This window comes from Phaeobacter sp. JH20_34, assembly GCF_048056095.1.
GTDB lineage: Bacteria > Pseudomonadota > Alphaproteobacteria > Rhodobacterales > Rhodobacteraceae > Phaeobacter > Phaeobacter bryozoorum.
The window spans coordinates 56,864-112,580 of the sequence record NZ_JAYMWT010000011.1 but is presented as its reverse complement, the minus strand read 5'-3'; the positions used below and the strand labels follow the sequence as shown (position 1 = coordinate 112,580).

At 60.2% G+C, this 55,717-nt stretch carries 56 protein-coding genes (2 of these 56 cut by a window edge); 26 read left to right on the top strand and 30 right to left on the bottom strand.

Annotation, left to right across the window (positions count from 1 at the left end; all coding sequences use genetic code 11):
- The 3 genes from VWZ81_RS09950 to VWZ81_RS09940 form a co-directional block, all read right to left on the bottom strand.
- On the bottom strand, positions 1 to 244 hold the 5' portion of the coding sequence (locus tag VWZ81_RS09950) for a DUF427 domain-containing protein (RefSeq protein ID WP_416534447.1). It extends 1,334 nt beyond the left edge of the window; the window shows 244 of its 1,578 coding nt (coding positions 1–244); it begins with the start codon at positions 242 to 244; its stop codon lies beyond the left edge, outside the window.
- 175 nt (positions 245 to 419) lie between these two features.
- Positions 420 to 1,121: a winged helix-turn-helix domain-containing protein gene (locus VWZ81_RS09945; protein WP_416542632.1), complete on the bottom strand. Its 702-nt coding sequence runs from the start codon at positions 1,119 to 1,121 to the stop codon at positions 420 to 422.
- Positions 1,093 to 1,398 carry a hypothetical protein gene (locus VWZ81_RS09940; RefSeq protein WP_340546960.1) on the bottom strand — a complete coding sequence of 102 codons (306 nt, stop codon included), beginning with the start codon at positions 1,396 to 1,398 and terminating at the stop codon, positions 1,093 to 1,095. The genes VWZ81_RS09945 and VWZ81_RS09940 overlap by 29 nt, the downstream gene beginning before the upstream one ends.
- A gap of 167 nt (positions 1,399 to 1,565) precedes the next feature.
- Here VWZ81_RS09940 and VWZ81_RS09935 point away from each other — a divergent pair, with 167 nt between their 5' ends.
- From VWZ81_RS09935 to VWZ81_RS09920, 4 genes are all read left to right on the top strand, one after another.
- The gene (locus tag VWZ81_RS09935) at positions 1,566 to 2,063 is read left to right on the top strand and encodes a hypothetical protein (protein ID WP_340546959.1); all 498 of its coding nucleotides are present in this window, start codon (positions 1,566 to 1,568) and stop codon (positions 2,061 to 2,063) included.
- Positions 2,064 to 2,173: 110 nt separating this feature from the next.
- Positions 2,174 to 2,791 (top strand): ribonuclease HII, encoded by a 618-nt coding sequence (locus VWZ81_RS09930; RefSeq protein WP_340546958.1) that lies wholly within the window; start codon positions 2,174 to 2,176, stop codon positions 2,789 to 2,791.
- Positions 2,792 to 2,901: 110 nt separating this feature from the next.
- Positions 2,902 to 4,005: a site-specific DNA-methyltransferase gene (locus tag VWZ81_RS09925; RefSeq protein WP_340546957.1), complete on the top strand. Its 1,104-nt coding sequence runs from the start codon at positions 2,902 to 2,904 to the stop codon at positions 4,003 to 4,005.
- Between the two features lie 179 nt (positions 4,006 to 4,184).
- Complete coding sequence (locus tag VWZ81_RS09920; protein WP_416542631.1) at positions 4,185 to 5,561, top strand: adenylate/guanylate cyclase domain-containing protein; 1,377 nt, start codon at positions 4,185 to 4,187, stop codon at positions 5,559 to 5,561.
- A 7-nt stretch (positions 5,562 to 5,568) separates the two neighbouring features.
- Here VWZ81_RS09920 and VWZ81_RS09915 read toward each other — a convergent pair whose 3' ends face one another.
- Both VWZ81_RS09915 and mutY read right to left on the bottom strand, forming a co-directional pair.
- The gene (locus tag VWZ81_RS09915) at positions 5,569 to 6,732 is read right to left on the bottom strand and encodes an alkane 1-monooxygenase (RefSeq protein ID WP_416542630.1); all 1,164 of its coding nucleotides are present in this window, start codon (positions 6,730 to 6,732) and stop codon (positions 5,569 to 5,571) included.
- A gap of 73 nt (positions 6,733 to 6,805) precedes the next feature.
- Positions 6,806 to 7,870, bottom strand: coding sequence for an A/G-specific adenine glycosylase (gene mutY / locus VWZ81_RS09910; RefSeq protein ID WP_416542629.1), 1,065 nt, complete (start codon positions 7,868 to 7,870; stop codon positions 6,806 to 6,808).
- An 84-nt stretch (positions 7,871 to 7,954) separates the two neighbouring features.
- Between mutY and VWZ81_RS09905 the strand changes: the two genes are divergently transcribed.
- Positions 7,955 to 8,482: a DUF721 domain-containing protein gene (locus VWZ81_RS09905; RefSeq protein ID WP_416542628.1), complete on the top strand. Its 528-nt coding sequence runs from the start codon at positions 7,955 to 7,957 to the stop codon at positions 8,480 to 8,482.
- Positions 8,479 to 9,150 (top strand): DsbA family protein, encoded by a 672-nt coding sequence (locus VWZ81_RS09900; protein ID WP_340546952.1) that lies wholly within the window; start codon positions 8,479 to 8,481, stop codon positions 9,148 to 9,150. Before VWZ81_RS09905 ends, VWZ81_RS09900 begins: the two co-directional genes overlap by 4 nt.
- A 114-nt stretch (positions 9,151 to 9,264) precedes the next feature.
- Here the strand turns inward: VWZ81_RS09900 and lpxK are convergent, their stop codons facing one another.
- From lpxK to VWZ81_RS09875, 5 genes are all read right to left on the bottom strand, one after another.
- Positions 9,265 to 10,269, bottom strand: a complete 1,005-nt coding sequence (gene lpxK, locus VWZ81_RS09895; RefSeq protein ID WP_416542627.1) for a tetraacyldisaccharide 4'-kinase — start codon at positions 10,267 to 10,269, stop codon at positions 9,265 to 9,267.
- A complete protein-coding gene (locus VWZ81_RS09890; RefSeq protein WP_416537674.1) occupies positions 10,256 to 11,452 on the bottom strand; it encodes a 3-deoxy-D-manno-octulosonic acid transferase in 1,197 nt (398 codons plus the stop codon). Before VWZ81_RS09890 ends, lpxK begins: the two co-directional genes overlap by 14 nt.
- Positions 11,453 to 11,481: 29 nt before the next feature.
- A complete protein-coding gene (locus tag VWZ81_RS09885; protein ID WP_416542626.1) occupies positions 11,482 to 12,285 on the bottom strand; it encodes an inositol monophosphatase family protein in 804 nt (267 codons plus the stop codon).
- Complete coding sequence (locus tag VWZ81_RS09880) at positions 12,272 to 13,618, bottom strand: TldD/PmbA family protein (RefSeq protein ID WP_416537673.1); 1,347 nt, start codon at positions 13,616 to 13,618, stop codon at positions 12,272 to 12,274. Before VWZ81_RS09880 ends, VWZ81_RS09885 begins: the two co-directional genes overlap by 14 nt.
- A 123-nt stretch (positions 13,619 to 13,741) precedes the next feature.
- Entirely contained in the window at positions 13,742 to 15,265 is a 1,524-nt protein-coding gene (locus VWZ81_RS09875) for a DUF2125 domain-containing protein (RefSeq protein WP_416542625.1), read from the bottom strand.
- A 132-nt stretch (positions 15,266 to 15,397) separates the two neighbouring features.
- Here VWZ81_RS09875 and VWZ81_RS09870 point away from each other — a divergent pair, with 132 nt between their 5' ends.
- Both VWZ81_RS09870 and VWZ81_RS09865 read left to right on the top strand, forming a co-directional pair.
- A complete protein-coding gene (locus tag VWZ81_RS09870) occupies positions 15,398 to 16,147 on the top strand; it encodes an SDR family oxidoreductase (RefSeq protein WP_416541488.1) in 750 nt (249 codons plus the stop codon).
- A complete protein-coding gene (locus VWZ81_RS09865) occupies positions 16,144 to 16,761 on the top strand; it encodes an enoyl-CoA hydratase/isomerase family protein (RefSeq protein ID WP_416534460.1) in 618 nt (205 codons plus the stop codon). Before VWZ81_RS09870 ends, VWZ81_RS09865 begins: the two co-directional genes overlap by 4 nt.
- Positions 16,762 to 16,772: 11 nt before the next feature.
- On the opposite strand, the gene VWZ81_RS09860 is transcribed toward VWZ81_RS09865, so the two are convergent.
- Entirely contained in the window at positions 16,773 to 17,081 is a 309-nt protein-coding gene (locus VWZ81_RS09860) for an HNH endonuclease (protein WP_340546944.1), read from the bottom strand.
- Positions 17,082 to 17,171: 90 nt separating this feature from the next.
- On the opposite strand from VWZ81_RS09860, the gene VWZ81_RS09855 reads away from it, so the two are divergent.
- Positions 17,172 to 18,395 carry a TIGR03862 family flavoprotein gene (locus tag VWZ81_RS09855; protein ID WP_416542624.1) on the top strand — a complete coding sequence of 408 codons (1,224 nt, stop codon included), beginning with the start codon at positions 17,172 to 17,174 and terminating at the stop codon, positions 18,393 to 18,395.
- On the opposite strand, the gene VWZ81_RS09850 is transcribed toward VWZ81_RS09855, so the two are convergent.
- The 5 genes from VWZ81_RS09850 to VWZ81_RS09830 all read right to left on the bottom strand — a co-directional run bounded on the left by VWZ81_RS09850 (position 18,368) and on the right by VWZ81_RS09830 (position 23,799).
- Positions 18,368 to 18,958 (bottom strand): glutathione S-transferase family protein, encoded by a 591-nt coding sequence (locus VWZ81_RS09850; RefSeq protein WP_416542623.1) that lies wholly within the window; start codon positions 18,956 to 18,958, stop codon positions 18,368 to 18,370. The genes VWZ81_RS09855 and VWZ81_RS09850 overlap by 28 nt on opposite strands.
- Positions 18,959 to 19,077: 119 nt before the next feature.
- Positions 19,078 to 20,106, bottom strand: a complete 1,029-nt coding sequence (gene holA, locus VWZ81_RS09845) for a DNA polymerase III subunit delta (RefSeq protein ID WP_416542622.1) — start codon at positions 20,104 to 20,106, stop codon at positions 19,078 to 19,080.
- Positions 20,103 to 20,645, bottom strand: coding sequence for an LPS assembly lipoprotein LptE (gene lptE, locus VWZ81_RS09840; protein WP_416537669.1), 543 nt, complete (start codon positions 20,643 to 20,645; stop codon positions 20,103 to 20,105). Before lptE ends, holA begins: the two co-directional genes overlap by 4 nt.
- Complete coding sequence (gene leuS, locus VWZ81_RS09835; RefSeq protein WP_416542621.1) at positions 20,632 to 23,205, bottom strand: leucine--tRNA ligase; 2,574 nt, start codon at positions 23,203 to 23,205, stop codon at positions 20,632 to 20,634. Before leuS ends, lptE begins: the two co-directional genes overlap by 14 nt.
- A gap of 105 nt (positions 23,206 to 23,310) precedes the next feature.
- The gene (locus tag VWZ81_RS09830; RefSeq protein WP_340546938.1) at positions 23,311 to 23,799 is read right to left on the bottom strand and encodes a DUF3576 domain-containing protein; all 489 of its coding nucleotides are present in this window, start codon (positions 23,797 to 23,799) and stop codon (positions 23,311 to 23,313) included.
- 280 nt (positions 23,800 to 24,079) lie between these two features.
- On the opposite strand from VWZ81_RS09830, the gene VWZ81_RS09825 reads away from it, so the two are divergent.
- Together VWZ81_RS09825 and VWZ81_RS09820 are read left to right on the top strand one after the other, a co-directional pair.
- Positions 24,080 to 25,024: a porin gene (locus tag VWZ81_RS09825; RefSeq protein ID WP_340546937.1), complete on the top strand. Its 945-nt coding sequence runs from the start codon at positions 24,080 to 24,082 to the stop codon at positions 25,022 to 25,024.
- A 112-nt stretch (positions 25,025 to 25,136) separates the two neighbouring features.
- On the top strand, positions 25,137 to 25,793 hold the full coding sequence (locus VWZ81_RS09820) for a YggS family pyridoxal phosphate-dependent enzyme (protein ID WP_416542620.1): 657 nt from the start codon (positions 25,137 to 25,139) through the stop codon (positions 25,791 to 25,793).
- Between the two features lie 19 nt (positions 25,794 to 25,812).
- Here VWZ81_RS09820 and VWZ81_RS09815 read toward each other — a convergent pair whose 3' ends face one another.
- Complete coding sequence (locus VWZ81_RS09815) at positions 25,813 to 26,304, bottom strand: L,D-transpeptidase family protein (RefSeq protein WP_416534506.1); 492 nt, start codon at positions 26,302 to 26,304, stop codon at positions 25,813 to 25,815.
- A 35-nt stretch (positions 26,305 to 26,339) separates the two neighbouring features.
- Positions 26,340 to 27,428, bottom strand: coding sequence for a GTP cyclohydrolase II (ribA, locus tag VWZ81_RS09810; protein WP_416542619.1), 1,089 nt, complete (start codon positions 27,426 to 27,428; stop codon positions 26,340 to 26,342).
- Between the two features lie 194 nt (positions 27,429 to 27,622).
- On the opposite strand from ribA, the gene VWZ81_RS09805 reads away from it, so the two are divergent.
- The 3 genes from VWZ81_RS09805 (at position 27,623) to VWZ81_RS09795 (ending at position 30,096) form a co-directional block, all read left to right on the top strand.
- Positions 27,623 to 28,309, top strand: coding sequence for a response regulator transcription factor (locus VWZ81_RS09805; RefSeq protein ID WP_340546934.1), 687 nt, complete (start codon positions 27,623 to 27,625; stop codon positions 28,307 to 28,309).
- Positions 28,310 to 28,592: 283 nt separating this feature from the next.
- Positions 28,593 to 29,381, top strand: a complete 789-nt coding sequence (locus VWZ81_RS09800) for an exodeoxyribonuclease III (RefSeq protein ID WP_416542618.1) — start codon at positions 28,593 to 28,595, stop codon at positions 29,379 to 29,381.
- Positions 29,382 to 29,508: 127 nt separating this feature from the next.
- On the top strand, positions 29,509 to 30,096 hold the full coding sequence (locus tag VWZ81_RS09795) for a transglycosylase SLT domain-containing protein (RefSeq protein ID WP_340546932.1): 588 nt from the start codon (positions 29,509 to 29,511) through the stop codon (positions 30,094 to 30,096).
- 77 nt (positions 30,097 to 30,173) lie between these two features.
- Here the strand turns inward: VWZ81_RS09795 and VWZ81_RS09790 are convergent, their stop codons facing one another.
- From VWZ81_RS09790 to VWZ81_RS09775, 4 genes are all read right to left on the bottom strand, one after another.
- Positions 30,174 to 30,761, bottom strand: coding sequence for a LolA family protein (locus tag VWZ81_RS09790; protein WP_340546931.1), 588 nt, complete (start codon positions 30,759 to 30,761; stop codon positions 30,174 to 30,176).
- Positions 30,762 to 30,828: 67 nt separating this feature from the next.
- Positions 30,829 to 33,963: a DNA translocase FtsK gene (locus VWZ81_RS09785; protein ID WP_416542617.1), complete on the bottom strand. Its 3,135-nt coding sequence runs from the start codon at positions 33,961 to 33,963 to the stop codon at positions 30,829 to 30,831.
- A gap of 115 nt (positions 33,964 to 34,078) precedes the next feature.
- Positions 34,079 to 35,257: an aminotransferase class I/II-fold pyridoxal phosphate-dependent enzyme gene (locus VWZ81_RS09780; protein WP_416542616.1), complete on the bottom strand. Its 1,179-nt coding sequence runs from the start codon at positions 35,255 to 35,257 to the stop codon at positions 34,079 to 34,081.
- Between the two features lie 108 nt (positions 35,258 to 35,365).
- Positions 35,366 to 36,694 (bottom strand): amidase, encoded by a 1,329-nt coding sequence (locus VWZ81_RS09775; protein WP_416542615.1) that lies wholly within the window; start codon positions 36,692 to 36,694, stop codon positions 35,366 to 35,368.
- An 89-nt stretch (positions 36,695 to 36,783) separates the two neighbouring features.
- Here VWZ81_RS09775 and VWZ81_RS09770 point away from each other — a divergent pair, with 89 nt between their 5' ends.
- Positions 36,784 to 38,010: an FAD-dependent monooxygenase gene (locus VWZ81_RS09770; RefSeq protein WP_340546927.1), complete on the top strand. Its 1,227-nt coding sequence runs from the start codon at positions 36,784 to 36,786 to the stop codon at positions 38,008 to 38,010.
- A gap of 97 nt (positions 38,011 to 38,107) precedes the next feature.
- On the opposite strand, the gene VWZ81_RS09765 is transcribed toward VWZ81_RS09770, so the two are convergent.
- From VWZ81_RS09765 to VWZ81_RS09755, 3 genes are read right to left on the bottom strand one after another with little or no spacing between them, the layout of a single operon-like run.
- A complete protein-coding gene (locus tag VWZ81_RS09765; protein ID WP_340546926.1) occupies positions 38,108 to 38,314 on the bottom strand; it encodes a Trm112 family protein in 207 nt (68 codons plus the stop codon).
- Positions 38,311 to 38,952: an LON peptidase substrate-binding domain-containing protein gene (locus VWZ81_RS09760; protein WP_416542614.1), complete on the bottom strand. Its 642-nt coding sequence runs from the start codon at positions 38,950 to 38,952 to the stop codon at positions 38,311 to 38,313. The genes VWZ81_RS09765 and VWZ81_RS09760 overlap by 4 nt, the downstream gene beginning before the upstream one ends.
- Positions 38,953 to 38,979: 27 nt before the next feature.
- Positions 38,980 to 39,915 (bottom strand): tetratricopeptide repeat protein, encoded by a 936-nt coding sequence (locus tag VWZ81_RS09755; RefSeq protein ID WP_416542613.1) that lies wholly within the window; start codon positions 39,913 to 39,915, stop codon positions 38,980 to 38,982.
- A 246-nt stretch (positions 39,916 to 40,161) separates the two neighbouring features.
- On the opposite strand from VWZ81_RS09755, the gene hspQ reads away from it, so the two are divergent.
- Positions 40,162 to 40,488 (top strand): heat shock protein HspQ, encoded by a 327-nt coding sequence (gene hspQ / locus VWZ81_RS09750; protein ID WP_340546923.1) that lies wholly within the window; start codon positions 40,162 to 40,164, stop codon positions 40,486 to 40,488.
- Between the two features lie 100 nt (positions 40,489 to 40,588).
- Here the strand turns inward: hspQ and VWZ81_RS09745 are convergent, their stop codons facing one another.
- The 3 genes from VWZ81_RS09745 to VWZ81_RS09735 all read right to left on the bottom strand — a co-directional run bounded on the left by VWZ81_RS09745 (position 40,589) and on the right by VWZ81_RS09735 (position 43,247).
- Positions 40,589 to 42,163 (bottom strand): gamma-glutamyltransferase family protein, encoded by a 1,575-nt coding sequence (locus tag VWZ81_RS09745; protein WP_416542612.1) that lies wholly within the window; start codon positions 42,161 to 42,163, stop codon positions 40,589 to 40,591.
- A 257-nt stretch (positions 42,164 to 42,420) separates the two neighbouring features.
- Positions 42,421 to 42,867: an ATP-binding protein gene (locus VWZ81_RS09740; RefSeq protein ID WP_340546921.1), complete on the bottom strand. Its 447-nt coding sequence runs from the start codon at positions 42,865 to 42,867 to the stop codon at positions 42,421 to 42,423.
- A gap of 35 nt (positions 42,868 to 42,902) precedes the next feature.
- Entirely contained in the window at positions 42,903 to 43,247 is a 345-nt protein-coding gene (locus tag VWZ81_RS09735) for an STAS domain-containing protein (RefSeq protein ID WP_340546920.1), read from the bottom strand.
- A gap of 93 nt (positions 43,248 to 43,340) precedes the next feature.
- On the opposite strand from VWZ81_RS09735, the gene VWZ81_RS09730 reads away from it, so the two are divergent.
- From VWZ81_RS09730 to rarD, 9 genes are all read left to right on the top strand, one after another.
- A complete protein-coding gene (locus VWZ81_RS09730; protein ID WP_416542611.1) occupies positions 43,341 to 44,513 on the top strand; it encodes an acetyl-CoA C-acyltransferase in 1,173 nt (390 codons plus the stop codon).
- Positions 44,514 to 44,608: 95 nt separating this feature from the next.
- Positions 44,609 to 45,067 carry a GAF domain-containing protein gene (locus tag VWZ81_RS09725; protein WP_416542610.1) on the top strand — a complete coding sequence of 153 codons (459 nt, stop codon included), beginning with the start codon at positions 44,609 to 44,611 and terminating at the stop codon, positions 45,065 to 45,067.
- Positions 45,068 to 45,256: 189 nt separating this feature from the next.
- Positions 45,257 to 45,826 (top strand): helix-turn-helix domain-containing protein, encoded by a 570-nt coding sequence (locus VWZ81_RS09720; RefSeq protein ID WP_340546917.1) that lies wholly within the window; start codon positions 45,257 to 45,259, stop codon positions 45,824 to 45,826.
- On the top strand, positions 45,826 to 46,455 hold the full coding sequence (locus tag VWZ81_RS09715; protein WP_416541501.1) for a LysE family translocator: 630 nt from the start codon (positions 45,826 to 45,828) through the stop codon (positions 46,453 to 46,455). Before VWZ81_RS09720 ends, VWZ81_RS09715 begins: the two co-directional genes overlap by 1 nt.
- The gene (locus tag VWZ81_RS09710) at positions 46,452 to 46,823 is read left to right on the top strand and encodes a GFA family protein (protein WP_340546915.1); all 372 of its coding nucleotides are present in this window, start codon (positions 46,452 to 46,454) and stop codon (positions 46,821 to 46,823) included. Before VWZ81_RS09715 ends, VWZ81_RS09710 begins: the two co-directional genes overlap by 4 nt.
- Positions 46,824 to 46,838: 15 nt before the next feature.
- Positions 46,839 to 49,286, top strand: coding sequence for a GcvT family protein (locus tag VWZ81_RS09705; protein ID WP_416542609.1), 2,448 nt, complete (start codon positions 46,839 to 46,841; stop codon positions 49,284 to 49,286).
- Positions 49,267 to 50,295 (top strand): GlxA family transcriptional regulator, encoded by a 1,029-nt coding sequence (locus VWZ81_RS09700; protein WP_416542608.1) that lies wholly within the window; start codon positions 49,267 to 49,269, stop codon positions 50,293 to 50,295. The genes VWZ81_RS09705 and VWZ81_RS09700 overlap by 20 nt, the downstream gene beginning before the upstream one ends.
- A gap of 95 nt (positions 50,296 to 50,390) precedes the next feature.
- The gene (locus VWZ81_RS09695) at positions 50,391 to 52,841 is read left to right on the top strand and encodes a GcvT family protein (protein WP_416542607.1); all 2,451 of its coding nucleotides are present in this window, start codon (positions 50,391 to 50,393) and stop codon (positions 52,839 to 52,841) included.
- A 182-nt stretch (positions 52,842 to 53,023) separates the two neighbouring features.
- Positions 53,024 to 53,917: an EamA family transporter RarD gene (gene rarD / locus VWZ81_RS09690; RefSeq protein ID WP_340546911.1), complete on the top strand. Its 894-nt coding sequence runs from the start codon at positions 53,024 to 53,026 to the stop codon at positions 53,915 to 53,917.
- Here rarD and VWZ81_RS09685 read toward each other — a convergent pair.
- Together VWZ81_RS09685 and VWZ81_RS09680 are read right to left on the bottom strand one after the other, a co-directional pair.
- Entirely contained in the window at positions 53,878 to 54,597 is a 720-nt protein-coding gene (locus VWZ81_RS09685; protein WP_416549218.1) for an SGNH/GDSL hydrolase family protein, read from the bottom strand. The genes rarD and VWZ81_RS09685 overlap by 40 nt on opposite strands.
- A 44-nt stretch (positions 54,598 to 54,641) precedes the next feature.
- Positions 54,642 to 55,055 carry a nuclear transport factor 2 family protein gene (locus VWZ81_RS09680; protein ID WP_416542605.1) on the bottom strand — a complete coding sequence of 138 codons (414 nt, stop codon included), beginning with the start codon at positions 55,053 to 55,055 and terminating at the stop codon, positions 54,642 to 54,644.
- 132 nt (positions 55,056 to 55,187) lie between these two features.
- On the opposite strand from VWZ81_RS09680, the gene VWZ81_RS09675 reads away from it, so the two are divergent.
- Positions 55,188 to 55,717 carry the 5' portion of an RluA family pseudouridine synthase gene (locus tag VWZ81_RS09675; protein ID WP_416542604.1) on the top strand. It continues 124 nt past the right edge of the window, so only the first 530 of its 654 coding nucleotides appear in the window; it begins with the start codon at positions 55,188 to 55,190; the stop codon falls past the right edge of the window.

Here is a 55,717-nt window from a genome sequence, read left to right as displayed (position 1 = left end):
GATCCTGATAGCCTGCAGTTCCCTTAAACGGGCAGAAGGTCTGGTGCCCGTTGGCAGGCGTCAGGCAGGTGTGGATATCGTCACGGGGAAAATAGATGGCAGCAGGTCGGCGGGTCTCATACATCACCTTGGCACGGGTGCTCTGGGCGATGATCCTGCCACCTAGCCGCGCCGTAACCGGGCCGCGCAGCTCCTCTACCATAATTCCATATGCGGGTCTTGCGGTGCTGGCGCGCATGTTCATGAGGGCTGTTCCCGGGTGGACTGACAACAAGGGATCCATGTTGCCTGGTTTTCTACTATGTGGTGGTTTCCCGGCAAAATGCCAGAGCTGCACAGGGAATTGATCCATTGGATAAGGGCAGAGGTCCCTGTCAGTATGCGGTGGCGGGATTGGTGACCTCCCTGCGCACGGGGGGTCACACCATGCGGATCACATCCTTGCTGATCGACAGGACATAGCCGCGCTTGGCGATATTCTTGACCAGAAGCTCGCTGACCATCTGATTGCCCAATGTATCGCGCAGCCGCTTTATCCGTGTCGCTCCTGCGGCCTCTTCGCAGTCAACAGAGGGGCGGCCAGATATCATCGCCTCGATCTCCGCACCGGAGAGGACATCGTCATCAAGCCGGGCCTCGGCCAGAACTGCGAGCGTTTCCATCGCTGCGGCGGTCAGTTTGAAGCCCATGGTATTGAGGTAGACGGTGTTTTCTTCGCGGCTGATCAGCAGTTCAGTCACTTGGATGCCTGCGCGTTCGATCTGGACCATGCGCCGGTTCAGCATGACCAGCATGGCCAGAACCACCAGCGCAGCCACCATCATCATGGTGGCAAAGACCATCAGCACAAAAATTACCATCCGATAGCTGGTTAGCGTATCGGCAAAGGCCGTGCCGGACTGGGCGAGGATCTCAAGCAGCTTGATCTCGGCCTGCGTGGTAAGGTCGTTTTCCACAAAGACCCGCTCGACCTTTGCGTTGAAAGCGTTGGCATCGGGAAGCGTCAGCAGCAGCACGGTACCGGCAATCGCCAGCAAGGCAACGATGGCAGTGATCCCCAATGCGATGACGCGGCTTCCCGCCGCGCGCACCTCAGAAACGGAGAAAATAGGGTCCGGCATCTGTTTTCCTTTGTTCCAGCCCGTCGGGACCAAAAATGGACAGAACATTGAGCAAGGTCCAGCCCGCTGCCAACAGCCGGTCGGAGATTTCGGCCTTGGCGGCCGGCTTGCTGCAGCCGCCGCCAAGCTGGATCACGCCGTAATGCAGCCGCAGCGGGGCATCCTGTTTCGCCTTGTAATCGGCGTAACACTCGGCCGCTGCGGCCGGGCTCGTATCGCTGAGCATACCAATGGCAAGACCGGCAATCAGAGCTGTGGAGATAAGGAGGTTTTTCATACCCTCACACTGCGCATTTGTCGCGGGATATTCAATAACAACAGGCGATTGCGGGTGGTGATATTCGATAACAAGGCGCCGTTATTGCCTGTCCGCACGGTTCCGAACCAGGCTGATTGCATCGGCCATTTGGCCTCATGTTTTCAGAACTTCAGGAAGGACATCCCATGTTTCGCAGCAGTCGCATTGATGTAAATGCCAAACCGCATCGCAAATTCATCACGCTGATCGTTGCCGCAGCAGTCGCGGTGACCGGGTTTTCCGCGGCGCCTGCACGGGCGGATGAGGATGTTGCCAAGGTGCTGGCGGGTCTCGCCGTGCTTGGCATCATCGGTGCAATCGTGAAGAACAATCGCGATGATGATCAGCCACAGGTCACCCGTCCGCATCGTCCGTCACATGGCAAGCCGTATCGGCCTCATCATCCCAGACCGCTTCCGCCGCATGTGGCGCGCTATGATCTGCCGGCACAATGCGTGCGCTATTTCCCGCGCTACAGCCAAAGCCGGACTTTGATGGGGCAGGGCTGTCTGCGCAAACAGTACGGATTTGAGCACACCCTGCCGCGCGCCTGCCAGGTGACCTTCTGGAATGGCAAACGCAATCGTGTCGGCTATCGCCCGGATTGCCTCAAGGACCGCGGCTATCGCATTACCCGTCGCTGAGGTCGGCGGGACCTGGGTTCGAGCAGACTTGGGGGCTTCGGCCCCCTCTTTTTTGCGCGGTATCTGCGGTCGGACTTGAAACCCGGCTTAAAACCCGGTCAGACCAAGGGATGGATTATCCCGATTACACATTGGAAGCGGCCGCCCGTGCGCGTGGCCATATACGTATTGCAGGCGTGGATGAGGTTGGGCGTGGCCCGCTCGCCGGACCGGTGACCGCCGCTGCGGTCATCCTGGACGCCGACAATATTCCCGAGGGGCTGAACGATTCAAAGAAGCTAAGCGCCAAGCGGCGCGAGGCGGTCGAAGCGTCGATCTTTGCGCAGGCCGAGGTTGCGATTGCTCATGCCAGCGTCGAAGAGATTGATTCCCTGAACATTCTGCGCGCCTCGCATCTGGCAATGGAGCGGGCCGTTGCCGCCCTGGATCCGGCGCCGGATTATTTGCTGATCGATGGCAATCTGATCCCCAAGGGTCTGCTCCAGACGTCGGAGTTCGTGATCAAGGGAGACAGCAAATCAGTCTCCATCGCGGCGGCATCCATCGTGGCAAAATTGGCCCGTGACCGGATCATGGTGGATTTGGCGCAACAGTTTCCCGGCTATGGCTGGGAGAAAAACGCAGGCTACCCGTCCAAACAGCACCGCGACGCGCTGGTGAACCTGGGCGTGACCCCACATCATCGGCGTTCCTTTAAGCCTGTCCACAACATATTGTATCAAGAGTGAACCTCATCACCTTGTTCTAAAAAACAAATTGACCTCGAATCCACGATGACTCATCCTGTGGACAACCAAAATGAGCGCAAAAATGCGCCGTGGTTATCGAGGCAGAGCAAATGAACAAAACACTTACACGGGGCGCCGCGGCGCTCCCGCTAAACGCGATCCTTGACGGTGACTGTATCGACGTGATGTCCGGTCTGCCGTCAAATTCGATTGATCTGATTTTTGCGGATCCCCCCTATAACCTTCAGCTGAAGGGGCAATTGCATCGTCCTGACAACAGCAAGGTCGATGCGGTCGATGACCACTGGGATCAGTTTTCCAGCTTTGGCGTCTATGACGAGTTTACCCGTGCCTGGCTTAAACAGGCGCGCCGTATCCTGAAGCCAAACGGCTCCATCTGGGTGATCGGATCGTACCACAACATCTTCCGAGTCGGCACAGCGGTGCAGGACGAAGGCTTCTGGATCCTCAACGATGTGATCTGGCGCAAGTCGAACCCAATGCCGAATTTCCGTGGCAAGCGTTACACCAACGCGCATGAGACGATGATCTGGGCCTCAAAATCCGAAGGCGCAAAATATACCTTCAACTATGAGGCGCTGAAAGCGCTGAACGAAGGTTTGCAGATGCGTTCGGACTGGGTCATGCCGATCTGTACCGGCCATGAGCGGCTGAAGGATGAGGCCGGCAATAAGGCGCATCCGACGCAGAAACCCGAGGCGCTGCTGCACCGCATTCTCGTTGGCTCGACGAATCCGGGCGATGTGGTGTTGGACCCGTTCTTTGGCACCGGCACCACGGGCGCCGTGGCAAAGATGCTGGGCCGTGAATTTATCGGAATCGAGCGCGAAGCCGCCTACCGTGAAGTTGCCGAAAAGCGCATCAAATCCGTACGCAAGTTCGACCGCGAAGCGCTGCAGGTCTCTGCCAGCAAACGTGCCGAACCGCGCGTCCCCTTTGGTCAGCTGGTCGAGCGCGGCATGTTGCGCCCGGGCGACGAGCTTTATTCGATGAACCGTCGGCACAAGGCAAAAGTGCGCGCAGACGGCACGCTGATCGGCGACAATATCAAGGGATCAATCCATCAGGTCGGAGCGCATCTGGAAAACGCGCCCTCCTGCAATGGCTGGACCTACTGGTGTTTCAAGCGGGACGGAAAGACCGTGCCCATCGACGTGCTGCGCCAGCAGATTCGGGCAGAATTGCAAAACTGACCCCACCCTTTCACAACCTGTGTGAAACCGCAGGCGCTGTCGCATTGTCGACGGCGCCAACCTTGCCCCGCCGTCATGGCGGGGTCTTTTCGTTTCAGCGCTGTCGGTTCAAGGGGTGCATCCGTTGGCAGCTGCCGTTAGTTTGACGCAAGACCGGCGCCAATGGATGGATACATATCATGGCAGTAACCGCCTCCGCCCCCGCTCCTGCCTTGGATAGCGACGAAGCCATTTTCAGACAGGAGAGCCCCTATGCGCTGGATGCGCTAACAGAGCACAAACGCAATGGGCTGGAGCTTGCGGTGCGGGCGCGCTGGATCGCCATGGCCGTAACGGCGGTTTTTCTGATCTATGTGAACCCCAAATGGGATGTGCTGTATTATCACTTTATCCTTGCGTTGCTGTGTCTGAACGGCTGGCTGATCCGCCGGGTTGGACGGGTTGGGCAATCACGGCTTGAGATGCTGCTGATTTTTGCCGATCTGTCGATCATGACCATCGGAATGGTTCTGCCAAATCCGCTGAGTGTCGACGATACGCCGCTGCCTATTCAGTATCGGTTTGGCAATTTCATCTATTTTTTCATCATACTTGCCGCGGGGACTCTGGCCTATTCCTGGCGCACGGTGGTTGCCATCGGCATCTGGACCGCAGTCATCTGGCTATTTGCGGCGGTCATGGTCTGGTGGCTGACGGATCCGGTGCCCGGCCTGACCGAACGGGTGCTTGAGGTTGTGGGCTATGATCCGACCATGGCTGAATTTCTCGATCCGAACAGCTTTCTCCTGCATCAGCGCCTGCAGGAGGTTATCGTGTTCTTTCTGGTGGCAGTGACGCTGGGTATATCCTCAAAACGGCTCTACGCGCTGATCCAGAATAATGCTGGTCTTGAGCGTGAACGGGCCAATCTGTCACGGTATTTCTCGCCCAATGTGGTGCAACAGCTGTCGCAAAATGATGAACCGCTGAAGCAGACCCGCCGTCAGGACGTGGCCATTCTGTTCATTGACATTGTCGGGTTCACCCGCCTAGCGGCCGAGCGCGACGCCTATCAGGTGATTGACCTCTTGCGCGATTTTCATGGCCGCATGGAAAAGGAGGTGTTCCATCATCATGGCACGCTGGACAAGTATCTGGGCGATGGTTTGATGGCGACCTTTGGTACACCGCTGGCTGGTCCGAGGGACGCAAGTAACGCCCTGGCTTGCGGGCGGGCCATGCTGGCGTCGGTAGCGGAATGGAATGCCGAGCGACGCCGCTACGGCGAGGCAGAAATCCGCGTTGGCATCGGTGTTCACTATGGTGAGACGGTGATTGGCAATATCGGCGCAAACCGGTTGGAATATGCGGTGATCGGTAACGCGGTGAATATTGCAGCCCGACTGGAGGAGCGCACCCGCGAGATGAACGCTCAGATGGTGATCAGCGAGACCCTGCGGCAGCGTGTGCAGGACGAAGGCGGCGCCAGAGATCTGCAAGCAGGTTTCGTGCAGCACGGCGCATCTGAACTGCGTGGGCTGACCCGACCGATGACACTATGGGCGCTGCCCCGCTAGGTGTCCGCTAGGCGCGCGGGCCTGCCGGTGTCGGGTCGGGGCGGTCTTCGTGGCAACGGGCCGCATTGTAGGCGCTCCAATCGGTGATGTCAGGATAATACATCTGCCGCCAGCGCCGCACTCGCGGGTTCATGATCCGCCGCCACAGCGGTGGTATCATCGCCGCAACTGTCATGACCGGATAGCCGTAGGGTAGCTGGGGAGCATCGGCTGATGTGTGGTTCTGAAGCAGGGGAAAGCGACGATCGGGTTTGTAGTGGTGGTCGGAATGGCGTTGCAGGTTAATCAACAGCCAGTTTGACGCCTTATGGGCTGCATTCCACGAATGGCGCGGCATCACAGGCTCAAATTTGCCCCCGCCCAGATATTTGCGCGTAAGACCGTAGTGTTCAACGTAGTTCACCAGTTCCAGCTGCCAGATCGCGACACCGGCCTGGACCAGGAACAATCCTACGCCGAGCATCCCGCCCAGCACAAAGGCCATCAGCAGAAACGCGGCTTGCAGCGCCCAATAGCGAAAGAACGGGTTGCGCCGGTCAGTCCAAGGTAGGTTGCGGCGCGCCAGTTGTGCTCTCTCAGCCCGAAACGCAGACCGCCAGCATTGCCACAGAACACGCGGATAGAAACGATGGAAGCCCTCGTTGTAGCGCGCTGTGACCGGATCGCGGGGTGTGCCGACATGGCGATGATGCACGAGCAGATGCTCGGATCTGAAGTGAGAATAGAGCACCATTGCCAGCAGGATATCCGCCAGCCAACGCTCCAGTCTGCTCTTCTGGTGCATCAATTCGTGGCTGTAGTTGATCCCTATTGTGCCGCTGAGGACGCCAACACCGAAGAATACCCCGAATTTCTCCGCTCCCGAGAGATGATCGGCGCCAGGCACGTAGATTAGCATGGCAATCAGGAGCAGGACCTGCACCGGAACCCAGGCAATGGTCAGTGAAGAATACCAATGAAGATCTTCTTCGGGTGTGAGCGGATCCGCGTTTTCAAGATTAAGCCCGAAGACCCCGTCCAATGCCGCAAAGAGATACCAGGTGACGAAGGGCGGCAGCAGGATGAGCCAGCCACCATAAAGAGCGGCGAGCCCGACCAGCGGCACCAGCAGAAAGGACAACCAAAAGGGCAGGGCGGCCTGCCAGCTGCGCAGAGTCTTGGCGGATATCATTCCAGTACAGCCTCATTCAGGTCGGGCGCGTTCGTGGTCGACTATGCGCCCTGCCCGGATAAAAGAGAAGGCATCAGCGCCCCTTCCAGAGATCGAAGGCCTTGCGCATCACCGTCGGCAGGTCGGTGGGTTTGAAGTCATGTCGTTTTATCACGCGCTGACTGTCCTGCGGTGTGAAACCCGGTGGCAGCTCCGCCAGCATGACCTGCAGGACCAGGTGAAAATGGGTGAAGGTGTGACGCACCTCCGCCCCCAGATCCTGCCAATCGGCCTCAAACGGTGGGACTGGGGCCGGATCGTCGTTCCAATCACTGCCCGGCCAGCCCAGCATACCGCCCAGCAACCCCTTGTCCGGGCGCTGCTCCAGCAACCAGTCGCCATCGCAGCTGCGTGCCAGATAGACGATGCCAAGGCGGGTTGGCTTGGGTTTCTTGGGGGTTTTCTTTGGCAGTTCCAGAGCTGTGCCAGCCGCACGGGCAGCGCAGGGGCTGCGCCATGGGCAGATGCCACAGGCCGGATTGCGCGGTGTGCAGATCGTCGCGCCGAGATCCATTACCGCCTGAGCGTGGTCGCCCGGGCGCATTGCTGGGGTCAAGGCTGCAGCTTTCTCTTTCAGCTGGGGTTTGGCCGCTGGCAGGGGAGTATGGATATCGTAAAGCCGCGCCATCACCCGCTCGACATTGCCGTCCAGCACGGTTTCCGGGCGGTCAAATGCGATCGCCGAAATGGCGGCGGCGGTATAGGGGCCGATGCCGGGTAGGGCGATCAGCCCGTCATAGGTATTCGGAAAGGTGCCACCGTGTTCCTCGGCCACCACGCGCGCGCATTTCAGCAGATTGCGTGCCCGTGCGTAATACCCAAGACCTGCCCATTCCCCCATGACATCTGCATCCGCCGCCGCCGCGAGATCCGCCACCGTCGGCCAGCGGCTGGTGAACCGGTGGAAGTAGTCCTTGACGGCAGCCACAGTGGTTTGTTGCAACATGACCTCGCTCAGCCAGATGCGGTAGGGATCGGGCCAGATACCGGCGGCGCGATCCGACGGGCTGACACGCCAGGGCAGGCTGCGCGCGTGCTGGTCGTACCAGTCCAGCAAATCACGGCTCTGCGGGTGGCTCTCGCTGTTGAGGTCACGCATTCTTTATCCTTTATGGCCCGGTTTCGCTGGTTCTCGCATGGCAGCCCTTTACAATAGGGCGAGCAGTCTAGCAAAACCACGGTCATGGCAGTGCAACGGACAAAATCTCGCGGGTTCAAGCGAACATCGCAGCTTCTGAACGATCAGATTCGCAAAGCCGGCGAAAGCCGGGGCTTTGCGGTGTCGCGCCTGCTCACCCATTGGGAAGAAATTGCCGGTCCCGACATCTCCTCTATCGCGCGCCCGGTCAATGTGCACTACGGGCGCGGTGGATTTGGAGCGACGTTGACGTTGTTGACCACCGGTGCCCATGCGCCGATGCTGGAAATGCAGAAAGAGCCTCTGCGCTGCAAGGTGAACGCGGTTTACGGCTATAACGCAATTTCCAAGGTCCGGATTACTCAGACCGCGCCCACTGGCTTTGCCGAGGGGCAGGTTTCCTTTAAATACGCTCCGAAGGTCCGCAAGCCCCAGGCGCCTGATCCGAAGGACGTAGCGGCGGCAGCCGAGGCTGCGACCGGGGTCGAAAGTGATGAATTGCGCGCAGCGCTTGAACGGCTTGGGCGCAACGTGCTGACGAAACAGAAAACTCTTAGAAAGGGGTATGAATGACCCGTTTGATGTCCGGCATCTTTGCCTCCGCTGTCGTTGCGGCGGGTGTCTATGGTTATGCCGCATTGCAAGGCGGCACCTCTCTGCCCGGCAACCCGCTGGTTGGGGCGGCCTACGCGCAAGATGCAGAGGTTGATACCTCCACCATCGTCGAGATGGTGCAAGGTGCCGAAGATGCTCCGGTAACGCTGATTGAATATGCGTCCTATACCTGTCCGCATTGCGCGAATTTCCACCAGGGTGCGTACAAGCAGCTGAAGCAGGATTACATCGACACCGGAAAGGTGAAGTTCATCTACCGCGAGGTCTATTTCGATCGCTATGGCCTTTGGGCGTCGATGATTGCGCGCTGTGGAGGACCTGAGAAGTTCTTCGGGATCAGCGACCTGATCTACAAGGGGCAATCTGATTGGGCCCGAGCGGGTGGCGCGACCGAAATCGTTGATGCGCTGCGCAAGATCGGGCGGCTCGCAGGTCTGGAAGAGGAACAGCTGGAGGCCTGTCTTCAGGATGGGACCAAGGCCCAGACCCTCGTCAACTGGTATCAGGAAAATGCGACAGAGCATGGCATCGAGTCCACGCCGTCGTTCATCCTGAACGGCAAGAAAGTGGAAAATCAGTCTTATGAGGCGTTCAAAGCGCTGATCGACGCCGAACTCGACGGCTGATACCCCTTCCTTTGGGAAAATGCAGATAGGAAAACCCGCCCGGTGACCGCGGCGGGTTTTTTGCAATCTGCTGCCAGACTGGATGAGAGTGCACCGTGTCTTCTTGCCCGAGTGTTATGGAGGCGGTGGAGCGACCTTGCGGATTTGGGCCAGAAGCGCGTCATCCTTGTCGATCTGCAGGCGCACCGGTAGCGTGATCACCTTGTTGCGAAAACTCTCTGGCAGCCGGACCGCGTCTTTTTCGGTGGTGACCATCTGGGCACCGATCAGCTTGGCTTCGGTTTCCAGCCGGGACATCAGGGCAGTGGACAGGGGTTGATGATCGTCCAACGCTTCACTACGGCGCAGATCCGCGCCAAGGTCACGCAGCGTCTCGAAGAATTTCCGTGGATGACCAATTCCTGCGAATGCCAGCACCGGCGTCCCCTGCCAGGGCATTCCGGTTTTCAAAGGCTCCAGTGCGCCGGAGTAATGTGGGCATGTCTTCAGGGCATCGCTCCAGGCTGACTGGAACCGTGCCTGCGCCTCGGGTCGGCCCAGCGACAATACCAGATCGGCGCGCGCAAGACCCGTCGCCACCGGCTCACGCAGTGGACCGGCGGGCAGGCAATGGCCATTGCCAAACCCACGCTCCGCGTCGACGACGACCACGGAAAGATCCTTGTGAACACTCGGGTTCTGAAAGCCGTCATCGAGCAGTATGACAGTCGCACCCGCCGCGGCAGCCGCCTGCGCACCGGCGGCGCGATCCTCAGCTTTCCAGACCTCTCCAAAGGCCGCCAGGAGCAGGGGTTCGTCGCCAACCTGACTGGCGCGATGACGGCCCGGATCGACCTGCACAGGACCGGACAGAGAGCCGCCATAGCCACGGGTCACCACATGTGGCTCATGCCCCATATCCCTGAGCCGTTCGAGAAACCAAATGACCGTTGGCGTCTTGCCGGTGCCACCGGCGTTGATGTTGCCGACACAGATCACCGGAACAGCCACCCGTAGCGCGGCGCCCTGCGCCAGGCGTCTGGCGGTGGCATATGCGTAGATCCGGCCAAGCGGCGCCAGCAAGGTCTTGCGAATATCGAAGTCTCCGGCGGGCTTGTGCCAGAAGTCAGGAGCTTTCATATCGGTCCTCTCGCTTGTCCAGCAACTCCTGGACGCGATCCATAAGGTGGTCGGTCATATCGGCGCCTTCTGTGACGATCTGCCAGCCGGCAAGCGCCATCTCCGCCGCCCGATCAGGGGCCGACAGGCTGAGCACGCCCTGCGCAAGATCTTCGGCATCGTTGATTTTCAGCGCGGCGCCAACCTCTGTCAGCCGCTCATATAAGGCAGCATATGTGCCAAGACCCGGCCCATGCAGGATCGCCGACCCGAGTGCTGCGGCATCCAGCGGGTTCTGTCCGCTTGCGTGGCGGGGCAGACTGCCGGCCAGCAGACACAGTGGCGAAAGCCGGTACCAGAGACCGGTGTCATCGGAAGAGCTGAGCAGGACTTGAGTGTATTCATCAGGCTCTTCGCCGCTGTCCCAATCGGCCAGCTGCAGGCCGCTGGCGATGATCGCATCGCGGGCCTCTGCGAGGTCCTGTTCATCGCGGATCGCGATTACCAGGAGCAACCGATGCAAAAGCCGCAGTACGCTGCGATGTGCCGTCAGGATGGTTGGCAGATCACCCAGCTCGGTCTGCGCAGAGAACCAGACCGGACGGCTCCCCAGCTGGGCCTGCATATGGGTAAGCTCATCGCTGTTGCAGCCAGGGGGCGTGGCCGACAACCGCAGGGGATTGGTCTGTTGGATCCGATCTGCAGCGACACCGAGCCGGAGCATCTGCGCTCGGGCCTCATCTGACGGGGTCATGATTTCGCTGAAGCGGTCGAAAAGCCGACGGCGCTGGTCCGGCAACCAACGACTGGTGCGATCGGGCAATTCTCTCGCTTCGATATCAACCAGTAGGCTGTCGATCTGACGTTCGCTCATCTGGCGCATCAGTCCACGACGGAGGTCTCCCCCCGACCAGATAAGCAGATCGGGGCGCCAGTGATCGAGAAACATCCGCACGTCGGCCGGGGTGTCATCCGGCGGTGGTCCCGCAGCGAGGTCGCAGCCCTCGACCAGTGGCCTGTTCGTGATGTCGCGGCTCCACGTCACCAAAACAGACAGATCGGGTCGAAGCGATTTCATACGGTTCCCGACATCGCCGAGAGCCATGTACCGCTCTGTCGTGGAGGCGTGGATCCACAGCACTTCGCCTGCGGGACGGGCAGGCCAGCGGAGGCTGCGGTCGGATGCGGCGGAAGGTCTCGACATGGCTACGGTTTTCCTGCTGCGCGCGGCTGTCAGAGCGGGCGAAGGCCGGGACCCTTCGGATCGAGCGCGGCAATCAGTTGTTCGTGCAGTCGCGGCGGCGCAGCGACAACGCCGTTGAGCGTAGGGTGAGGGTTGTTGAACCGCAAGCCGACGCCGAACCTGTCGCTGCACAGCCCTCCGGCCTCGCGCAGGATCAGGTCACCCGCTGCGATGTCCCATTCCCAACTGGGGCGCAGGGTCAGCATGGCATCAAAGCCCGCATCCGCGACCCGCGCCATTCGGTAGGCAAGCGAAGGGCGATGACTGCGATTGAACGCGGGTACCATGCCATTGTGCCAGTGTTCGGGGTCCTGCAGCGGTCTTGCCGCCAGAACATTTGCGGCGTTGAGGTCATCCTGTCGGGAAACCTCGACTGCTGTGCCATTGCAGGTCGCGCCTTGTCCAAGTGCTGCGCAATACATCAGCTCGCGCTGGGGCAGGTAGATGACTGCCGCCGTGATCGTCCTGTTATGCGCAACCGCCAGCGAATGGGCCCAGGTCCGAGATCCTTCGGCGAAACTGCGGGTGCCGTCGATAGGATCGACGATAAAGATCTTTTCACGGTTCAGACGTGTGCTGGTGTCTTCGCTTTCTTCAGACAGCCAGCCATAATCCGGGCGGGCGCCGGGCAGCACGTCGGCAAGCAGCTCGTTGACGGCGATATCAGCTTCCGTCACTGGCCCGCCACCGTCTGGTTTCTCCCATTTCTGCGCTTCGGGCCCAGAGTAGCGACAGGCGATATCGCCTGCCTGCTCTGCGGCGCGGATCAGCAGGGAAAGATCAGTTTCCGGCAAGGGTCATCCCCTCGACCAGCAATGAGGGCACAATGCGGGACAGATGGGTTCGCGCGTCATTGGCTGGAACAATACCGCGCAGCATGTCGCGCAGATTGCCTGCAATCGTGCATTCATTGACGGGATAGGCAATCTCACCGTTTTCCACCCAGAAACCGGCGGCCCCGCGAGAATAATCGCCGGTATTCGGGTTGATGGTGGATCCAATCATCGACGTGACCAGAAGGCCGGTGCCCATATTGGCAATCAGATCGGCGCGGCTATCGGGACCTTGGGTCAGCGCGATATTCCACTGCGATGGGGATGGCACCGAGCCGACACCGCGTGCAGCGTTGCCAGTGCTTTGCATTTCCAGCTTGCGGGCCGATGCGAGATCGAGCGTCCAGCCGGTCAGCATCCCGTTGTCGATAATGGCGCGGCGCTGCGTCGGCAGGCCTTCGCCATCGAAAGGACGCGATCCGGCAATCCGGGGGCGAAAGGGGTCTTCCGTGACGCTCAGATGCGTCGGCAGAATCTGATCTCCCAGAGCGTCCTTCAGCCAGGAGGACCCGCGGGCGATGCTCGCACCGTTCACCGCAGCCAAAAGATGGCCGATCAGAGAGGACGAGACGCGTTCGTCGAACAAAACCGGGTAGCTGCCGGTTTCCGGTTTGCGAGCGCCCAGCCGTTCGACTGCGCGCTCACCAGCCTGTCGTCCGATGTCATCAGCCGGCCGCAGATCTGCCTGGAAGGTTCGGGAGTCGCCGTCATAGTCACGTTCCATGCCGGTTCCGCTTCCTGCGATGGCGGTACAGGAGATCGAGCGGCTGCTGCGTTGGTAGCCACCGGAAAACCCGTTGGTCGCGGCCATATGGACCTTATGGCTGCCGTATCCGGCCGCCGCAGATTGTACCTGGGTTACCCCCGAAACGCCGAGGCCAGCCGCCTCAGCCGCCAGTGCATCCTCTTGCAAGGTGGCAGGGGCCGGTTCGTCGCTGGGATCAAAGAGCTCCAGCGCGGCGAGATCCCAATTCTGCGCAAGCTGGTGCGGTTCGGCCAGACCGGCATAGGGGTCCTCGGGGGCCTCGCGTGCCATGGCGACAGCGCGTTCCGCCATGGCCGTCAGGGTTTCGTCCCGCATGTCCGAGGCCGAAACGCAGGCCTGACGTTGCCCGACAAAGACCCGCAGGCCCAGATCCACCCCTTCGGACCGCTCGGCATGTTCCAGCGTGCCCTGACGCACTTCGATGGAGAGAGAGCTGCCTTCTGCCACCATCGCGTCGGCGGCATCGGCCCCCGCCTTGCGGGCGGCATCAAGAAGAGCGTGGCTTAGGCTTTCGGGGGTCTGGGTCATGGGCACCTACATGGGTTGAACATCACCTAGAGCTAGCCAGCGCAGCGAGAGGCTGCAAGGGCGCAGACAAAAAAAGGGGCCGCAATTTGCGGCCCCGATCATCCAGTCAGTCAGGTGCTGTGGTTACTTGATGCGCTGGCCGTTCGCCTTGATCTGACCATCCTCTGACACTTCGATCTTGGAGGTCAGCGTGTCCTCGCCATCGCCGGGAACCGCCAGCATGCCCATCATCATGCGCGCGCCCATGGCGTCGCTGTCCGAAACCAGACCCATTCCGATCAGCTTGTCCAGCAGCGTGTTGGCGCCCGTCAGCGTCAGGTTTGCCTCACCAGAAGGTGCCGGCATGCCGTCGAAGCTTTCCAGATCGTCATTGTTGAAGGCAAAATCCCCGGTGCCGGTCAGTTTTGCGCCTGCTACGGAGACTTCGAGCGCATTGACGGTCAGCGCGTGCAGCTCACCCGGCGCCTGTTCGCCGTTTTCCACCTCAGCCATGGCTTTCGGGTCAAAGAAATCGAAGGCCAGTTTTGCCTTGCCTGCCAGATCTAGCGCAACGGTTGCGGGATCGTGAGGCAGGGCACCGGTGGGATCCACCATACCCCAGAGCATTTCCGGCACGTCAAAGTCGCGCAGCAACACACCGAGGGCGAAATCCTGCTCTTCGTCGGATTGAGCAATCGGCATGGTCAGTTTGAAGGCGGCTTCGGCCATGGACAGCGCCAGCGGGAACGGCAGGTCCGAGCTGGTGATATTGGTTTCGGTGCGGTTCTGTTTGACGTCATAGGTCAATCCGTCGAGGCCCATGCTGAAGCCAATTGCTCCGCCTTCGGAGTTGCTATCCAGCGCAAAGGTATCGGTACCATCCTGGCCGCTGATTGCGCTGTTGCCACTTACAAAGTCAAATGTACCTTCAGCGTTGAAGCCACCGCGCAGCAGCGCCGCCATATCGTTGGTTTCCAGCCCTTCGGGAACAATTGTCGTGCCCGCGAAGCGCACACCCTGCATCGCCCCTTTGAAAGAGCCGCCATCGTTGGTTTCAGGCACCTTGATCGTCGCGTCAAAGTTCAGCGATTCACTGGTCATTGTCTGGTTGTAGGCGCGGACGTCAGAGTTGGTCATGACAGTTTTTGTCACAACATCCGCCAGCGTCATGGTCAGCTGTACGGTTTCGGCAGGGATGTCTTCGTCCGGGATCTTCAGATCCGTCACCGAGATTTTCATCAAGCTGCTGGCATAATCATAGGTCATCTCATCCGCGTCGCCGGAAACCAGCATCGGGCTGCCGTCGTGGGTGTAAACAATGGTCCCGCTCGCGACACCCTCCGGGCCGTCCATTTTGAACATCATCGGCATGTCTGCGGGCAGCATGATATTGACTGTGCCATCACCGTTTTCGACGAACTTGATGTCGGGGAGGGTCAGCGTGCCGCTGGTGTTTTCCTCCATGATTGGCATGGCCATCGAGATGTCAGAGACGGTCAGCGTATCGCCGGACATAGTCTCGGTGCCATTCACCGTGTAACCGGTGGCCGTCATGTAGGACTTCCAGTCCGACCAGACATCTTTTGCCGTTACATCTGCCAGGGCCGCCTGCGCAGAAAACGCCATAACAATCGCAACACCGCTGCTGCGGGCGAGGAAAACGGACATAAGTATACCTTTCGTGGTCTATTTTGCGCCATGGTTGGCCGGAGGAGGTGCCGGGTCAAGGGGGCATCCCACTGGACCGTTCCCCCTAACCAGTCTACCACATTTCAAAACAGGGATTTGGAGATTAATAGTATGGAGATCAAGGGCAAGACAGTTGTGATAACCGGCGCGAGCCGGGGTATCGGTGCCGATACGGCCCGTGTGTTTGCCGCTGCCGGGGCCAATGTGGCCTTGCTGGCAAGGAGTGAAGACAGCCTCGCCGAGCTGGCAAAAGAGATCGGCGGAAAGGTGCTGACCTTCGCCTGTGACGTGGCCGACTACCAGGCTGTAGCGGCCGCTGTCGCGCAAACCGAGGCGCAGTTTGGGCGGATTGATATACTGATCAACAATGCCGGTGTGGTCGATCCGATTGCCCGTCTTGAAGCGGCCGATCCTGACGACTGGGCCCGGCTGATCGACATCAATGTGAATGGTGTATTCAACGGAATGCGTGCGGTCCTGCCGGGGATGAAAGCAGCGGGTGGTGGAACAGTCCTGACCGTCAGCTCGGGTGCTGCGCATAACCCGGTGGAAGGCTGGAGTGCCTATTGCGCCTCCAAGGCGGCTGCCGCGATGCTGACCCGGTCCCTGCATCATGAAGAAGCGGCAAATGGGATTCGCGCCATGGGGCTGTCTCCGGGCACCGTAGCAACGGAAATGCAGCGGGTGATCAAGGCCAGCGGCGTCAATCCGGTCAGCCGGTTGGATTGGTCAGATCATATTCCGGCCGAGTGGCCGGCACGGGCTCTGCTGTGGATGTGCAGCGCGGCGGCGGACGACCTGGTCGGAACCGAAATCTCGTTGCGTGATGACGGCATCCGCAAGCAGGTCGGCCTGATATGATCGACCTCGACATCGGAGAGGACGGTCTTTGGACGGTCACCTTGAACCGGCCGGACAAGGCCAACGCATTGACCGTTCAAATGCTGGAGCAGCTCTGCGATATCGCGGCCCGCGCGCAGGGCGCGCGTGGGCTGATCATCACGGGGGCTGGCCGTGTTTTCAGCGCCGGTGCGGATCTGGATGCGGCGCGGGCCGGTCTTGCCACATCGCCATTGTGGGAGCAGCTGTCGGGAGCCATTGCCGACCTTCCCTGTCTTACCATTACTGCGTTGAACGGCACTTTGGCGGGCGGGGCAAATGGGATGGCACTGGCCTGCGATCTGCGAATCGCCGTGCCAACTGCGAAGGTGTTTTACCCGGTCATGAAGCTTGGCTACCGCCCGCAACCCTCTGACGCGCGGCGCATGTCGGCGTTGATCGGTCCCGCGCGCACGAAGCTGATCCTGGCCGCTGGACAGAAGATCTCCGCCGAGGAGGCGCAGCAGTTTGGGTTGATAGACCGGATTGTGCAGCCTGAGGACTTGATGGAGACAGCCCGTGACCTGATGGCGGATAGCCTCGCCGCCGAGATGGATATGGCGCAGGCGATCCTGTCCGATTGCACACGAGTCTAAACGCCGGCTAGTCAGCGTTTCCGCCGTCCTCCCGGTACCCGCGACTGAAAGGACGGCGGGCGTTTTTGCACCCAGGCGATGAATTTTGCCAGCCGGGGATGTTGGCGCAAGGCTTCGACCGTATGGAAGGACCGCGCCAGTTCCGCTTCGCTGAGTGCTGAATGGATTTCCTTGTGGCAGATGTGATGCAGCAAAACCGTTGGTCCGCCCTTACCGCCCTTCAGCTTGGGGATTAGGTGATGCAGGCTTTGTGCGACCTCTCTTGGGATCGGACGGTGGCACAGCGGGCATATGGGATCGGCGTCGGCAGACGGTGACATTGGCGCAGTCTCTGAGTATGGCTGGTTCAACCGTAGGACATGCGCCTGTGTCGGTCATCGGCAAGGGCAAGCGCGCAAGGAACCGTCTATTTGGGACAGGAACTGGAAAACTGGGACGCCGTGATCATCGGTGCTGGACCTGCGGGTTTGCGGGCTGCCGAAGAGCTCGGGGCAGCTGGTCACCGGACGCTTATAGTTGATGCCAAACCCTCGGTTGCCCGAAAATTCCTGATGGCCGGTAAATCGGGCCTCAACCTGACGAAAGACGAACCACGTTCGATGCTGCTCAGCCACTACGGCGCGGCGGCGGACTGGCTGGCGCCGATGATCGCGGAATGTGATGCGGCAGAGGTGATGGATTGGGCGACGGGGTTGGGCAGCACCTTGTTCACGGGCACCACAGGACGGGTTTTCCCCAGCGAAATGAAAGCCTCTCCGCTGCTGCGGGCGTGGCTGGCCCGGTTGGACGGATACGGGGTGGAGCGCCGCACCCGCTGGCGCTGGCTGGGGTGGCAAGGTGACGCTCTGCAGTTCGACACACCGGACGGCCTGCGGCAGGTCACGGCCGGGGCGACAGTTCTGGCCATGGGGGGCGCCAGCTGGGCACGACTGGGATCCGACGGCCGCTGGGCAGAGACACTGGCCGCCGACGCTGTGCCGCTTGCACCCTTCCAGCCCGCCAATGCCGGGCTCTTGATCCTTTGGTCAGATCACATGGCCCAGCATTTTGGCGCACCACTAAAGGGTATCGCATTATGCGCCGGTGCGGTTCGCACCCGTGGTGAGGCGGTGATCTCCCGGCAAGGGCTCGAAGGGGGAGGGGTCTATATGGTCTGCGCCGCTGTGCGCGAGGGCGCAGCGCTGCATATGGATCTGCTGCCCGATCTGTCGCTGGATCAGGTCATCGCACGTCTGACCCGCCCGCGCGGCAAATCCAGTTTGTCGACCCATCTGCGCAAGGTACTGAAACTGACACCGCCGCGTCTGGCGGTGATGCAGGAATTCGCGCGGCCATTACCAGCGGAGCCCGAGACGCTAGCCCGGCTGGTGAAGGCTGTGCCGATCCGCCATGCCGGGCTGAGGCCGATGGATGAGGCGATTTCCACCGCTGGCGGTGTTCAGGCCCGGGCTGTTGATTCAGGATTGATGTTGCATGCGCGTTCCGGCGTGTTCTGCGCCGGGGAAATGCTCGACTGGGAAGCCCCAACGGGAGGGTATCTGCTGACCGCCTGCCTGGCGACAGGACGTTGGGCGGGGCGGTCAGCCGTCGACTATCTGGCCGGTAGTTACGCCACCGATGCCGCTACCGCCTGAAAGGCGGGACGTGCGCGCATGCGCTTGCTATAGGCCAGAAGGACGTCGCTCTCGATTGGGAACTTGGCGCTATAGGCCCAGTTCAGGCAATGGGTGCAGATGATGTCAGGTATGGTGAACTCCTCGCCCATCAGAAATGGACCAGCCATCATGTTTTCAAGCCGCGCGAGATTGCGGGAAAATTCCCACTTCAGACTGTCTTTGACCTCGGGCACTCGTTTGTCTTCGGGCAGAATGAAACTGTGGCGCGCCCCGGTCCACAGCAAAGCGTCCAGCTCGTCCAGAAGAAGATGTGTCATTGCATCCTGCTTTGCTCGCGCAATCGTGCCGGCAGGGGCGGTCAATTGCCCGTGCTTGTCCGCCAGATAGGTAATGATCGCTGTCGAATCGGTGATCACATCGTCCCCGTCCTTGAACACAGGGACCTTGCCGGAGGCGTTGAGGGCCAGAACCTCCTCGCTTTGCGGAGAGGCCGGGTTCAGCTCATAGGGCTGGCCCATTTCCTCAAGCGCCCAAAGCACGCGGTAACTGCGGGTCAGCTGTTTGCCGATAACGGTGTACATTTCGAGATCTCCCTGCGGTTTCTGTCCGAAACGGAACCGGGTTCCGGCTGTGGGGTCAAGCCATTCTCAAGCAGCCGTGATCTGGACGCAGCGTCTGGACCCGCCCGACAGCCAAGGGCTCACCCGACGCGGCTGAGACGCGCCAGTTGGATCAAGGCACGTTCCATCAACGCAAGAGCCGGTGCGGTCTGTCCGGCTGAGCGCAGCTGTAGATCGGTATCGGTCAGCAGGGTCAGCGCAGTTTCAAGTTTGAAAGCGCCCCAGCTCTGGGCCTGTCGCAGAAGCCGGTCGCGACGTTTTCCGTAGGCCGGCGGCCGCAAGCGCCCGATGCCCTGTGCTGGACCTCCGGGATCGGAGGCAATTGTGTAGAGGGTCCGAAAATGCCGGGTCGCGCCGATGCAAAGCGTTACGGCGTTGGTGCCCTGTGCCTGCAGACGACCCATGAGCGGGCCAATTTCGGCACCGCGCCCCTCTGCCACGATATTGAGCATATCATCGACTGCAGCTTCGGTGGATTGCGGCGCGATCGCCTGAATGTCTTCGAGCGTCAGCTGCGTGCTGTCCTCGTATTTGTAGAGTGCAAGTTTCTCAACCATGCGGGAGAAATCACCGGGTCCAATATCATTCGCGATATCGACCAGCGCAGACATACTGTCCACAGGGACGTCACGGATCCGGGCTTCGGTCAGGATACGTTCGATTTCGCTGCGTGATGGCGGATCATCATAGATCCCCGTGGCATAGGCGTTCCGGTGACTTTCAAAAGCCTTGCGCAGCTTGGACGTTGCCTTCAATTGTCCGGCCGTCACCACAATCTGCGCGTCGCCCGGCTGCCAGGCCTCAAGCGCTGCGATAATAGCTGGTGCTGCGGTGTCATTGGCTTCTTCGACAAATACCGCGCGGATGCCGGGAAAGAACCCTACGGCCTTGACCGCATCCATCAACAGGGCTGCGTCCTTGCGTAGATCCGCAGCCGACATCCGCGTCAGACGCATCTCTTCTTCTGCGGTTGGTCCCAGGAGCGCTGCCAGCATCTGCTGTCGCTTCAACGACACCCGCATGGCGTCGGGGCCGTAGATCAACAGGCCTGTCTTCGCCGGATCCGGTTTGGCGAAATATCCGTCCGCCTCGCGTGGGCTCAGTTTCATTTGGAAGCAGCCGGGGTCTGGCTCCTGCCGGTCTGGCCGAGATCAGCCGTGCTCAGCAGATCAGTCGTGATCTGATCCGCGAGGATCATCATGAGCCGCCGGTGAGCATCACGTTCACCGGCAAGAGTTTCAACAGTGGTTCCGGTTGCGGAATAGCCGGTGAAATTCTCGACGTCACCACTGGCGACGATGGTGCCATCGGACTGCCGTGTCAGCACATAGGCTGCCTGCCCGACGATGGAATAGCGGGTGATTTCATTGTCGGCAGTGATCGCCTGACCTTCGCTTCGGGTGCGCAGTTTCAGGTCCAGCGCATAATCTGCACCAGACCCGCGTCCCAACCGGCTTTCGAGATTCTGGACCAGGAAATAGGCGTCGGTATCATCCGTAGCGCCCAGCGTTTCCGGGGCTTGCACCCTTACCGCGCCATAAAGCACGGATCCGCTGCCACCGGGCGCGTAAACCGGAGTGAAACCGCAGGCCGCCACCAACAAAGAAGCGGCCAATGCGATGAGGTATTTTGGCCTACGCCACGACATTCACAATCCGACCCGGCACGACAATCACCTTCTTTGGAGCGGCGCCATTCAGCGCCTTTTGCACAGCTTCATGCGCGAGGGCGATTTTTTCAACCTCATCCTTGCCGAGGTCCTTGGCAACGGTGATTTCACCGCGGCGTTTGCCGTTGACCTGAATCGGCAGGGTGACGCTGTCTTCCACCAGCATCGATTCATCCGCAACCGGCCAAGGGGCCGTTGCGCACAGGCCTTCGCCCCCCTGATGGTTCCAGATGTCCTCAGCCAGATGCGGCGTCATCGGAGACATCAGCTGGGCCAGTGTCATGATCGCCTGTTTCTGCGCGGCAGCCCCGGCCTTGGATTTGGCAAGGGTGTTGGTGAAGCTGTAGAGTTTTGCAATCGCCGCATTGAAACCAAAGGTTTCAATGCTGAGGGTAACATCGCGGATTGCCTTATGCATATCGCGCAGCAGCTCATCGTCGCCCTCACCGCCAGCGCTCGGGTCCATCTCGCCGATGCGATCGCAGAGATTCCAGACGCGGTTCAGGTGCTTATGCGCGGCTTCTGCACCAGAGGCCGTCCATTCCACATCTCGTTCAGGCGGTGAGTCGGAGAGCACAAACCAGCGTGCCGTATCCGCCCCATAAGACGAGATGATGTGCAGCGGATCGACGACGTTGTTTTTGGATTTCGACATCTTGGCCGAGGGGATGACCTTGACCGTTTCGCCGGTTTCCTTGACCACAACCGCACCGTCGCGCTCCTCGACCTCTTCCGGGTAGTGGTAGATCGGGCGGTCATTCTCAGTGCGGCGCTCCGCGTTTTCATAGATTGCATGTGTCACCATGCCTTGGGTGAACAGCGCGTCAAAGGGTTCCTTGGCCTTCTCGGGCAGGTGACCGCAGATCTGCATGGCACGGGCAAAGAAGCGCGAATAAAGCAGATGCAGAATCGCGTGCTCGACGCCGCCGATATACTGATCGACGTTCATCCAGTAGTCGGCATCCTCCATCCGAGTCGGTGTTTCGGCGTCGGGCGCGGTGAAACGGGCGAAATACCACGACGAATCAACGAAGGTATCCATTGTGTCGGTTTCGCGCTGCGCAGGCTTGCCACAGGCAGGGCAGGCACAGTTGCGCCAGCTGGGATGACGATCCAGCGGGTTTCCGGGGATCGAGAAGTCAATCGCCTTGCCGTCTTCGTCATAGGGCAGCGCGATGGGCAGGTTTTCCTTCTTCTCCGGTACCACGCCGCAGTCCGGGCAATGCACCACGGGAATCGGGCAACCCCAGTAGCGCTGGCGCGACAGACCCCAGTCGCGCAGGCGGAATTTGGTGACACCTGCACCCCAGCCTTCGCGTTCGGCCTTGTCGACGGCGGCATTTACGGCCTCTTCACCAGTTTGCTCATCCGCACCGGCGAAGCCTTTGACATAGCGAACCTTCTCGGCCTTGGTCGGGACATAGGCCTCGGTCAAGGGGCTGTCATCTTCAGGGTTCTGGAACACCGGAATGATGGGCAGGCTGTATTTGGTCGCGAATTCGAAATCGCGCTGGTCATGTGCAGGGCAGGCAAAGATCGCGCCGGTGCCGTAGTCCATCAGAATGAAGTTCGCGATCCAGACCGGCAGCTCCCAATTCGGATCCAGCGGATGCTTCACGCGGATACCGGTGTCATAGCCCAGCTTCTCGGCGGTCTCGATGGCCTCTTCGGTCGTGCCCCCCTTGCGGCATTCGGCGACAAAGGCGGCGACTTCTTCCGAGTCGGCTTCCAGCGCCTTGGCAATCGGGTGATCGGGAGAGATGCCCACGAAAGATGCGCCGTTCAGCGTATCGGGGCGGGTTGTGTAAACCTCGATCGGATCGCCGCCATCGCTGCGGGTAAAGCTGAACTGAAGGCCGCGTGATTTTCCGATCCAGTTCTCCTGCATCAGACGCACCTTGGCGGGCCAATTTTCCAAAGTGTCCAGCGCGGTCAGCAGCTCATCCGAATAATCGGAGATCTTGAAGAACCACTGCGTCAGCTCGCGGCGCTCGACCAAGGCGCCGGAGCGCCAGCCTCGGCCGCCTTCGACCTGCTCGTTCGCCAATACGGTCATGTCGACCGGATCCCAGTTCACCACGGCATTTTTGCGGTAGACCAAACCTTTTTCGAGGAAATCGAGGAACAGAGCCTGCTGCTGGCCATAGTAGGATTCGTCGCAAGTGGCGAACATCCGCGACCAATCCAGCGACAGGCCCAGCGGTTTCATCTGTTCGACCATCGTGTCGATATTCGCGTAGGTCCAGTCCTTGGGGTGACCGCCGCTGGCCATCGCGGCGTTTTCAGCGGGCATACCAAAGGCATCAAACCCCATCGGGTGCAGTACGTTATGGCCGGTCGACAGTTTGTAGCGCGCGATCACATCGCCCATGGTGTAATTGCGCACGTGCCCCATGTGCAGTTTGCCCGATGGATAGGGGAACATCTCCAAGACGTAATACTTCGGTTTGTCAGCGGAGCGTTTCGCCTGAAAGATCCCGGCTTTTTCCCATGCGTCCTGCCAACGCGCTTCGATTTCCGGGGCAACATAACGGGGCATCAGAGCTGTCCTTCGTAGATAAAAACGCCAGGTTTGGGGCCTGGCGCTTGTGATAGTGATGTTTGCCCGCCTGTTCCAGAGGGCAGAAGAGGGGGATGCGCCGGGTTAAAGCTTGCGGTCGGCGATGCGCAGCTGGCGGGCCCGAGAGAGAATCGCATCCTCGATCGCGCGTGCTGTACTGGCGCTGACCGGGCCGTTGCGGGTCTGAAGCGACACGTTCAGCGAGCGGGCATCCAGTGCGGGATCCTTGATATGAACCGTTGCGCGATAGGCGCGCCCGCCACCCGGGGGAGTACCGTAACCTGTGACGATCACACCGGTGTAGGGTTCGACGGTTTGCAGCGGCAGGAAGTCCAGCACATCCAGCGTTGCGGTCCAGAGGTAACGGTTCACCTGAACAATCTGTTCGGCCTTCGTGGGTTTGAAGGCATCCCAGATTGTCGTGCCTTCTATGTTCTCCGGGTTACGCGGGTTGCCGCCAATGACGTTTTCATTATAGGCCGACGGGCCGCCGCGGTTCTTGCCGCCGAATGCGCCACAGCTGGCGGTGACAGCCAGAAGCGAGATGAGTCCAAGTTTCGTGAGCCAGCGCATGATGGGCAAGATCCGTTGCTATTCCGGTTGCGGACTAGTCCTAGCCAAGCGATAGGGCGGCAACAAGCCTATTCTTTAATAGACTCTCTCTGTGCGAAGCCGTTGATGCCGCTCGGGTTAAGATACTGTGACATGGTTGCATCAACTTCGGGCCGAAAGGATTTGCCGCCTGCGCCCAAGCTTGCGTAACGACCCCAAAAAGAGCGAAACGGAGGGCGTACTCAGACTTGTGCCACTCAGCGCCTGTTTGAGCTTGGACATTTAAACCCGAGGGAAAAACATGAAAAAGATTCTCTTCGCTTCGACTGCGCTGGTCGCCACCGCTGGTGTTGCAGCAGCAGACGTTTCGTTCGGTGGCTACGGCCGCTTTGGTATCGGCTACGTTGAAGATCGTACCGTTGGTGGCACTTCCGACACCGTGATCGTCAGCCGTTTCCGCATGAACATCGATGGCTCCGCTGAAACCGACGCAGGCGTGAAGTTCTCCGCTCGCGTTCGTATGCAGGCTGACGAAGATGCAGCTTCCGGCGAAGCAAACGCAGCTGGCCTGAACGGCGCGCGTTTCTCGGTTGAGTACGGCGGTCTGCGTGTTGACGTAGGTAACGTTGCTGGCGCAATCGACAACCTGCCCAACTACTACGGCAACGAGCCGGGCCTGGAAAACTTCGTTGGTCAGTACTCCGGCGTTAACTACGACTTCGTTGGTTACTCCTCCGGTGGCGCAGGCGTGAACGGCGTTTACGCTCGTTACGCAGTTGGTGACTTCGCTGTTGCTGCGTCCTACGACCAGGCGGCAAACGGTGGCGACGGCGACCGTTTCGACATCCACGCTGCTTACACCTTCGGCAACATCACTGCCGCTCTGGCATACGGTGAAACCGACAACGGCGCAGCAGACGACGACGACATCGTTGTTCTGTCGCTGGGCGGCACCTGGGGCGCATTCTCCGGCACCCTGCTGGTTGGTGATGAATCCATCGCGGGCAACGTTGCTCAGTCCGACACCTTCTACGGTATCTCTGCTGCTTACGACGTAAGCTCCGCAACTACCCTGACCTTCGCTTACGGCGACGGTTCCGGCGACGGCGACACCCGCAACGTTGGTCTGGGCGTGATCCACGACCTGGGCGGCGGTGTCTCCCTGCGCGGTGGTATCGGCGAGAGCAAAGTGGGCAGCGCCGACGGCCAGATGCGTGCCGACTTCGGTGCTCAGTTCAGCTTCTAAGCTGACCTGAACCACTACGGTTCTTGGGGCGGGCTCTTACGAGCTCGCCCTTTTCTTTTGTGCAGAAACCGTGTTTGTCTGCGGCAACATCTGACCATAGTGAGACTGCCCCATGTCGCTTCAGGAGATCCAATCCCGCATTCATACCGCCGAAGAAAAAGCTGGCCGCCCTCGAGGGTCGGTGCAGCTGATCGCGGTATCCAAGGTTCAACCCAACGACAGGGTCGCGGCGGTTCTGGAAGAGGGGCATCGCTGTTTTGGCGAGAATCGTGTGCAGGAAGCCGCCGGAAAATGGCCGGACTTCTCGACGCGCTACTCGGAACTGGATCTGCACCTGATTGGCCCGCTGCAGACCAACAAGGCGCGGCAGGCGATGGATCTGTTTCAGAACATTCATACTGTTGACCGCGCGAAACTGGCCAAGACCATCGCGCGGCTGGCGCAGGAACTGGGCCATTGTCCAAAGCTGTTCGTCCAGGTCAACACCGGCGAGGAGCCGCAGAAAGCCGGGATCCCTCCGGGTGAAGCAGATGCCTTCATTCGCGAATGTCAGGATATGGATCTGCCCCTCGAAGGTCTGATGTGTATTCCGCCCGCAGCTGAGGAACCGAGCCTGCATTTTGCTCTTCTCCGCAAGATCGCAGAGAGAAATGGCCTAACGGGCCTGTCGATGGGCATGAGTGGTGATTTTGAAACTGCTGTTGCGTTAGGCGCGACCCATGTGCGTGTTGGATCGGCCATCTTCGGTGCGCGCGCTTACGAGCTCTGATAGCCTGCGCGGCAACGTCTCAGCGCGCCAGCGGTGGCACCACAAGGCGTGTACCGGGCAGAACCAGTTTGGCCAGCCAGTGTAAATCCTGACGCGAAAAAGCGATGCAGCCCTCGGTCGGGAAGCCGGGGCGCCGCCACTGATGCAGGAAGATTGCCGACCCACGGCCGGGCTCGGCAACCGGCCAGTTCCAATCCGTGACCAGGACCAGATCATACAACGGGTCAGCACGTCTGAGGGCTTCATGGCTGTCGGAGTATGGCGCGCGGACGTGTTGGTTGTAATCCTCGGCGTCGGAAGCGTCGGACCACAGGTCGCCGGGCCCGATCGGCTCAGCCCAATCGGTTGGTGGTGCCATTCGGTCCGGTCGATAGAGCATACCGACGACAAGATGGCAGCCGATTGGCGTTGCACCATCGCCCTCGACCTTGTTCGGACTCAGCCCACCGCGCCCGATTGAACAGGGCAGGGTGCGTCCAGCAAAGCGCAGGCCCCTTGGGGTGAGCAGCATATCGGTTGACCGCAGGTCACGCGGGATGCCCGATCTCATAGCATGTGGCCGGATTTGGCGGCTTTTGTTGCGAGATATTCGCGGTTGAACGCGGTCTCCCCGACCTTCAGCGGTACCCGTTCGGTGACTGTGATGCCGGTTTTTTCCATCATGGAAATCTTGTTGGGGTTGTTGGTCAGCAGTCTCACCGAAGAAAAGCCCAGCTCCTTCAGGATTGCGGAGCCTAGGCGAAAATCTCTCTCATCATCTTCGAACCCAAGGCGATGATTGGCCTCAACCGTGTCAAACCCCTGATCTTGCAGGGAATATGCGCGCATTTTATTAGCAAGGCCAATGCCGCGCCCCTCCTGGTTGAGGTAGAGCAGTACGCCCTGTCCTTCGGCGCCCATCTGGTTCAGCGCTCCATGCAGCTGGGGGCCGCAATCGCATTTGAGCGAGCCAAGAACATCGCCTGTGAAACACGCGGAATGCAGTCGGGCAAGGACTGGAAGGCTACGGTCAGGTTTGCCGATTTCGATGGCATAATGTTCTTCCGCGCCATCTTCCGGGCGAAAGATGTGCAGCCGCCCGGCTTCGGCTGCAGCGATTGGAAGACGAGCTGCGGCGACGGGATGAAGCGGCGAACTTTCGACCATCAGCGGTGCAACTGCGGCGAGCGGCAGGGTTGTCAGCCCATGGCTCTGGGCGAATTGTGCGGGATGTTGCAGGGGGCAAACCACCGCGGCAGGCAACAGGCGGGCCGATTTGGCCAAGGCAATGGCCAACCGGTGCAGCTCTGCATTGCCTTCGCGACCGCTTTGAAGCGGGCCCTTCATCGGTGTGCTCAGGTCGTCAGCGGGGTCGGCAACGGCCTGAAGCCAAGACAGATCCGCTGAATTTGGAACGCTGATGCGGGCAACATCGCCATCATAGGCACGGGCCTTCAGAGTACTCGCCCGCCGGGCTGTCACGGCCAATGTCAGCGGGCCAAGCGTGCGCAGGCTCGCCAGTCGGGTGCTGTCCAATGGTTCAACCGCGACGGCCAATACCGCCTGATCGGGCGTGGTCAGGACGACCGGCAAGCCCATACGCAGGTCCACCCGCGCGCGGGCCAGTAGGTCGATCATCGTGGGCATCAGACTCATGCGGAAATCCTGTGGGTCATTGACGTCTTGGGGCGCGGCACCGCTGCGGTGAACAGTATTTAAGTAGTCATAAACGATGGAAAAGTGAAACAATTCCCGCCCCATGGACACGTCGGCGTGAAACTCTTGCAGCATAACTTGTGATCGGGCGGCGGACTGCGCATCTGTTGTGCACGGCACAGGAGGACAAGGTTATGGCCCAACTGAAGAAAATTCTGCTTGTAGACGATGATGAAGATCTGCGCGAAGCCCTGAGCGAGCAGCTGGTTATGACCGAAGACTTCGACGTGTTCGAAGCCGAGAACGGTCAGACAGCTATGGAGCGCGCAAAAGAGGCGCTTTATGACCTGATCATCCTGGATGTTGGCCTCCCCGATACCGATGGCCGCGAACTCTGCCGCCTGATGCGCAAACAAGGTGTGAAAGCACCGATTCTGATGCTGACCGGGCATGACAGCGATGCGGATACGATCCTCGGTCTGGATGCCGGGGCGAATGACTATGTTACCAAACCGTTCAAGTTCCCGGTCCTGCTGGCCCGGATCCGCGCGCAGCTGCGCCAGCATGAACAATCCGAAGATGCCGTATTTGCACTTGGTCCTTATACGTTCAAACCGGCGATGAAACTGCTTCTGACCGAGGACGATCGCAAGATCCGCCTCACCGAGAAGGAAACCAATATCCTGAAATTCCTGTACCGCTCTAACGAGGGGGTTGTGCAACGCGATGTGCTGCTGCACGAGGTCTGGGGCTACAATGCCGGGGTTACAACCCATACGCTGGAAACCCATATCTACCGACTTCGCCAAAAAATTGAACCAGATCCGTCAAATGCACGTATACTAGTCACAGAGTCGGGTGGCTACAAACTGGCCATCTGACACCTCAGCGCCACAGAATCGCCCGGTCTGGGAGGTACGGTGGTCATTGAGACAAGTGCGACGGCACTGACGAGAGATCCCGTGCATGTCCGGGTAATGACATGTTCCTCCCTGTTGGACTGCCGGGCCTAGTGCCCGGCTTTTTTTCGTTCATAGCAGCGCGAATGATGAAGATACGGCGATGATTTCGCCGTTTTCCCGATGCCATTTGTGCACTGGTATCACCGCGCCAGAGCGGGCAGTATCCGGCCAACAGCACAGACATTTGAGAAAGAGGCGCGCGATGTCGTTTACCCTAGCCACCTGGAATATCAATTCGGTTCGCCTGCGGGAGCCGATTGTCTGCAAGCTGTTGGCAGAGGAGGGACCGGATGTACTCTGCCTGCAGGAGTGTAAGAGCCCGGTCGACAAGATTCCCTTGGAGCAATTTGCCGAGCTGGGCTACGGCCATATGATCGCCCGCGGCCAGAAGGGTTACAACGGCGTCGCAATTCTTTCCCGGCTGCCGATCGAGGATGTCGGTGACAAGGATTTTGCCGGTCTTGGCCATGCCCGCCACATCGCGGGCCGTCTCGAAAATGGCGTTACCATCCATAACTTTTATGTCCCCGCTGGCGGCGATGTGCCTGACCGCGAGGTCAATGAGAAATTCGGCCAGAAGCTCGACTATCTTACTGATATGCGGGACTGGTTTCACTCTGAGCGGCCGGAAAAATCCATCCTTGTCGGAGACCTCAATATCGCGCCACGCGAAGATGACGTCTGGGATCACAAGAAGCTGCTGAAAGTGGTGAGCCACACTCCGATTGAGGTCGAACATTTCGCCGATGTCATGGAGGCGGGTGGCTGGTCGGATGTCACCCGCAATGATATCCCGGATGGGCGGCTCTACAGCTGGTGGAGCTACCGTGCCAAGGATTGGGATGCGGCGGACAAGGGGCGCCGACTGGACCATGTCTGGGCCAGCTCCGACATCAAAAAATCCTCCCATTCCAGTCGGGTAATGCGGGATGCGCGTGGATGGGAGAAACCAAGTGACCATGCGCCTGTCTTCGCGACATTTGACCTCTGACCGCCGATGATCGGTGGCGCTGGTCCGGGACAGGTTGCCGGCGCCACGGAATAGTGATTTTCACGCCGCTCGTGATTAGCTACACTGCCGCCAAAATACGCCCAGTGATTTACAAGAGGCAGAGGCAATGAGCAGAATCATAGGCGCCATGATCCTATTGCTGATCGTGGCATCCTGCGGAGGTGGCGGTGGCTCACCGCCGCGCAATCTCGACAATGCGTGCAGCATCATCAAGCAACGGCCCGAGTATCTGAAGGCGTTCCGCGCCACAGAGAAGCGCTGGGGTGTTCCCATGCATGTGCAGATGGCCATCATCCATCAGGAAAGCCGTTTCCGGTCCGACGCGCGCACACCGCACCGCTTTGCGCTAGGGGTGATCCCGATGGGGCGGCAGTCCAGCGCTTATGGCTACAGTCAGGCGCTCGATGGCACCTGGGACGATTATCGCAAATCTGCCGGCCGCCGCGGCGCCAAGCGCAACCGGATCAAGGACGCCACCGATTTCATGGGCTGGTATATGAACCAGACGCGGGACCGCAACGGTGTGTCGCTCTATGATGCGCGCAACCAGTACCTAGCCTACCATGATGGCCATACCGGTTTCGCCCGCGGAACCTACCGATCCAAACCATGGCTGCTGCGGGTTGCTGCCAAGGTACAGGCGCGGGCTGAGATGTATCAGACACAGCTTGCCACCTGTCGCCGCGCACGCTGACTGTTGCGATCATTACGACAAGAGACCCCCCGTCCGATTGTTCGGGCGGGGGGTCTCTTGTCTGACGTCGCCACTCTTTAGCGTGACGGGGCTGAACTGGTGTTGAACAGTTTGGAGGACAGCTTGACCCCGGTTTGCAGCCCGCCAAGGATCACCGTGGTCTTGCCGCCGGAACCATCGTGGATCACCCATTTCCGCAGCTCAACCGGGTTGTCGGTGAACATCATTTCGATACTGCCATATTCCGGGTTTTTAGGATCCTGCGCGCGAATAATCGTGGAGGTGCCATCGAAGCCGTGACCCACCACCATATTGGCACGGCCCAGGTTCACATTGCGGGCCAGGATCAGCGAAAGTGGCGTTCGGTTGAGTGGATAGGTCTCCGGCGGCTGGTTTGACTTCGGATCCTGAATCAGAACAGCGCCCGCGCCTGCAACCACAACCCCCTTGTTGGGCGGATCATATTCGAACCGCATCCGTCCGGGCCGGTGCATATAAAGCTTGCCGGTAGAGAGGCTACCATCGTCATTAATCTGGCTGAACGGGGCTGTCGCAGTAGAGATCCCGTTCAGATATTGCGAAACGTCGTTCAGGCTCAGTTTCTCGGCTGCCCATGCAGCCGGGGCACAGAGCGTCAGCGCTAGGGCGTAGGCAAGTTGTTTCATGGTTTCTAAATAGGGAGACATTGGCAAATGTGAAGAGGCGGGACCAATTGGCCCCGCCGTGAAACGACTATTGCTCGGGAACCAGAATTTCCCTTTTTCCGACGTGGTTTGCAGGAGAGACGAGCCCTTCTTCCTCCATCTGCTCAACAAGACGTGCTGCCTTGTTGTAGCCGATGGCCAGTTTTCGCTGGATATAGGAGGTCGAGCATTTGCGATCCTTGATGACGATCTGTACCGCCGTATCGTATAGCGCGTCCTCGGTATCGGTATTGCCACCGGTAGAGAGACCCAGCACCGCATCAATATTGTCGGCCTTATCGTCATCCGGGCCGTCAAGCACATTGCCGATATATTCGGGCGGTCCGAATTGCTTGAGGTGGTTGACCACCTCTTCGACTTCTTCATCTGACACAAACGGGCCGTGGCAGCGGGTTATCTTCGCGCCGCCCGCCATATAGAGCATGTCGCCCATACCCAGCAGCTGCTCGGCGCCCATTTCGCCGAGAATGGTCCGGCTGTCGACCTTGGAGGTCACCTGGAACGAAATCCGCGTAGGGAAATTCGCCTTGATCGTACCGGTGATCACGTCGACCGAGGGCCGTTGCGTGGCCATGATCAGGTGAATGCCCGATGCCCGGGCCATCTGCGCCAGACGCTGGATGCAGGCCTCGATCTCCTTCCCCGCAACCATCATCAGGTCGGCCATCTCATCGACGATGACCACGATATAGGGCAACGCCTCGGGCGCGAATTCTTCGGTTTCAAAGACCGGTTCGCCTGTGTCGTCGTCAAATCCGGTTTGCACGGTGCGGCTGAACATCTCGCCTTTGTTAAGCGCTTCTTTCACCCGGCCATTGTAGCCCGCAATATTCCGCACGCCCATTTTCGACATCTTGCGATAGCGATCTTCCATTTCGCCGACTACCCATTTCAGGGCGACGACGGCCTTTTTCGGATCTGTCACCACAGGCGAGAGAAGATGCGGAATGCCATCATATACGGAGAGTTCCAGCATCTTCGGGTCGATCATGATCAGACGGCATTCTTCGGGCGTCAGCTTGTACAGCAGCGACAGGATCATGGTGTTGATCGCCACCGATTTACCCGAGCCGGTGGTCCCTGCGATCAGCAGGTGAGGCATTTTCGCAAGGTTGGCGACCATGCTGTCACCGCCAATATCCTTGCCAAGCGCCAGTGGCAGCGCATGGGTGCCATCGCCAAAATCGCGTGACGCAAGAATTTCGCGAAGGACAACTTTCTCACGCTTGTCGTTGGGCAGTTCGATACCGATCACGGTGCGACCCGGCACGGTAGAGACCCGCGCGGATAGTGCGGACATGGAGCGTGCGATATCATCGGCCAGACCGATCACGCGGCTGGCCTTGAGACCCGGTGCCGGCTCCAGTTCATACATGGTGACAACGGGACCGGGGCGCACCGAGACGATGTCACCCTTGACGCCATAGTCATCCAAGACCGATTCCAGCATTCGCGCGTTTTCTTCCAGCGCCTCGTCACTCAGGTGGTGGCGTTCGATCTGTGCCGGGCTGGTCAGCAGCGAGAGCGGCGGCAATTCGAAATCACTGCTGGCATCTTCAAAGGCCAAGGGGGGCTGTGCTTCGGCCTTTGCGCGGGCCGATGGCTGCGGCGGCTTGCGGACTGGCTGTTCCACAACAGCCCGACGTGGCTCTGCCACCGGAAGTGTCACAGGGGGCGTTACGGGCGGGGCGACCGTCGCCGCTGCCGCATGAGATGCGGCGGCGCTTTCTGCGGTACGGCGCAGAACCTGCGCACCGCTGGCGTCTGGGGTCGGAGCGCTTGGCAGCCCTTCGGAGGCGACATGGTCGACGAACCCAGCTGACGCCGGATGCTCATATGCAGCACTATTGTACCCCGGGTGCGGCTCAGCATCGGGGGAATATCCGACCTCTGGTGCGGGTGGAACAGGCGGGACCGTTCCCATCGCCGCCTCCATAGCGTCCATCGACGCACCGGTCAGCGGTGGTTCGGGCGGCAGACCTTCGACGTTGTGATTAGGGTTGAAAATCAGGGGTTCCGGTCGACGTCCACGGCCCTTGGTCAGCGGGAAATCCACTTCGGGTGCCACATCAGCAGCGCGGCGCACGCGTACGGCACTGGCAATTTTTTCGGCGATCCGCTCATCGCCGGGAAGGGTGTCCAGATCCGCTGCCCTGCTCGCCTCACTCAGGACGGGTTCAACAAGTTCCGGTTCGGGCATCACTGGTTCGACCCGGCGGATGAGGTTCGGCACACGGGCAAACAGGCCAGTCTTTTCCTTGACCGGTTCGGGCTCATCTTCGTGGCGCATGTCAAATGCCGGTTCTACCCGGCCATAAGGGGCGGCTGCCGGCCCAAGCACCGGAGCACCAAGCGGCGGCGCTGCTGTGGGCCCGTCGTCGAACTCCAACGGCTCGAACATCTGCGGGTCGGTTTCGGTGCTGTCGACGACATCTGCCATCGCGACCGCTGCTGCTGTACGTTCGGCGCGGCGGCTTCGATAGTTGAGTGCTGCCTGCATGCCGCTTGCTGCGCCCCGGCCGAGGACACCGGCGATCGCACCGTAGATCAGAATGAGACCCACCAATACGAACCGCAGACCACGGGTGACTTCAGCGCGGGTAAAGCCGAGGACGGTGGCGCCCAGGCCCAACATTCCAAGCGCGGTGAGGAGTGAGAGGAATTTGACCAGAAAGATCAGCCCAACTGGCAGCAGGGCCAACAGCATCCCCAGAAAGGTATATCCGATCATACCGCCGAGACCGAAGGTATGCGCCGATTTCCAGGCGTCGGATGGGACCAGCGTTTCCAGATGCAAGGAGACCAGCAGCAGCCAGGGCAGCGACAGTAGCAGCGGCCACAGGAACCGGTCTTCGCCGCGATGCAAGATGCAGCGTCCACCCCAGACGGTCAGGAAGAGCGCGATCGCCCAGCTGGCCTTGCCAAAGAGCGTGATCAGAATGAAGGCCAGCGATGCACCGGTGCGACCCAGCATATTCTGGACCGGGGCGTCAGTCGACACCATCCAGTTCGGATCATCCGCCGAATAGCTGCCGATCATCAGGGCAACCATCAGGCCGAGGCCAATCAGCAGTGCGCCAATCAGTTCCTTGCCACGCTTCTCGATGGCCGCCTGCATGTTACTGTCCAGCAATGGATCGCGGCTGCGCGTCTGAAATGCCATGCCTACCTCGTTTCATCTTGTCCGTCGGGGCGTCCCGCTTCTTATGCGCGGATTTGGGCCCCATGGCTTTTTTATTTTGGCGCCGCTCGTTGAAAGGGGCGCATCGAATGGGTCATCAGTAGAGGCAGTTGCGCAATTTGCGCAGGGCTACCTCGGTCTGATCTGCGGGGGCGACCAGTGCCACCCGAATATAACCGGCGCCCGGGTTCTTGGTGCCGTTGCCCTGGGCCAGATAAGATCCGGGCAGCACCCGTACGCCGGTGTCCAGCCACAGTTTCAGTGCCGCCGCCTCTCCGTCCTCGACCGGTAGCCAGAGGAAAAATCCTGCCTCAGGTGCCATGTAACCGTCCAGCCCGTCAAAAACCTGATCCGCAATCCGGTATTTTGCCTGATAAAGCGCGCGGTTCTCCACGACATGCGCTTCATCCGCCCAAACTCGGGCTGCAGCGGCCTGTAGCGGTGCGGGCAGCGGGGCGCCGGAATAGGCGCGCAGCTGATGCACCCGCTTTAGCGTTTCCGGTCCGCCGACGATGAGGCCCGAGCGGAGACCAGCAAGATTGGAGCGCTTCGAGAGCGAATTGAACAGCACCACCCGTTCTGGGTCCGCACCCATTTCTTGTGCGACGCTCAGGGCACCGACCGGTGCGCTATCCCGGTAGATTTCAGAATAGCATTCATCGGCAAAGATGCGGAAATCATACTGCTCGGCCAGTTGGATAAGCCGGGTCCAGTAGTCCCGGCTGGCTACGGCACCCTGCGGATTGGCGGGCGAACAGATATAGGCGACAGCAGTGCGGTTTAGCACCTCGGGCGGCAGGCTGCTATAATCGGGCAGATGACCCGTCGCAGCCGTCGCGGGTACAAAAACCGGCTCTGCTGCAACCGAGATCGAGGCAACCATATAGACCTGATAGAAGGGGTTCGGGATCAGCACGACTGGTTTCTGGCCGTTTTTCTGTTCCGGGCAGAGCGCCATCGCTGCATTGTAGAGCCCTTCTCGGGTGCCGTTCAGCGCCATGACCTGTGTCATTGGGTCGACGCTGACATCATAGCGGCGCTTGATCCAGTCGCTGATGGCGCCGCGCAGCTCGGTGCTACCCTCGTTGGGAGGGTAGCTCTGAAAGCCGGCGGCGTTTTCGACGATCACATCCGTCACCCAGGCCGGGAAATCATGTTTGGGTTCGCCAATGGTCATATGCACCACATCGCCGCCCGGCGTGTGATGGTCCAACAGGGCCCGCAGTCGCGGGAACGCGTATGGCGGCAGGTTTGAAAACCGCTCCGGAAAATTCATGTGTTTGGCCTCAGGTCCGGGATCGTTAATGCCCCGTTCACAAACAAACTACAGAGCGGATCCCTCTGCGTCCAGCCGCGCGAAGGTGGGCTTGGCAAAATGTGGCTTTCACGCCAATGCCCACTCCACAGCTGCGCCGACGCGCAAGAGGGCCTCTTCGCAGTCAGGTTGCCCCAGGATCTGCAAGCCACATGAGGGGACGCCAGTGGGCAGTGACAGGCCACACAGTCCCATCAGATTGCCAATCCGGGTGTTGCGCAAGGCCATCAGATTTGAATGGATGTAGTAGTCGTGATCGTTCTGAAGCCGTTCGACATCAGGTGGCAGGATCGGAGAGGTCGGGCAGAGAACGCCGTCAAACCCTGCGGTGGCCAGATCCCAGTCCATTCGATACTGCTCCAGCTTGGCCCAGGCGGCGACATAGTCCGGACCGCTGAAACCGGCCCCGGAGCGGAACCGCTCCAGAATCTCGGGAAACATCAGATGTGGTGCTGCCTCGATCACATCTTTCCACAGGCCGTAGGCCTCCGCTGTAAAGAGGATCGCACTGAGCGACATGGCCTCCTTCAGCACAGGAACCTCCAGCGGGACAATATCTGCTCCGGCTGCGCGTAGTTTATTCAGGGCGTCGCTGTGGGCCTCGGCAATCTCAGGGGCCAGATCCTCCTGCGCCACGGTCCGCAGGTCGGCAAAGCGGCGTCCGTCCAAGGTGGTTCCGCGCAGATCGGGGCCATGGGTGCCCTCCAGCATACCTAGATAAAGCGCGGCGTCCTCGACCGATCGTGCCAGAGGGCCGACGGTATCAAACCTGAGGCAAAGCGGGACAACCCCTTCCAGGCTGATCCGGCCGGAAGTCGTCTTTAGTCCGACAAGATCATTCCAGGCCGAGGGAATTCGTACAGATCCCCCTGTATCAGAGCCTATTCCACAGGCCGCCAGACCAAAGGCGACGGAAGCTGCCGCACCGGAGGACGATCCGCCAGGGGCTGCCTGATCGTCATGGATGCAAGGCGGTGTTGCCTTCACCGGATTGAGACCGAGCCCGGAGAAGGCCAGCTCGCTCATATGTGTTTTGCCGAGGCAGACAGCGCCCATTGATGTTGCCGTCTGCAGAACCAGCGCATCGCGTTCGGGGACCCGCTCGGCTAGCAGATTGGACCCGGCTTCGGTTGTGATATCAGCGCTGTCAAAAAGATCCTTCCAGCTGATCGGAACGCCGTCTAGCAGCGACAACCGCTGTCCCTGCGCCGCGCGCAGCTTTGCCGCTTCGGCCTCGGCAAGGGCGCGGTCATGGGTGACGATGGTGTAGATCCGGTCGCGCTTGGGATGGGCGTCAATGGCCTCCAAATAGGTTCTGGTCAAGGCAACCGGGCAGATTTCACCTGCCTCAATGCCACGGCCCAGATCCGCTGCGGTTTGCGTCAGCCATTCTTGCATGTGCGCCTCTCCAAATTGCTCGGGATGAGGCGACGGTAGCGGCACCGCGCCCCATGGACAATCCCAATCGCAGGCGCATATTGCGGGGCATGAAAAACACAACCGACATCCTGATTGTGGGCGGTGGCCTGAATGGTCCGGCCCTGGCATTGGCGCTGGCCCAGACAGGCCACACAGTGACGCTGATCGACGCGCTGCCGCGCGATCTGCGCGACGATGACGGCTTTGATGGGCGCAGCTATGCGCTGGCGCTCGCATCACAGCGGTTGCTGGAGCAGATTGGCGTCTGGTCGCAGGTCGCGGACAAGGCCCAGCCGATGCTGGACATCAAGGTCACCGATGGTCGCGCGGGTCAGGGACCATCGCCGTTCTTCATGCATTTCGATCATGCCGAGATCGAAGATGGTCCTATGGGATACATGATTGAGGATCGCTATCTGCGTCGTGCCCTGCGCCGCGCGATGGAGGCGGATTCCGCAATCACGCTGGTGGATGAGCAGACAGTCGTCGCGCAGCATGTCGACGCCACTGGTGTGACCCTTACGCTGGCCTCTGGTGACGCGCTGCGTGGGGGAATGATCGTCGGGGCGGATGGTCGGCGCAGTGGCACCGCAGCACGCGCAGGTATCAAACGGACCGGCTGGGATTATGGTCAGACGGCGCTGGTTTGCGCCATTCAACACGAGGCGCCACACAACGGCGTCGCCCATCAATTTTTCATGCCCGCTGGCCCATTGGCGATTCTGCCGTTGCCGGGCAATCGGTCTTCCATCGTCTGGAGTGAACGGAGCCGGGTTGCTGAAGCGATCCAGGCCCTGGACGAGGCGGACTACCTTGCGGCGCTGCGCCCCCGATTTGGCGATTTTCTGGGCGAGATCAGCTTGGCCGGTGACCGTTTCACCTACCCTTTGAACCTGACCCTCGCCAATGCGTTTGTGGCTGACCGGCTGGCGCTGGTTGGCGATGCCGCCCATGGGGTCCACCCGATTGCAGGGCAGGGGCTGAATGCAGGGCTTCGCGATGTCGGCGCATTGGCGGAGGTGCTGACGGAGGCAAAGCGCCGGGGCGAAGATATTGCCTCTCCGCTTGTGCTTGCGCGTTATCAACAGTGGCGTCGCTTCGATACCGCCAGTCTGGCGGCAGCTACCGATGCGTTCAACCGGCTGTTTTCCAACGATAACCCGCTACTGCGCTTGGGGCGCGACGTTGGGATGGCCGTGGTTGGCGCCTTTCCGGGGCTGCGCCGCACCTTTATTCGTGAGGCAGCCGGACTGACCGGGGATCTGCCGAGATTGCTTCAAGGGCTGCCGATCTGAAGCTGGCCATGGTGCGGGTGCAAATCAAATTGGCCGGACAAAACTTGCCCGGCCACATCAAGATTTCAGCTTCAATCGCATTGCGGCAGGTATCGGCCTAGTCCAGAACGCGCGCCTCGCCCTCAAGCATGACAGGAATGCCATTGCGGATCGGAAAGGCCAGATTGGCCGCGCGCGATATCAGCTCCTGCGCTGAGGCATCGTATTCAAGGACCGTCTGCGTGCGCGGGCAGACCAGTGCCTCAAGCATCCGGCGGTCAAAGGGCGCCTCACTGGCTCCGGTGGAAGACGGTTCAATGCTCATTGCAGAATTTCCTCATGCGAGCCGCCGCGAAGGGCGAATTCGATCAATGTGACCAGGGTCTCGCGCCTTGTGGCAAGGCAGGGCGCTTCGAGCAAGGCCTGTTTGTCTTCGGGGTCGAAGTCGAGCATCATCGACAAGGAATTGATCAGTAGCTCATCCTCGGCGTCCTTGAGAGCATCCCAATCTGTCGAAAGGTTGCGCGATTCAAAGAAACGTTCGAGCAGCTCTAGAAAGCGGGCGCGGTTGAAATCGTCATCCGCCTCAACCCGGCCCAGATCGCGATGAAACCCGTCCCAGTCGACATCGCACCGCCGATATGGCGTGAACCCATTGATCTCGGTCTTGATCCGAAACCGTGAGACGCCGGACAAGGTAATCAGATAGCGGCCATCTTCGGTTTCCGAAAACTGCGTCACCCGTCCGGCGCAGCCGATGCTGTGCAGGCTATTGTCGCCGGTTTTCGACGGGAACGGCTGTATCATGCCGATCATCCGGTGTGGCGTCTTGAGCGCATCCTCCAGCATTTGCAGGTAGCGCGGTTCGAATATGTGCAACGGCAATCGCGCCCGGGGCAAGAGCAACGCCCCGGGCAGCGGAAACACCGGCAGAGTGTCGGGCAGATCAGCAACCTGTATCATGCTAGGGACTGTAGCGCTGGCGCCGCCCTAGGCAAATATGATGGAGCTGAGTTTGCGCCGACCATTGAGGACAATCGGATCGTTTGGCTTCAGAGCGTCGAAAATTGTGAACAACTGTGCTTTGGCCGCGCCGTCGTTCCACTCTTGGTCCTTGCGGAACAATGTCAGGAGTTCATCCACTGCGGCTTGGGTGTCGCCAGCTGCGTGCAGGGCCTGTGCCAGATCAAACCGGGCCTGATGGTCCTCGGGGTAGGCGTCCACGGTTGCGCGCAGTTCCGTCACGGGACCTGCATTCTCGGCCTGACGAGCCAGGGCGATCTGGGCATGAGCGGCCTCGATTTCTGCGGCATCGGAGATATCGGCAGGTGCGCCATTGAGCACCGCCTCCGCCTGGTCGAGATCTCCCATGGCGACGTGGGCGCGTGCCAGCCCCCCGTAGGCGGCGGCGCTGTGATCATCTTCGCCAAGCACGGCGGCGAAGGTCTGCGCCGCATCCGCGAAATCACCATCGGCTAGCATCTGCTCGGCCGCTTCGACAGCTTCGCCCAGCCCGCCGTCCGCGCTGCCACCAGCTGCTTCGATTGCACGTTTGATGAATGCGTCGATTTCAGATGGCGCTACGGCGCCTTGAAACATGTCAATGGGCCGCCCCTGAACAAAGGCGACAACCGTCGGGATTGACTGCAAAGGAAGTCCTTGCTGCGAGAGGGCCTGAACCAGACGCTGGTTCTGATCCACGTCGATCTTCGCCATGGTGACGGCGCCTTTTGCCTTGGTCACGGCAGCTTCCAGCGCGGGTCCAAGTGTTTTGCAGGGGCCACACCAAGGAGCCCAGAAATCGACGATCACCGGCGCGTGCATCGACGCATCGACAATGTCCTGCATGAATGTTGCCTCGGTCACGTCTTTGACCAGATCACCTGCGGGGGCCATATCTCCCGCGCCGCCAAGAATATCGATCATGCGCTTGCTCTCCATTTCCAACTTGCCCCCTATATGAAAGCTGGCTGCCCAGAAACCAAGGGTTCATCTGCGCAAAGCCCTGCACCCGAGCGCTATCGCGGCTGTTTGCCGAGGGCTCAGAAGGCGCAGGTATATGGCGACAGCATTGTTCTACCGTGAATGACACAGTGTTTCCGGCGAAACCGGGCCGTGGATTCGACATTTTCCCTTGTCGCAGAGTATCATGAGGCGATAGGAACAGCATTCATGCTTAGAACGCGCGCAAAATATAATCTGGGACAGGTTGTCCGCCACCGCAAACATCCCTTTCGCGGAGTTGTGTTCGACGTCGATCCAGAGTTTGCCAATACCGAGGAATGGTACGAGGCCATTCCCGAAGACAGCCGCCCGGTGAAGGACCAGCCGTATTACCATCTGCTGGCGGAAAACGATCAGACCTACTACGTGGCCTATGTGTCGGAACAGAACCTGATCGCCGACTATTCCGGCGAACCTGTGGGGCACCCCGATATTCCAGAGATGTTCGGCAGTTTTGACGAAGGCAGCTATGAGCTGCATTATCAACTGAACTGATATAAGCGGCAGGCGTTTGGACCTCAGCCTTATGAACTCCGCACTGGCGCGGCCAAAGTGCGAAGATCCATTTCTCTCAATTGCGGTCTTGTCGTGCGGTTTAATACCCCAGAGCGCAGCCATCTTTGCGAGGGTCGCTGGCACCTTCCAGCACACCTGAGCGATGAATCTGGATCGCCTGTGCTCCGCCAATTGCGGTCTCCGGTATCGCGATGTTGTGTCCCATATCCGCGAGCTCTTGTCTCACCGCATCGCTGTAGCCGCGTTCGATCTTCAGGGTGGCGCCATCGGCAAAGGCGCGGGGCAAATCGATCGCCGCCTGAGGATCCATGCGAAAATCCGTCATGTTAGAGACGAATCGCGCGTGACCATTGGGCTGATAGGCACCACCCATCACGCCAAAGGGCATGGTGACCGCGCCTTCCTTGCACAGCATTCCCGGAATGATAGTGTGCATTGGCCGCTTGCCGCCTGCCAGCATGTTGGGGTGGCCCTCTTCCAAGGTGAAACCTGCGCCGCGGTTTTGCAACAGAATGCCAAACTTGTCGGAGGCGATCCCCGATCCGAAACCGTGGAAGATCGAATAGATCAGCGAAACGGCCATGCGGTCCTTGTCGACGACAGTGATATAGATCGTGTCTTTATGCACTGCCTCACTGATCGGAGCAGGTGCAGCCATCGCGCGCTTCGGATTGATCAGTTCGGCCAGGCGCACCGCCGTTTCCGGCGCCAGCATATGGTCCAAACGGGCCGTGTGATCTGGATCCGCGATGAACCGGTTGCGCGCATCATAGGCGAGCTTTGCGGCTTCGGCTTCGATGTGAATACGTTCTGCGCCAACTGGGTTCATGCCTGCCATATCGAAATGCTTCAGGATATTCAGCATCAGAATAGCCGTGGCCCCTTGACCATTTGGCGGGTGTTCGACCAGCTCGATATCCTTGTAGCTGCCGACAACCGGTATGGTGACGTCAGCCTGCGTAGCGGCAAAATCCTCGCTGCGTTGCAAACCGCCGCGGGCTTGCAACGCAGCAATCATATCTTCGGCGACCTCGCCCGTATAAAACGCATCACGCCCGTCTTTGGCGACGCGCCGCAATACCTCGGCTTGACCTGGAGCGCGAAATATCTGCCCGATCCGCGGTGGCTCACCATCAAAAAGATACTGGTCGCGGGCGCTGCCCTGAAGCGTGTCGGCATCGTTCTGCCAGTCAAAGGCCACTCGCGGAGCCACCGGAACCCCAACTTCGGCATAGTGGATAGCAGGGGCAAGGATGGCATCCAGCCCCAACCGCCCTTCGGTATCGGAGAGTTTGCAGAAGGCGTCGATTGCACCGGGTATGGTCACTGCATGTGCGCTGGTCAGGGGAACCGCGCTCAACCCATCCGCCCGCAGCCCGGCCGCGTTGGCGGCCGCGGCGGCACGCCCCGATCCGTTCAGGGCCATAACCGGCGAGCCGGGGCGGGAGTAAAGAACAAAACAATCGCCACCAATCCCGGTCATTTGCGGTTCACAGATGCCAAGCAGCACCGCGCCAGCGATTGCGGCATCCATCGCGTTGCCGCCGCGTTTCAGAATGTCTATGGCCGCGCCCGCCGCCAGCGGATGAGATGTGGCGCAGAGACCATTTTCGGCAAAGACCGCCGACCGTCCGGGGAAGTGAAAATCGCGCATGGTGCCTCCTGTAACTGGAAGGCAGCTTAGGTCGCACGGACGCAAAGGCAACGACAAAGGAGGATGAAAGAGTCGCCGCTTTCGCTACGGCGCAATGCGGCAAGGCGCCGTTCCGGCGCAGATTATCTGCACTGGCGCCGCCTGTAGCCCGATGAACCGAGCGATAAAGAGGAGAGAGGAGGTCTGGTGTTCGCCGCCGGGTGGCCAATGTGCCGTCCGCATGGTGGCGCTGGATGCCGGAACTCGGGCGCTAGACGTCACGCGCTATTGGCGTTGCGCATCTGAATTTCGAAACACAGGGAAAGGTTGTTGCCGCTGTCATCTCGCTTGTATTGCACATCTGAGGTGAGTTCGCGGATCAGCAGCCAGCCAAAGCCGCCTTCTGGCAGCTGGTCGGTCTCAACAGTCAAGTCATGCGCGGTCGCGATCGGCAATTCGCCATCCTTGAACGGAGCGCCGCCATCGCCAATCGAGATCCACAGCTGGTCAGGGTGCAGATTGCACCGTATGCGGACATCCCCGATGTCCATGCCGGCATAGGCATGTTCGACAACGTTGTTCACCGCCTCAGTCAAGGCGATCTGCACCTCATCCGCCCGGGCTTCCGGGATGCCCATTTTGCGCAGCCGCGCCACAACATCCTGTACACCGGATCTGGCATCCAGTTCCGTTGCCGTGAACGTGCAGGAAAAGGTTTCTACCATAGTCTTTTCGCTCCGCGTTACAAACACGCGTGGGGTCAAGAATCGATGCGGGTGGCAGTCGTTGCGTCGCTCAGTGACGCATACAAATCAAAAACAGTATCCATTCGCGTCAGTCGAAACACCTTGTCGACCATCGGCGTCAGCCCGGCGAGATCCAGTTTTCGGCCCTGTCCGAGCTGCTTCATAGCAGCTACAATAGCACCAAGACCGCTGGAATCGATGAATTTTACTTCGGACAGATCAAGAATGACGCGATCAGGGCCATTTTCGGTGGTCGCGCGCATGTCTTCTTTGAATTGGATGGCCATCGCTGCATCAATGCGTTCGGCATTGACGGTCACGATCTGTGTACCATCTGCTGTTGTGCTCGTCAGGCTCATGAGTGTCCCCGCGTCAATATGTGTTGACGATCAAACTAGACGTCAATCCTTACGATTTTGTATGCACTATTTCGAGATTAGGAGGAATATTAGATGAAAAATGTAGTGATCGCAGGCGCGGCCCGAACCCCGATGGGAGGTTTTCAGGGCATGTACGACGGCGTCGCGGCCGCCGTCCTCGGCGGCGCTGCAATCCGCGCAGCTCTTGAGGGGGCAGGCGCCAGCACTGTGGATGAGGTCCTGATGGGCTGCGTCCTTCCGGCGGGCCAGGGCCAGGCGCCCGCGCGACAGGCCGGGTTTGCGGCTGGCCTCGGAGAAGAGGTGCCTGCAACGACGCTGAACAAGATGTGTGGCTCCGGGATGAAGGCCGCGATGATTGCTTATGATCAGATCGCGCTTGGGCAGACCGATACCATGGTTGCGGGCGGTATGGAGAGCATGACCAATGCGCCTTATCTTCTGCCGAAGATGCGCAATGGCGCGCGGATCGGGCACGGGCAGGTGGTTGATCATATGTTTCTCGACGGCCTCGAGGACGCCTATGACAAGGGCCGCCTGATGGGGAGCTTTGCCGAGGATTGCGCTGAGACCTATCAATTCACCCGTGAAGCGCAGGACGAATACGCGCTGACATCGCTATCCAATGCGCTGGCCGCACAGGAAAGCGGTGCGTTTGACGGTGAAATCGCAGCTGTCACCGTCAAAACTCGAAAAGGCGAGGTCGTGACGGATGCCGATGAGCAGCCGAAATCGGCGCGCCCCGACAAGATCCCGACGCTCAAACCGGCCTTCCGCAAGGATGGCACCGTAACGGCAGCAAATGCCTCCTCGATCTCCGATGGCGCGGCGGCCTTGGTTCTGGCCTCGCAGGAGGCTGCCGAGGCGCAAGGCTTGACCATACGCGCCCGGATCATGGGGCATGCAAGCCACGCACAGGCGCCGGGTCTGTTCACAACTGCTCCAGTCCCAGCAGCGAAGAAGCTGATGGAGAAGATCGGCTGGACCACCGATGATGTCGACCTGTGGGAGGTGAATGAAGCCTTCGCAGTTGTGCCAATGGCCTTCATGCGTGAAATGGGGCTGCCGCGCGACAAGGTGAACGTGAACGGCGGTGCTTGCGCGTTGGGGCATCCGATTGGGGCCTCTGGTGCGCGGATTATTGTGACCTTGCTCAACGCGCTGGAAAAACGCGGTCTCAAACGGGGGATCGCTGCCATCTGTATCGGCGGCGGCGAGGGAACGGCAATCGCGATTGAGCGGGTGTGAATGTCACCTTTACCAAAATACTCTCGGGGGTGAATTGACCTGAAGGTCAAGAGGGGGCAGACAGCCCCCTCTGCTACACTTGAGGAGGGCTGCTCTTGCAGGTCGAGTACGAAACACTTGCCAAGACTATCGCTGCACTGACTGAGGGCGAGACTGACGAAGTTGCGCTGATGGCAACCGTGACCTGTGAGGTCCACCACAGCGATGATCGGTTCAACTGGACTGGGTTTTATCGGGTAGTGGCGCCGCAATTGCTGAAGATTGGCCCCTATCAGGGTGGTCATGGATGTTTGCAGATCCCGTTTTCACGCGGCGTCTGCGGAGCAGCGGCGCGCAGCGGTGAGGTGCAGCTGGTCGCCGATATTGACGCCTTTCCGGGCCATATCGCCTGTGCGTCATCGACACGGTCCGAGCTGGTGCTGCCGGTATGGAACCGCGACGGAGCGCTGATCGGCGTGTTTGATATCGACAGCGATCAGCCGGATGCCTTCACGCAAGAAGACGCAGAGCAGCTGACGCTCATATTGAAGCGGGTCTTCAGCCGCGCCGGTTGATTCGGTGATCAAGGGGCGTTGCCCCTCGGCCTGACGGCCTCACCCCAGAGTATTTATGGAAAGATGACGAAGCCGGGCGCCTTTATGGCCCCGGTTTTTGTTTGTCAGGGCTGTTCATGAAAAAAGGCTTTGAAATTTCACAAAGCCAGTGCATCGTGAAAAAATGACCCGCTTTTTCATGGAGTCCCTGTGACAGATCAATCACCATATCACGCAACACTCGGTGCGGATCTGCGCGCCTTGCGTAAGGCGCGTGGCGTGACGCTTGCCGATCTTGCGGGGCGTCTTGGTCGGTCTGTTGGCTGGTTGAGCCAGGTCGAGCGGGATATGTCGGAGCCGTCGATTTCTGATCTTAGAGCGATTGCCAGCTCGTTGGATGTGCCGATGTCGATGTTGTTTGCCCATTCGGCGGCGCCGGTTTCAGAACAGGGGTACATTGTCCGCGCAGGCGCGCGCCGTCCGATGGGGTCGGGCGACGAAGGTCTGATCGAAGAACTGCTGTCGCCCGATCTGACCGATGACTTCGAGATGGTGCACTCCACCTTTCGTCCGCATTCGCGGATGCAGACCCCCGCCGACCGCCCGACGCAGGAGGTTGGCTACATGATTTCAGGCCGGTTGGACCTGCTGATCGGGGGGCGCAGTTTCACCGTGGGGCCCGGCGACAGTTTCCGGATCAAGGAAGAGCCGTACCAATGGGCCAACCCCTATGACACGCCGGCCGTCGCGGTCTGGGTTATTGCTCCACCGGTGTACTGATGAGTATTGATGCCTGGATCATATTTGCGTTGTTCTGGGCTGTCTTCGTGACCACACCCGGGCCGAATGCGGTGAATTGTATCTCCAACGGAATGGCCTTGGGGTTTGGGCGTGCAATGGTCGGTGTTCTGGCGATCCTGACGCAAGCGACGTTGTTCCTATTGCTGTCGGCCCTGGGGGTGACGACTCTGATCGCAGCCTCGCCCACCGGATTTCTGGTGGCCAAGCTGATTGGCGCCGGGTTTCTGATTTATCTGGGTTGGCGTGGTTGGCGCAACGCGACACGCCCGGTTCCGGCCACTGTCCGGCCCGCCCGTCACATCTACCTGCACGCCTTGGCGGTGGCCGTGATCAATCCGAAGAGCGTGGCGGGTTATCTCGCCGCGTTCTCGCAGTTCATCCAGCCGGACGTGCCGGTCTGGGACCAGATGCTGGTGATCGTGCCCACTGCCTTGGGCCTGACCACTCTGAGTTACACCGGTTTTACCCTGCTGGGTGCCGGCCTGGGAAAAGCTGCAATGAAAGCCGTCTTCAGCGTCTGGATCCGTCGCCTGCTGGCAATTTGTTTCATTGTTTACGGCGTTCTGCTCGGCGCGAGCAGCGCTCCCAACCTGGAGGTTGCAAGATGATCAAGGGGTCCTGTCTTTGCGGGGGTATTCATTATGAGACATCCGCCCAACCGCAGGGCGCCTCGATGTGTCACTGCGGCCAATGCCGTCGGCAATCCGGGGGTATATGGTCGTCGGCTCGCGTGCCGGAGGCAGAGCTGATGATCTCCGGCGAGGTGAGCTGGTACGCGGCCAGTCCGGTGGCGAAACGGGGTTTCTGCGCCCGTTGCGGATCGTTTCTGTTCTGGAAAGCTGAAGATGGGGACGCGATCTGTTTTTCGCTTGGCTCGGTCGAGGCACCTACCGGTGTCTCCCTGGAGAAGCATATCTTTGTTGCGGACAAGGGCGACTACTACGACATCGCGGACGGCGTGCCGCAAGAGGACTGACATCAGGGAGCAATCATGTCCGATTTTCCAAACAAGGCCCGTGTGGTCATCATCGGCGGTGGCGTCGTCGGCTGTTCGGCACTGTATCATCTTGGGAAGAAGGGATGGACGGATTGCGTCCTCCTGGAAAAGAACGAACTGACAGCCGGTTCGACATGGCATGCGGCGGGCAATGTTCCGACATTCTCGACCTCTTGGGCGATCATGAACATGCAGCGCTACTCGACCGAGCTGTATGCCCGCCTCGGTGAAGAGGTCGACTATCCGATGAACTATCATCAGACCGGCTCTATCCGTCTGGCCCATACCAAGGAGCGAATGCAGGAGTTTGAACGCGCCTGCTCCATGGGCCGCTATCAGGGCATCGGGATGGAGATATGGACGCCTAAGCAGGCCAAGGAGCGTTATCCGTTCCTGGAGACCCACGACCTGAAAGGTGTGCTGTGGGATCCGTCAGACGGCGACATCGACCCGGCGCAGGTGACGCAGGCGTTGGCCAAGGGCGCCCGCGACATGGGCGCGAGGATCATCCGCTTCTGCCCGGCAACCGGCGTCAGCCAGAAGGAAGACAAGACCTGGATCGTGCATACCGATAAGGGCGATATCGAATGCGACTATGTCGTGAACGCCGCCGGTTATTATGCCCAGCGTGTCGGAGAGTGGTTCAAGCCCTATGGCGGCCGCACCGTGCCGATGATGGTGATGAGCCACCAGTATCTGCTGACCGAGCAGATCCCCGAGATCGAAGAGCACACCAAGAAGACCGGCAAGAAGCTCCCGCTGATCCGCGACGTGGATGTGTCCTACTACCTGCGTCAGGAGAAAAACGGCTACAATCTCGGGCCATATGAGCCGAACTGCAGGGGCCACTGGATGACCGAGGACGACCGGATGCCGGACGATTTTTCGTTCCAGCTGTGGTCGGACGATCTGGACCGGATCGAGGATATCGTCACCGACGCGATGGAGCGGGTGCCGCTGATGGCGTCCACCGGCGTCTCCAGCGTGATCAACGGCCCGATTCCCTATGCCCCCGACGGTCTGCCGCTGCTGGGCCCGATGCCGGGCGTGGACAACGCGTTCGAAGCCTGTGTCTTTACCTTTGGCATCGCCCAGGGCGGCGGTGCCGGCAAGGTGCTGGCGGAGTGGATCGCCGACGGCCAGACCGAGTGGGACATGTGGTCCTGCGATCCGCGCCGTTACACCGACTACACCGACCAGGATTACTGCGACAAGAAAGGCATGGAAGTCTACGGCAACGAATACGCCATGCACTTTCCGCATCACGAATGGCCGGCAGCGCGCGACAAGAAAGTCAGCCAGGTGCATTGCCGCATCAAGGAGCTCGGCGGCCAGATGGGCGCCTACAACGGCTGGGAGCGCGCCAACTGGTTTGCAAAGGATGGTGACGACACCTCCGAGGAGGCCACCCATACCTGGGGCCGCTCCGGCCCGTGGCAGCAGCGGATCAAGGAAGAATGCGAAGCGGTCCGCGACGATGTTGGCGTGCTGGACCTGCCGGGTTTCTCCCGTTTCAACCTGGACGGTGAGGGCGCAGCCGAGTTTCTGCGCGGGATGATCACCGGGGGTCTGCCCAAGGCGGGCCGGATGAACCTGGTCTACTTCGCAGATAACCGCGGCCGTATCCTGACGGAGATGTCCTGCATCCGTCACGGTGAAGACCATTTCACTATGATCACCGCAGGCTCGGCCCAGTGGCACGACTTCGAGATCCTGAAGAAGGCGCTGCCCGAGGGCCTGACCCTGACCGACCGCACCACCGAATTTGCAACCATGATCGTCACCGGCCCGAAATCGCGGGAGCTGCTGGCGGGCATCTCGGATGCCGATCTGTCGCTGGGCTGGCTGACCCATCAGGAAGCCACGGTCGCGGGCAAGCCCGCCTTCCTGGCGCGGGTGTCCTTTGCTGGCGAACTGGGCTGGGAGGTCCATTGCGCCAACGCGCATCAACCGGAGATTTACGAGGCCCTGCTGGCGGGCGGCGCCAAGCCGTTTGGCATGTACGCGCTGAACTCCCTGCGCATCGAAAAGGGCTACCGCACCTGGAAGGGTGACCTGTCCACCGACTACTCGCTGCTTGAAGGCGGGCTGGAGCGGTTCGTCAAGCTGGACAAACCGCAGGATTTCCCGGGCAAGGCCGCGATCCAGGCCGAAAAGCAGCGCGGGGTGAAGAAATCCTTTGTCACCCTGATTGTCGATGCCGGGGAGGCGGACGCGCCCTATATGTCCTGCATCTGGAAGGATGACGAGATCGTGGGCGAAACCACCTCTGGCGACTGGGGCTACCGTGTGAATGCCTCCATCGCGCTGGGCATGGTGCGACCTGAGTTGGCGGTGCCCGGAACCGAACTGGAGATCGAAATCTACGGTGAGAAATACCGTGCGGTGGTTCAAAAAGACGAACCACTGTGGGATCCGGGCAATGACCGGCTCCGGGCCTGACCCTCGCGCGACCTCCGAGGGCCCCGCCCCTGGGGGACGTCGGTGGCAGGTTGATATCCTGCTGAGCGAAGGTTTCGTCTTGACGGAATTTTCCGCCGTGGTGGAGCCGTTGCGCCTGGCCAATCGGGTGTTGGCGCAGCCACCGTTCTCCTGGACCCTTCGCTCCGCAGCGGGTGGTCAGATCGGCTGCCGGGCGGGTGCCTTTGTCGAGACGGAGCCTTTTGCAAGCCGCGCCGAGGCGGATTGTGTTTTTGTTCTTGGCAACACGGATCCCGATTGCCCTGCGCTGTCGATGGGGCCGCTGATCAGCAAATACCGCGCGCGCGGAGCCAAAGTCTATCTGCTGGCTGAGGCGGCAAGCAGGTACATCCGCGACAGCGGAAAGCAGGGGGCGCTCCACACGACACATTGGGAAAACGCCACTTTGATGCGCGAACGTATTGGATTGTTTGACGCCAACTTCGCGCTTGCAAGCGAGGATGGTCAGGTTGTGACCTGTGCCGGAATGGGGTCGACGGTGGATATCGTTCTGGCCCTGATTGGACAGCTGACAACGGCCGCCGCCCAGGTGACGGTTGCCAATATCCTGCTGCATGACAAGATACGCGATTACGCATCGCTGCAACCCTTCTCAGGTGTGAAGCCAACGGTTACCGGTGATGCTGACCTCGATCAGGCCATTCGCGTGATGCAGGAGCACATCGAAGACCCGTTGCCGATCAACGAGATCGTGAATCAACTGGGGATTTCGACCCGATCGCTGGAGCGCAAGTTCAATACTTTTCTGGGCACCACTCCAAACGGGTTTTACCGCGAAATGCGGCTGAACAAGGCGAATAATCTGCTGCTCAACACCACTATGAGCGTGCGGGAAATCGGATTGGCCTGCGGATTCTCCAACGGGTTTTCGACCCTGTATAAGGCTTTTTTCGGCATTACCCCATTTGCCTTGCGAAAGTCACGACGCGCTTCCCAGTCCATGGAGCGACGTCGGAAACCCGCCCATTAGCGGCGGAGAATACAGCGGCAAGATTGGCGTTTTTCATACATTTCCTGTCGCCTGTCTGTGGCAGGGTCTGATCAAACGAGATCAGGAGACACAAGATGAGCGATCTTCCCAACAAGGCCCGTGTTGTCATTATCGGCGGCGGCGTGATCGGCTGCTCGGTAGCTTATCACCTGACCAAGCTCGGCTGGAAGGATGTGGTGCTGCTGGAGCGTAAGCAGCTGACCTCCGGCACCACATGGCATGCCGCGGGCCTGATCGGCCAGCTGCGCGCGTCCTCCAACATGACCAAGCTCGCCCGCTATTCGGCCGAGCTCTATTTGGGGCTTGAAGCAGAAACCGGAGTCGCGACGGGTATGCGTCAGGTGGGGTCGGTGTCCGCTGCCCTGACCAATGAGCGGCTTGAAGAGCTTTACCGCAACGCCGCCATGGCGCGCGCGTTTGGCGTGCCGGTGGAGGAGCTGTCGCCCAAGGAGGTGAAGGAGCGCTACGAGCACATCAATCTGGACGGCGTGACCGGCGGCGTCTGGCTGCCGACTGACGGGCAGGCGGATCCGGCCAACATTGCGCTGGCCCTGGCCAAGGGCGCCCGTCAGCGCGGCGCGCTGGTCAACGAGCGCATCAGGGTCACCGGCATCTCCAAACAGGGCCGCCGCGTTACTGGTGTGGACTGGGCCAGCGACGATGGCGGGGCGCAGGGCCATATCGAATGCGACATGGTGGTGAACTGCGCCGGCATGTGGGGCCATGAGGTCGGCCGCATGGCAGGCGTCAACGTTCCGCTGCATGCCTGCGAGCACTTCTACATTGTGACCGAGGGCATCGCCGACCTGACCCAGATGCCGGTGCTGCGGGTGCCAGATGAATGCGCCTACTACAAGGAGGACGCCGGCAAGATCCTCTTGGGCGCGTTTGAGCCGAACGCCAAGCCTTGGGCGATGAACGGCATTCCGGACAACTTCGAGTTCGACCAGCTGCCCGAGGATTTCGACCACTTCGAGCCGATCCTGGAGGCCGCCTGCAACCGGATGCCGCTGCTGGCGGAGGCCGGTATCCATACCTTCTTCAACGGCCCGGAATCCTTTACCCCGGACGACGCCTACCACCTCGGCCTGGCGCCGGAGATGGACAACTTCTGGGTCGCCGCAGGCTTCAACTCGATCGGCATCCAGTCCGCAGGCGGCGCAGGCATGGCGCTGGCGCAGTGGATGGAAGACGGCCAGAAGCCGTTTGACCTCGGCGATGTGGACATCTCCCGGATGCACCCGTTCCAGGGCAACAAGCATTACCTGTTCGAACGCTCGAAAGAGACCCTGGGGCTGCTTTACGCGGACCATTTCCCCTACCGTCAGAAGGCCACCGCCCGCGGCGTGCGCCGCACCCCGTTCCACTACCACCTCAAGGAACAGGGCGCCGTTTTCGGCGAAATCGGCGGCTGGGAGCGCGCCAACTGGTTTGCCAATGAAGGCCAGGAGCGTGAGTACCAGTACAGCTGGAAGCGTCAGAACTGGTTTGAAAACTCCGCTGCAGAACACCGCGCCGTGCGGGAAAATGTCGGCATGTACGACATGTCTTCCTTCGGCAAGATCCGCGTCGAAGGCCCGGATGCGGAGAAGTTCCTGAACTACATCTGCGGTGCCAATGTTTCGGTCCCTGCGGGCAAGATCGTCTACACCCAGTTCCTGAACCCGCGCGGCGGGATTGAGGCGGATGTGACCGTCACCCGCCTGAGCGAGACCGTCTATCTGGTCGTGACCCCGGCGGTGACCCGTCTGGCGGATCAGACCTGGATGATGCGCCACGAGGGCAGCCATAACGTGGTGATTACCGATGTCACGGCAGGCGAGGGTGTGCTGGCCGTGATGGGCCCGAACGCCCGCGAACTGATGCAGAAAGTCTCGCCCAATGATTTCTCCAATGAGGTGAACCCCTTTGGCACCGCGCAGGAGATCGAACTTGGCATGGGCCTCGCCCGTGTCCACCGGGTGACCTATGTGGGCGAACTGGGCTGGGAGATCTACATCCCGGCGGAAATGTCCGGCCACGCGTTCGAAACCCTCTGGGAGGCGGGCCACGACATGGGGCTTAAGCTTTGCGGCATGCACATGATGGACAGCTGCCGGATCGAGAAGGGCTTCCGCCACTTCGGCCACGACATCACTTGCGAGGACAATGTGATCGACGCAGGGCTCGGCTTTGCGGTTGCTACCGGCAAGGATGACTTCATCGGCAAAGCGGCGGTACTGGAACGCAAGGGAACCGGCCCCAAGGCCCGCATGGTTCAGTTCAAGCTGACCGACCCCGAGCCGCTCTTGTTCCACAATGAGCCGATCATCCGCGACGGCAAATACGTGGGCTATCTCAGCTCCGGCAACTACGGCCACACGCTGGGTGCCGCCATCGGCATGGGCTATGTGCCCTGCGAGGGGGAAAGCGCAGCGGATGTGCTGGGTTCGGTCTATGAGATCGACGTCTGCGGCGTGAAAGTGAAAGCCGAAGCTTCCCTGAAGCCGATGTATGATCCGAAATCGGAGCGGGTGAAGGCATAGGTCACCTCTAAGGGCCCCAGGGGGGGGGCGAGATCAGCGGGAGAATATGTGCGCAGTTCGCGCACTCTTTCCCCGGCGATCCGATAAGGCCGTCTACCATCGCCGACAGCAGTGTTTTTTGTGCTTCCGCTCTGTCAATTGCGCGCTGAGCTGTCATAAACGCGGCTCAGGGAGATTCCACGATGACCTCATCAGTTGAGAACAAAGACACGCCGCAGGGCCTTGCCTTTGCAGTTTCCGCCTATCTGATGTGGGGATTTCTGCCGATCTATATGAAAGCGCTGGCACATATGCCCGCCGCCGAAGTTGTCGCGCATCGGGTAATCTGGTCGGTGCCCGTGGCGGGTGTGCTACTCATTATCCTGCGTCGAACCCGTGATCTGCGCGCGGCGCTGACCTCGCCCAAGGTCTTGATGATGGGGGCGGTGACAGCGGCGCTGATCTCAGTGAATTGGGGCATCTATGTATGGTCGATTGCAACCGGGCATGCGCTTGATGCGGCGCTGGGATATTATATCAACCCGCTGTTCAGCGTCATGTTGGGTGCACTTTTGCTGGGAGAGAGATTGTTGCCGGCACAGCTGGTCGCAATCGGTCTGGCGGCACTGGCGGTGCTGGTGCTTGCCGTTGACGCCGGGCGCCTGCCGTGGGCTGCCATTGGTCTTACTCTCAGCTGGGGGTTCTATGCGTTCTTCAAGAAATCCCTGCCGGTCGGCCCCAATCAGGGTTTCATGCTGGAAGTGCTGATCCTGACGCCTCCGGCGCTGGGATATCTGCTCTATCTTACGGCCTCCGGTGACGCGCATTTCGCGGGAGCGTTCAGTGACACCGCGTTGCTGCTGGGCTGTGGTTTGGTCACAGCGGTGCCGCTGATCACCTACGCCAATGGCGCCAAACTGCTGCGGCTCTCCACCATCGGTATCCTGCAATATATTGCTCCGACGATGATATTTCTGGCAGCGGTGTTCATTTTTGGCGAAGATTTCGGTCGCGCGCGCATGATCGCCTTTCCGATGATCTGGCTCGCGCTGGTGATCTACTCGGTCTCATTGGTGCGGCAGATGCGCCGGGCCTGAGGGGCGGGCCGGGATGTCCAGGACAGTTCCGCGTTGATGGTCTCTGCCAAGGTTTCAGCCCAAAGAGAATAGGCGGCTGCCGACGGATGATAGCCGTCCTGCGCTGCCAGCGCTGGGTCGGGCGCCATCGTGAATGGCAGGTGGATGACATCGTGATTTCCTGCGGCCAAGTTGGATAGAACCCGGTCCAGCCGCGCCGCGTGGCGACCAAGGACCCAAGCCAGCGGTTGGGGAAGGGCTGGAAAATCTGCCATTGGTGGCACTCCTGACAAGACCACCAGCCTGACCCCAAACCGGCCCCGAAGGAGCTTGATCAGCGCGCACTGTTCCATGTGAAACCGTCGCCGCCGCGCAAGCCGGGTCACATCATTGACCCCCAATGCCAGAACCGCAACGTCAAAGGTCTGCGGCGGCAGCGCACGCACCCGCGCCAGAGCATCTGCGCTGCGATGCCCGGTTGTGGCCTCCAGCCGCCAGGTTAGATGCCGACCCTGCGTCAGGCGCGATGTCAGTTGACCGGAGAGCGCATCGTTCTGGCGACCGACACCGACACCAGCAGCTGAGCTGTCGCCGACAATCAACAGCCGTAGCGGCGTGCCCTGTCCCTGTTGGCCGAACCGAGGCCCCGAGGGTTCCGGTAGGTTCAGCGCCCTGCGCCGGACGTTAACTGCCTGCACCACCAGAAGCGGCAGCAGGACAATGCGGGCGATATGATCGATGCCGATCAGCTGAGCGCCTTTTGATATTGCAGAAATCGTGGGTCGGTGGTGACCCGTTCCATGATTGCGGCGCGCAGCACGCCGACGCTTTTATAGGGGCGCATGACCACCTCGAAATGGCTGATCAGGCCGTGCGAATTCAACGTGATCAGGTCAACGCCCACAGCATCGAACTCGCCGATCTTGCACTGGAACTCCAACGCCCAGTCGTTTCCGTCCCCCATGATCCGACGATAGCGAAAGTCACTGAATACCTGACCGACATGACCCAGAATCGCCGCCACTGGTGCGCGACCGGTCCATGTTTTCCAATAGGTCGGGGGCAGGAACTGCACATCCTCCGCCAGGAGATCTGCAATCTGGCTGTCGTCGCCTTTGGCAACAACCTCTTGCAGCCTGTTAATGGTCGGATGTGTCATGCTGCACCTCTCAGAACAGGGAGCCCGCGGTGAGGCAGGGGTTACCGCCACCCTGACGCTCCGCCAGATCCCGGGCAAGCACGACGTAGCGATACCTTGCCCTGCGGGCGCCGGATCGCTAGGGACGCGGGCATGACTGTTTCTAGCGATTATACCCCGCCGACGGATCCATTGGATATCCTGCATCATGACGCGCAGCTATTGGTGGTGAACAAGCCCCATGGTCTGCTGAGCGTACCGGGGCGCGGAGAACACCTTGCGGACTGTCTGCTCACCCGCTTGCAGGCAGTGTTTCCCGAGGCGTTGCTGGTCCATCGACTGGATCGCGACACCTCCGGCGTAATGGTGTTTGCGGTCACTCCGCACGCCCAACGCCATCTCTCGATGCAGTTTGAAAAACGTACCGCAAAGAAAGCCTATATCGCGCGCATTGGTGGCAGGCTAGAGCCGCGCAGCGGGACCGTCGATTTGCCGCTGATCGTCGATTGGCCAAACCGCCCGCGCCAGATGGTCTGCCATGACACTGGCAAGGAGGCGGTGACCGATTGGCGGGTGATAAGATATGAAGAGGCCGCGACACGTGTGCGTCTGACGCCAAAGACAGGTCGCTCGCATCAGTTGCGTGTGCATATGCTCTCGGTCGGACACGCCATTCTGGGCGA

Coding starts and splice junctions, on each gene's coding strand:
- VWZ81_RS09915 (WP_416542630.1), bottom strand. CDS start 6,732: ATGATATCCGCCAAGACTCTGCGCAGCTGGCAGGCCGCCCTGCCCTTT.
- hspQ (WP_340546923.1), top strand. CDS start 40,162: ATGCTTAGAACGCGCGCAAAATATAATCTGGGACAGGTTGTCCGCCAC.
- VWZ81_RS09755 (WP_416542613.1), bottom strand. CDS start 39,915: ATGATCGATATTCTTGGCGGCGCGGGAGATATGGCCCCCGCAGGTGAT.
- VWZ81_RS09875 (WP_416542625.1), bottom strand. CDS start 15,265: ATGTCCGTTTTCCTCGCCCGCAGCAGCGGTGTTGCGATTGTTATGGCG.
- VWZ81_RS09920 (WP_416542631.1), top strand. CDS start 4,185: ATGGCAGTAACCGCCTCCGCCCCCGCTCCTGCCTTGGATAGCGACGAA.
- VWZ81_RS09850 (WP_416542623.1), bottom strand. CDS start 18,958: ATGTACACCGTTATCGGCAAACAGCTGACCCGCAGTTACCGCGTGCTT.
- VWZ81_RS09825 (WP_340546937.1), top strand. CDS start 24,080: ATGAAAAAGATTCTCTTCGCTTCGACTGCGCTGGTCGCCACCGCTGGT.
- VWZ81_RS09830 (WP_340546938.1), bottom strand. CDS start 23,799: ATGCGCTGGCTCACGAAACTTGGACTCATCTCGCTTCTGGCTGTCACC.
- leuS (WP_416542621.1), bottom strand. CDS start 23,205: ATGCCCCGTTATGTTGCCCCGGAAATCGAAGCGCGTTGGCAGGACGCA.
- VWZ81_RS09805 (WP_340546934.1), top strand. CDS start 27,623: ATGGCCCAACTGAAGAAAATTCTGCTTGTAGACGATGATGAAGATCTG.
- VWZ81_RS09945 (WP_416542632.1), bottom strand. CDS start 1,121: ATGCCGGACCCTATTTTCTCCGTTTCTGAGGTGCGCGCGGCGGGAAGC.
- VWZ81_RS09740 (WP_340546921.1), bottom strand. CDS start 42,867: ATGGTAGAAACCTTTTCCTGCACGTTCACGGCAACGGAACTGGATGCC.
- VWZ81_RS09900 (WP_340546952.1), top strand. CDS start 8,479: ATGACCCGTTTGATGTCCGGCATCTTTGCCTCCGCTGTCGTTGCGGCG.
- VWZ81_RS09795 (WP_340546932.1), top strand. CDS start 29,509: ATGAGCAGAATCATAGGCGCCATGATCCTATTGCTGATCGTGGCATCC.
- VWZ81_RS09700 (WP_416542608.1), top strand. CDS start 49,267: ATGACCGGCTCCGGGCCTGACCCTCGCGCGACCTCCGAGGGCCCCGCC.
- VWZ81_RS09880 (WP_416537673.1), bottom strand. CDS start 13,618: ATGACCCAGACCCCCGAAAGCCTAAGCCACGCTCTTCTTGATGCCGCC.
- lptE (WP_416537669.1), bottom strand. CDS start 20,645: ATGTCGTGGCGTAGGCCAAAATACCTCATCGCATTGGCCGCTTCTTTG.
- VWZ81_RS09815 (WP_416534506.1), bottom strand. CDS start 26,304: ATGCTGCTCACCCCAAGGGGCCTGCGCTTTGCTGGACGCACCCTGCCC.
- VWZ81_RS09905 (WP_416542628.1), top strand. CDS start 7,955: ATGGCAGTGCAACGGACAAAATCTCGCGGGTTCAAGCGAACATCGCAG.
- VWZ81_RS09930 (WP_340546958.1), top strand. CDS start 2,174: ATGGATTATCCCGATTACACATTGGAAGCGGCCGCCCGTGCGCGTGGC.
- VWZ81_RS09715 (WP_416541501.1), top strand. CDS start 45,826: ATGAGTATTGATGCCTGGATCATATTTGCGTTGTTCTGGGCTGTCTTC.
- VWZ81_RS09780 (WP_416542616.1), bottom strand. CDS start 35,257: ATGAATTTTCCGGAGCGGTTTTCAAACCTGCCGCCATACGCGTTCCCG.
- VWZ81_RS09820 (WP_416542620.1), top strand. CDS start 25,137: ATGTCGCTTCAGGAGATCCAATCCCGCATTCATACCGCCGAAGAAAAA.
- VWZ81_RS09865 (WP_416534460.1), top strand. CDS start 16,144: ATGATCGACCTCGACATCGGAGAGGACGGTCTTTGGACGGTCACCTTG.
- VWZ81_RS09695 (WP_416542607.1), top strand. CDS start 50,391: ATGAGCGATCTTCCCAACAAGGCCCGTGTTGTCATTATCGGCGGCGGC.
- rarD (WP_340546911.1), top strand. CDS start 53,024: ATGACCTCATCAGTTGAGAACAAAGACACGCCGCAGGGCCTTGCCTTT.
- ribA (WP_416542619.1), bottom strand. CDS start 27,428: ATGAGTCTGATGCCCACGATGATCGACCTACTGGCCCGCGCGCGGGTG.
- VWZ81_RS09705 (WP_416542609.1), top strand. CDS start 46,839: ATGTCCGATTTTCCAAACAAGGCCCGTGTGGTCATCATCGGCGGTGGC.
- VWZ81_RS09940 (WP_340546960.1), bottom strand. CDS start 1,398: ATGAAAAACCTCCTTATCTCCACAGCTCTGATTGCCGGTCTTGCCATT.
- VWZ81_RS09785 (WP_416542617.1), bottom strand. CDS start 33,963: ATGGCATTTCAGACGCGCAGCCGCGATCCATTGCTGGACAGTAACATG.
- VWZ81_RS09765 (WP_340546926.1), bottom strand. CDS start 38,314: ATGAGCATTGAACCGTCTTCCACCGGAGCCAGTGAGGCGCCCTTTGAC.
- VWZ81_RS09925 (WP_340546957.1), top strand. CDS start 2,902: ATGAACAAAACACTTACACGGGGCGCCGCGGCGCTCCCGCTAAACGCG.
- VWZ81_RS09730 (WP_416542611.1), top strand. CDS start 43,341: ATGAAAAATGTAGTGATCGCAGGCGCGGCCCGAACCCCGATGGGAGGT.
- holA (WP_416542622.1), bottom strand. CDS start 20,106: ATGAAACTGAGCCCACGCGAGGCGGACGGATATTTCGCCAAACCGGAT.
- VWZ81_RS09680 (WP_416542605.1), bottom strand. CDS start 55,055: ATGACACATCCGACCATTAACAGGCTGCAAGAGGTTGTTGCCAAAGGC.
- VWZ81_RS09790 (WP_340546931.1), bottom strand. CDS start 30,761: ATGAAACAACTTGCCTACGCCCTAGCGCTGACGCTCTGTGCCCCGGCT.
- VWZ81_RS09710 (WP_340546915.1), top strand. CDS start 46,452: ATGATCAAGGGGTCCTGTCTTTGCGGGGGTATTCATTATGAGACATCC.
- VWZ81_RS09745 (WP_416542612.1), bottom strand. CDS start 42,163: ATGCGCGATTTTCACTTCCCCGGACGGTCGGCGGTCTTTGCCGAAAAT.
- VWZ81_RS09870 (WP_416541488.1), top strand. CDS start 15,398: ATGGAGATCAAGGGCAAGACAGTTGTGATAACCGGCGCGAGCCGGGGT.
- VWZ81_RS09890 (WP_416537674.1), bottom strand. CDS start 11,452: ATGTCGAGACCTTCCGCCGCATCCGACCGCAGCCTCCGCTGGCCTGCC.
- VWZ81_RS09775 (WP_416542615.1), bottom strand. CDS start 36,694: ATGCAAGAATGGCTGACGCAAACCGCAGCGGATCTGGGCCGTGGCATT.
- VWZ81_RS09860 (WP_340546944.1), bottom strand. CDS start 17,081: ATGTCACCGTCTGCCGACGCCGATCCCATATGCCCGCTGTGCCACCGT.
- lpxK (WP_416542627.1), bottom strand. CDS start 10,269: ATGAAAGCTCCTGACTTCTGGCACAAGCCCGCCGGAGACTTCGATATT.
- VWZ81_RS09770 (WP_340546927.1), top strand. CDS start 36,784: ATGAAAAACACAACCGACATCCTGATTGTGGGCGGTGGCCTGAATGGT.
- mutY (WP_416542629.1), bottom strand. CDS start 7,870: ATGCGTGACCTCAACAGCGAGAGCCACCCGCAGAGCCGTGATTTGCTG.
- VWZ81_RS09735 (WP_340546920.1), bottom strand. CDS start 43,247: ATGAGCCTGACGAGCACAACAGCAGATGGTACACAGATCGTGACCGTC.
- VWZ81_RS09760 (WP_416542614.1), bottom strand. CDS start 38,952: ATGATACAGGTTGCTGATCTGCCCGACACTCTGCCGGTGTTTCCGCTG.
- VWZ81_RS09935 (WP_340546959.1), top strand. CDS start 1,566: ATGTTTCGCAGCAGTCGCATTGATGTAAATGCCAAACCGCATCGCAAA.
- VWZ81_RS09800 (WP_416542618.1), top strand. CDS start 28,593: ATGTCGTTTACCCTAGCCACCTGGAATATCAATTCGGTTCGCCTGCGG.